General features: G+C 38.5%; 52 protein-coding genes, 2 tRNA genes, 1 rRNA gene, 1 pseudogene and 1 riboswitch (1 of these 57 running past the window's edge). Of the genes and pseudogenes, 32 read left to right on the top strand and 24 right to left on the bottom strand.

Features of this window, described 5'->3' with window-relative positions; translation table 11 throughout:
• The 9 genes from tatB to mdoH all read left to right on the top strand — a co-directional run.
• Positions 1-298, top strand: partial view of a Sec-independent protein translocase protein TatB gene (gene tatB, locus QL998_RS07860; protein WP_010554869.1) — the 3' portion only. It extends 35 nt beyond the left edge of the window; the window shows 298 of its 333 coding nt (coding positions 36-333); its start codon lies off the left edge, out of view; its stop codon occupies positions 296-298.
• 48 nt (positions 299-346) lie between these two features.
• On the top strand, positions 347-1,087 hold the full coding sequence (tatC, locus tag QL998_RS07855; RefSeq protein WP_010554868.1) for a twin-arginine translocase subunit TatC: 741 nt from the start codon (positions 347-349) through the stop codon (positions 1,085-1,087).
• Position 1,088: 1 nt separating this feature from the next.
• The gene (locus tag QL998_RS07850; RefSeq protein ID WP_182197638.1) at positions 1,089-1,607 is read left to right on the top strand and encodes a hypothetical protein; all 519 of its coding nucleotides are present in this window, start codon (positions 1,089-1,091) and stop codon (positions 1,605-1,607) included.
• Positions 1,607-2,392, top strand: a complete 786-nt coding sequence (locus QL998_RS07845) for a TatD family hydrolase (RefSeq protein WP_290192487.1) — start codon at positions 1,607-1,609, stop codon at positions 2,390-2,392. The genes QL998_RS07850 and QL998_RS07845 overlap by 1 nt, the downstream gene beginning before the upstream one ends.
• Entirely contained in the window at positions 2,392-4,245 is a 1,854-nt protein-coding gene (locus tag QL998_RS07840) for a diguanylate cyclase (protein WP_290192486.1), read from the top strand. Before QL998_RS07845 ends, QL998_RS07840 begins: the two co-directional genes overlap by 1 nt.
• Positions 4,246-4,257: 12 nt before the next feature.
• Positions 4,258-5,268, top strand: coding sequence for a porphobilinogen synthase (hemB, locus tag QL998_RS07835; RefSeq protein WP_010554864.1), 1,011 nt, complete (start codon positions 4,258-4,260; stop codon positions 5,266-5,268).
• A 122-nt stretch (positions 5,269-5,390) separates the two neighbouring features.
• The gene (locus tag QL998_RS07830; RefSeq protein ID WP_290192485.1) at positions 5,391-8,120 is read left to right on the top strand and encodes an ExeM/NucH family extracellular endonuclease; all 2,730 of its coding nucleotides are present in this window, start codon (positions 5,391-5,393) and stop codon (positions 8,118-8,120) included.
• Between the two features lie 330 nt (positions 8,121-8,450).
• Complete coding sequence (locus QL998_RS07825) at positions 8,451-10,070, top strand: glucan biosynthesis protein G (RefSeq protein ID WP_290192484.1); 1,620 nt, start codon at positions 8,451-8,453, stop codon at positions 10,068-10,070.
• Positions 10,042-12,003, top strand: coding sequence for a glucans biosynthesis glucosyltransferase MdoH (gene mdoH, locus QL998_RS07820; protein WP_290192483.1), 1,962 nt, complete (start codon positions 10,042-10,044; stop codon positions 12,001-12,003). The genes QL998_RS07825 and mdoH overlap by 29 nt, the downstream gene beginning before the upstream one ends.
• A 469-nt stretch (positions 12,004-12,472) precedes the next feature.
• On the opposite strand, the gene fusA is transcribed toward mdoH, so the two are convergent.
• Both fusA and QL998_RS07810 read right to left on the bottom strand, forming a co-directional pair.
• Positions 12,473-14,557: an elongation factor G gene (fusA, locus tag QL998_RS07815; RefSeq protein ID WP_182196287.1), complete on the bottom strand. Its 2,085-nt coding sequence runs from the start codon at positions 14,555-14,557 to the stop codon at positions 12,473-12,475.
• A 206-nt stretch (positions 14,558-14,763) separates the two neighbouring features.
• Positions 14,764-14,955, bottom strand: a pseudogene (locus QL998_RS07810) (HTH domain-containing protein); the annotation flags it as partial.
• 257 nt (positions 14,956-15,212) lie between these two features.
• Between QL998_RS07810 and QL998_RS07805 the strand changes: the two are divergent.
• Complete coding sequence (locus QL998_RS07805) at positions 15,213-18,191, top strand: DUF3857 domain-containing transglutaminase family protein (RefSeq protein WP_290192482.1); 2,979 nt, start codon at positions 15,213-15,215, stop codon at positions 18,189-18,191.
• Between the two features lie 547 nt (positions 18,192-18,738).
• Here the strand turns inward: QL998_RS07805 and ylqF are convergent.
• The gene (gene ylqF / locus QL998_RS07800) at positions 18,739-19,683 is read right to left on the bottom strand and encodes a ribosome biogenesis GTPase YlqF (RefSeq protein ID WP_024599696.1); all 945 of its coding nucleotides are present in this window, start codon (positions 19,681-19,683) and stop codon (positions 18,739-18,741) included.
• A gap of 91 nt (positions 19,684-19,774) precedes the next feature.
• On the opposite strand from ylqF, the gene QL998_RS07795 reads away from it, so the two are divergent.
• A complete protein-coding gene (locus QL998_RS07795) occupies positions 19,775-20,311 on the top strand; it encodes a YaeQ family protein (protein WP_024593828.1) in 537 nt (178 codons plus the stop codon).
• Positions 20,312-20,494: 183 nt separating this feature from the next.
• Positions 20,495-21,100: an alpha/beta fold hydrolase gene (locus QL998_RS07790; protein WP_004334986.1), complete on the top strand. Its 606-nt coding sequence runs from the start codon at positions 20,495-20,497 to the stop codon at positions 21,098-21,100.
• On the opposite strand, the gene QL998_RS07785 is transcribed toward QL998_RS07790, so the two are convergent.
• Complete coding sequence (locus QL998_RS07785) at positions 21,097-21,306, bottom strand: hypothetical protein (RefSeq protein WP_182196295.1); 210 nt, start codon at positions 21,304-21,306, stop codon at positions 21,097-21,099. The two genes, QL998_RS07790 and QL998_RS07785, sit on opposite strands and share 4 nt — an antisense overlap.
• Before the next feature lie 334 nt (positions 21,307-21,640).
• Between QL998_RS07785 and QL998_RS07780 the strand changes: the two genes are divergently transcribed.
• Entirely contained in the window at positions 21,641-22,114 is a 474-nt protein-coding gene (locus QL998_RS07780; protein WP_182196297.1) for a Dps family protein, read from the top strand.
• A 280-nt stretch (positions 22,115-22,394) separates the two neighbouring features.
• Here the strand turns inward: QL998_RS07780 and QL998_RS07775 are convergent, their stop codons facing one another.
• Positions 22,395-25,337, bottom strand: a complete 2,943-nt coding sequence (locus tag QL998_RS07775) for a TonB-dependent receptor (protein ID WP_290192481.1) — start codon at positions 25,335-25,337, stop codon at positions 22,395-22,397.
• Between the two features lie 238 nt (positions 25,338-25,575).
• Here QL998_RS07775 and QL998_RS07770 point away from each other — a divergent pair, with 238 nt between their 5' ends.
• Entirely contained in the window at positions 25,576-26,328 is a 753-nt protein-coding gene (locus tag QL998_RS07770) for a LytTR family DNA-binding domain-containing protein (protein WP_290192480.1), read from the top strand.
• Between the two features lie 22 nt (positions 26,329-26,350).
• On the opposite strand, the gene QL998_RS07765 is transcribed toward QL998_RS07770, so the two are convergent.
• From QL998_RS07765 to QL998_RS07750, 4 genes are all read right to left on the bottom strand, one after another.
• Positions 26,351-26,749, bottom strand: coding sequence for a hypothetical protein (locus QL998_RS07765; RefSeq protein WP_182196302.1), 399 nt, complete (start codon positions 26,747-26,749; stop codon positions 26,351-26,353).
• Between the two features lie 60 nt (positions 26,750-26,809).
• Positions 26,810-28,885, bottom strand: a complete 2,076-nt coding sequence (locus tag QL998_RS07760; RefSeq protein ID WP_290192479.1) for a S9 family peptidase — start codon at positions 28,883-28,885, stop codon at positions 26,810-26,812.
• Positions 28,886-29,022: 137 nt separating this feature from the next.
• Positions 29,023-29,586 (bottom strand): chitin-binding protein, encoded by a 564-nt coding sequence (locus QL998_RS07755; protein WP_290192478.1) that lies wholly within the window; start codon positions 29,584-29,586, stop codon positions 29,023-29,025.
• 96 nt (positions 29,587-29,682) lie between these two features.
• Positions 29,683-29,770, bottom strand: a riboswitch (cyclic di-GMP riboswitch).
• Positions 29,771-29,857: 87 nt separating this feature from the next.
• Positions 29,858-30,514 carry a cytochrome b/b6 domain-containing protein gene (locus QL998_RS07750; RefSeq protein WP_290192477.1) on the bottom strand — a complete coding sequence of 219 codons (657 nt, stop codon included), beginning with the start codon at positions 30,512-30,514 and terminating at the stop codon, positions 29,858-29,860.
• Positions 30,515-30,621: 107 nt separating this feature from the next.
• Here QL998_RS07750 and QL998_RS07745 point away from each other — a divergent pair, with 107 nt between their 5' ends.
• The 3 genes from QL998_RS07745 to QL998_RS07735 all read left to right on the top strand — a co-directional run bounded on the left by QL998_RS07745 (position 30,622) and on the right by QL998_RS07735 (position 32,193).
• Entirely contained in the window at positions 30,622-31,326 is a 705-nt protein-coding gene (locus QL998_RS07745; RefSeq protein ID WP_290192476.1) for an AzlC family ABC transporter permease, read from the top strand.
• Positions 31,323-31,622, top strand: a complete 300-nt coding sequence (locus QL998_RS07740) for an AzlD domain-containing protein (protein ID WP_024597147.1) — start codon at positions 31,323-31,325, stop codon at positions 31,620-31,622. The genes QL998_RS07745 and QL998_RS07740 overlap by 4 nt, the downstream gene beginning before the upstream one ends.
• Positions 31,623-31,695: 73 nt before the next feature.
• The gene (locus tag QL998_RS07735; RefSeq protein ID WP_290192475.1) at positions 31,696-32,193 is read left to right on the top strand and encodes a glutathione peroxidase; all 498 of its coding nucleotides are present in this window, start codon (positions 31,696-31,698) and stop codon (positions 32,191-32,193) included.
• 118 nt (positions 32,194-32,311) lie between these two features.
• Here the strand turns inward: QL998_RS07735 and QL998_RS07730 are convergent, their stop codons facing one another.
• A complete protein-coding gene (locus QL998_RS07730) occupies positions 32,312-32,497 on the bottom strand; it encodes a PA3496 family putative envelope integrity protein (RefSeq protein ID WP_007579801.1) in 186 nt (61 codons plus the stop codon).
• 388 nt (positions 32,498-32,885) lie between these two features.
• Between QL998_RS07730 and QL998_RS07725 the strand changes: the two genes are divergently transcribed.
• On the top strand, positions 32,886-33,680 hold the full coding sequence (locus QL998_RS07725) for a YggN family protein (protein ID WP_290192474.1): 795 nt from the start codon (positions 32,886-32,888) through the stop codon (positions 33,678-33,680).
• A gap of 76 nt (positions 33,681-33,756) precedes the next feature.
• Here the strand turns inward: QL998_RS07725 and QL998_RS07720 are convergent, their stop codons facing one another.
• Complete coding sequence (locus QL998_RS07720) at positions 33,757-35,199, bottom strand: PLP-dependent aminotransferase family protein (protein WP_290192473.1); 1,443 nt, start codon at positions 35,197-35,199, stop codon at positions 33,757-33,759.
• A gap of 102 nt (positions 35,200-35,301) precedes the next feature.
• Between QL998_RS07720 and QL998_RS07715 the strand changes: the two genes are divergently transcribed.
• The gene (locus QL998_RS07715) at positions 35,302-36,231 is read left to right on the top strand and encodes an EamA family transporter (RefSeq protein WP_024599684.1); all 930 of its coding nucleotides are present in this window, start codon (positions 35,302-35,304) and stop codon (positions 36,229-36,231) included.
• A gap of 37 nt (positions 36,232-36,268) precedes the next feature.
• Here QL998_RS07715 and QL998_RS07710 read toward each other — a convergent pair whose 3' ends face one another.
• Entirely contained in the window at positions 36,269-37,138 is an 870-nt protein-coding gene (locus QL998_RS07710; protein ID WP_290192472.1) for a YegS/Rv2252/BmrU family lipid kinase, read from the bottom strand.
• Between the two features lie 327 nt (positions 37,139-37,465).
• Here QL998_RS07710 and QL998_RS07705 point away from each other — a divergent pair, with 327 nt between their 5' ends.
• The 4 genes from QL998_RS07705 to QL998_RS07690 all read left to right on the top strand — a co-directional run bounded on the left by QL998_RS07705 (position 37,466) and on the right by QL998_RS07690 (position 38,856).
• Positions 37,466-37,606 carry a hypothetical protein gene (locus tag QL998_RS07705; RefSeq protein WP_004335040.1) on the top strand — a complete coding sequence of 47 codons (141 nt, stop codon included), beginning with the start codon at positions 37,466-37,468 and terminating at the stop codon, positions 37,604-37,606.
• A 219-nt stretch (positions 37,607-37,825) separates the two neighbouring features.
• Positions 37,826-37,916, top strand: a tRNA-Ser gene (locus QL998_RS07700).
• A gap of 51 nt (positions 37,917-37,967) precedes the next feature.
• Positions 37,968-38,060 (top strand) — tRNA-Ser (locus tag QL998_RS07695).
• Between the two features lie 307 nt (positions 38,061-38,367).
• Entirely contained in the window at positions 38,368-38,856 is a 489-nt protein-coding gene (locus QL998_RS07690) for an RNA-binding protein (RefSeq protein ID WP_024599682.1), read from the top strand.
• Here QL998_RS07690 and QL998_RS07685 read toward each other — a convergent pair.
• Positions 38,840-39,964, bottom strand: a complete 1,125-nt coding sequence (locus tag QL998_RS07685) for an aminotransferase class V-fold PLP-dependent enzyme (RefSeq protein WP_290192471.1) — start codon at positions 39,962-39,964, stop codon at positions 38,840-38,842. The genes QL998_RS07690 and QL998_RS07685 overlap by 17 nt on opposite strands.
• A gap of 1 nt (position 39,965) precedes the next feature.
• Complete coding sequence (locus tag QL998_RS07680; RefSeq protein WP_197186300.1) at positions 39,966-41,135, bottom strand: monodechloroaminopyrrolnitrin synthase PrnB family protein; 1,170 nt, start codon at positions 41,133-41,135, stop codon at positions 39,966-39,968.
• A 136-nt stretch (positions 41,136-41,271) separates the two neighbouring features.
• On the opposite strand from QL998_RS07680, the gene QL998_RS07675 reads away from it, so the two are divergent.
• From QL998_RS07675 to QL998_RS07660, 4 genes are all read left to right on the top strand, one after another.
• Positions 41,272-41,727: an Lrp/AsnC family transcriptional regulator gene (locus tag QL998_RS07675; RefSeq protein ID WP_076925888.1), complete on the top strand. Its 456-nt coding sequence runs from the start codon at positions 41,272-41,274 to the stop codon at positions 41,725-41,727.
• Positions 41,728-41,799: 72 nt separating this feature from the next.
• On the top strand, positions 41,800-44,517 hold the full coding sequence (locus tag QL998_RS07670) for an ATP-binding protein (protein ID WP_290192470.1): 2,718 nt from the start codon (positions 41,800-41,802) through the stop codon (positions 44,515-44,517).
• The gene (locus QL998_RS07665) at positions 44,510-45,898 is read left to right on the top strand and encodes an alpha/beta fold hydrolase (RefSeq protein WP_290192469.1); all 1,389 of its coding nucleotides are present in this window, start codon (positions 44,510-44,512) and stop codon (positions 45,896-45,898) included. Before QL998_RS07670 ends, QL998_RS07665 begins: the two co-directional genes overlap by 8 nt.
• Positions 45,899-45,904: 6 nt before the next feature.
• Positions 45,905-47,044, top strand: a complete 1,140-nt coding sequence (locus QL998_RS07660; RefSeq protein WP_182196328.1) for a GNAT family N-acetyltransferase — start codon at positions 45,905-45,907, stop codon at positions 47,042-47,044.
• On the opposite strand, the gene QL998_RS07655 is transcribed toward QL998_RS07660, so the two are convergent.
• Positions 47,021-47,611 carry a DUF938 domain-containing protein gene (locus tag QL998_RS07655; RefSeq protein ID WP_290192468.1) on the bottom strand — a complete coding sequence of 197 codons (591 nt, stop codon included), beginning with the start codon at positions 47,609-47,611 and terminating at the stop codon, positions 47,021-47,023. The two genes, QL998_RS07660 and QL998_RS07655, sit on opposite strands and share 24 nt — an antisense overlap.
• Positions 47,612-47,811: 200 nt before the next feature.
• On the opposite strand from QL998_RS07655, the gene QL998_RS07650 reads away from it, so the two are divergent.
• From QL998_RS07650 to QL998_RS07630, 5 genes are all read left to right on the top strand, one after another.
• The gene (locus QL998_RS07650) at positions 47,812-47,997 is read left to right on the top strand and encodes a hypothetical protein (protein ID WP_010554833.1); all 186 of its coding nucleotides are present in this window, start codon (positions 47,812-47,814) and stop codon (positions 47,995-47,997) included.
• A 101-nt stretch (positions 47,998-48,098) separates the two neighbouring features.
• A complete protein-coding gene (locus tag QL998_RS07645; RefSeq protein ID WP_259365604.1) occupies positions 48,099-48,464 on the top strand; it encodes a hypothetical protein in 366 nt (121 codons plus the stop codon).
• An 11-nt stretch (positions 48,465-48,475) separates the two neighbouring features.
• Positions 48,476-49,852 (top strand): class II fumarate hydratase, encoded by a 1,377-nt coding sequence (locus QL998_RS07640; RefSeq protein WP_290192467.1) that lies wholly within the window; start codon positions 48,476-48,478, stop codon positions 49,850-49,852.
• A 109-nt stretch (positions 49,853-49,961) separates the two neighbouring features.
• Positions 49,962-50,495 (top strand): hypothetical protein, encoded by a 534-nt coding sequence (locus QL998_RS07635; RefSeq protein ID WP_290192466.1) that lies wholly within the window; start codon positions 49,962-49,964, stop codon positions 50,493-50,495.
• Between the two features lie 10 nt (positions 50,496-50,505).
• The gene (locus QL998_RS07630; protein ID WP_004335077.1) at positions 50,506-50,907 is read left to right on the top strand and encodes a hypothetical protein; all 402 of its coding nucleotides are present in this window, start codon (positions 50,506-50,508) and stop codon (positions 50,905-50,907) included.
• A gap of 29 nt (positions 50,908-50,936) precedes the next feature.
• On the opposite strand, the gene QL998_RS07625 is transcribed toward QL998_RS07630, so the two are convergent.
• The 9 genes from QL998_RS07625 to rrf all read right to left on the bottom strand — a co-directional run bounded on the left by QL998_RS07625 (position 50,937) and on the right by rrf (position 57,406).
• Positions 50,937-51,122: a hypothetical protein gene (locus QL998_RS07625; protein ID WP_193225444.1), complete on the bottom strand. Its 186-nt coding sequence runs from the start codon at positions 51,120-51,122 to the stop codon at positions 50,937-50,939.
• Between the two features lie 15 nt (positions 51,123-51,137).
• Positions 51,138-51,458, bottom strand: a complete 321-nt coding sequence (locus tag QL998_RS07620; protein WP_024597423.1) for a hypothetical protein — start codon at positions 51,456-51,458, stop codon at positions 51,138-51,140.
• Entirely contained in the window at positions 51,455-52,093 is a 639-nt protein-coding gene (locus tag QL998_RS07615) for a hypothetical protein (RefSeq protein ID WP_024597422.1), read from the bottom strand. Before QL998_RS07615 ends, QL998_RS07620 begins: the two co-directional genes overlap by 4 nt.
• A 74-nt stretch (positions 52,094-52,167) precedes the next feature.
• Positions 52,168-52,860, bottom strand: a complete 693-nt coding sequence (locus QL998_RS07610) for a PspA/IM30 family protein (RefSeq protein ID WP_290192465.1) — start codon at positions 52,858-52,860, stop codon at positions 52,168-52,170.
• A 24-nt stretch (positions 52,861-52,884) separates the two neighbouring features.
• The gene (locus QL998_RS07605; protein ID WP_004335098.1) at positions 52,885-53,298 is read right to left on the bottom strand and encodes a DUF2170 family protein; all 414 of its coding nucleotides are present in this window, start codon (positions 53,296-53,298) and stop codon (positions 52,885-52,887) included.
• Positions 53,299-53,377: 79 nt separating this feature from the next.
• On the bottom strand, positions 53,378-55,099 hold the full coding sequence (locus tag QL998_RS07600; RefSeq protein ID WP_290192464.1) for a polyamine aminopropyltransferase: 1,722 nt from the start codon (positions 55,097-55,099) through the stop codon (positions 53,378-53,380).
• A gap of 3 nt (positions 55,100-55,102) precedes the next feature.
• Positions 55,103-56,002 carry a DUF350 domain-containing protein gene (locus QL998_RS07595; protein ID WP_024589503.1) on the bottom strand — a complete coding sequence of 300 codons (900 nt, stop codon included), beginning with the start codon at positions 56,000-56,002 and terminating at the stop codon, positions 55,103-55,105.
• A gap of 26 nt (positions 56,003-56,028) precedes the next feature.
• Entirely contained in the window at positions 56,029-56,961 is a 933-nt protein-coding gene (locus tag QL998_RS07590) for a CHAD domain-containing protein (protein ID WP_290192463.1), read from the bottom strand.
• A gap of 330 nt (positions 56,962-57,291) precedes the next feature.
• A 5S ribosomal RNA gene (gene rrf, locus QL998_RS07585) occupies positions 57,292-57,406 on the bottom strand.
• Positions 57,407-57,671: the final 265 nt, after the last annotated feature.

The following is a 57,671-nucleotide window of genomic DNA, read 5'->3' as shown; positions in this document are numbered from 1 at the left end:
TGGCTTAGTGGTGCTCGGCCCTGAGCGCTTACCTGTTGCTATTAGAACAGTGAGTAAATGGGTTAAAACCGCTAAATCACTTGCCAATTCGGTAAAAGCCGAAGTAAGTGAAGAACTGCGTATTCATGAACTTCACGAAAACCTTAAAAAAGCAGAACAACAAGAACTAAAAGACTTAAGCCCTGAGCTACAAAGTTCATTAACGGAGCTACAAAAAGCGGCTGAGTCAGTTACTCACAGCTACAAAAAAACACAACCTGATACATCAAATAACCAACAACTTGATGAAAAAAAGTGAAATTTATCTCTCACTTTGTGGTCAACTCACTACATGGTATAAAAAATAATGGCTGAGGAAGTAAAATCGGGGTTTGTATCTCATTTAATTGAGTTACGTGATCGACTGATAAAAGCGCTATTGAGCATTTTATTATTTTTTATCGCGCTGTTTTATTTTAAAGATAATATTTACGAACTTATAGCTGCACCATTAGTGGTTCATTTACCTAATGGCGCGACCATGATAGCTATAAATGTGAGTGACCCTTTTATAGTCCCTATGATGCTTACTTTTTTTGTTGCGGCTTTATTATCTACTCCATGGATACTTCATCAAATTTGGGGGTTTATAGCTCCTGGCTTGTACCAAAATGAAAAAAAAATGCTAATACCTATACTAATCTCAAGCGTTGTCTTGTTTTATGGGGGTATCGCTTTTTGCTACTTTGCAGTACTACCAATTATATTAGGTTTTTTTACAAGTACAGGTCCCGAAATGATGACTCTAGCACCCGATATCGCTAGCTATCTAGGATTTGTATTAAAACTATTTTTTGCATTCGGTGTCGCTTTCGAAATTCCAGTGGCAATAATGCTGCTATGCTGGAGTGGCGCAACAACAACAAAAAGCTTGAAAGAAAAACGCCCTTATATTGTCGTGGGTGTTTTTGTAGTAGCGATGTTTTTGACACCGCCCGACGTGTTATCACAAACATTATTAGCATTTCCGATGCTACTTTTGTTTGAATTAGGTCTAATTTTAGCAAAGTTTTATACCGCTAAACCACAAAAAGAATCTGAGGAATAAAATGAAAAAACAACTACTCTCACTATTGGTTTTATTAAGCGCACCGACTTTTGCTGCGCAAACAGAGTTTAATACTCAAGCGTTACAGGCATGTAGCTTTATTGAAAACGATTTTAACCGCTTACTTTGTTACGACAATACCATTGCAGGTAAATCACTGGTTAAGCCATCAGTAACAAAAATGCTCACACCACCAACGACTAACAATGTACCTCAAACAGCAGCTACAACACCAGTGCAAGCAATTGAAAAAACTGACGATTTTGGTTTAGAACATAAAAAAGAAGAACAAGTAGAAAAAGAAATTGAAATCAAAGCTATGGTTACTTCAGTTGATGAGGCTGCTTATGGTGAATTAATTATTTCGCTAGATAACGGTCAACAATGGCGTCAAATTGGCTCTGACAGCATGCGCTTAAAAGAAGACGATACAATTGTAATTAGCCGCGGTGCATTCAGCTCTTTCCTATTGAAGAAAGACGGTAAAAACCGCTCTATTCGCGTTAAACGTACTAAATAATGTCATATACGTTAGTTGATGCTGGAGTTAACTTAACTAATCATCAATTTGATGACCAGCATCATGATGTAATTACCCGCGCAAGCGAAGCGGGTGTTACAGACATGCTTATTATAGGCTGCGATATTGAAAGCAGTCAGCAATCACTTGAACTTGCGATAAAACACCTTCAATACTCTACGGCGGGTGTCCACCCGCATGATGCAAAATCAGCGACTAGTGAACTCGAAGCACAACTAGCCGCCCTTGCAAATAATAAGCAAGTTATTGCCATTGGTGAGTGCGGCCTTGATTATAACCGTGACTTTTCACCTCGCGATGTACAACGTGATGTTTTTAGACGCCAGTTAGTACTTGCTCAAAAGTTAGATTTACCTGTTTACTTACATGAACGTGATGCAAGTAACGACATGCTAAGTATTCTAAAAGAATTTAATATTCGCGGTGTACTTCACTGCTTTACAGGTAATTCACCAGCTCTAAAACACTATTTAGATTTAGGTCTTTATATTGGTATAACGGGTTGGGTATGTGATGAAAGACGTGGTAAAGAGCTACAACAGCTAGTGCCTAGTATTCCTCTAGATCGATTATTAATAGAAACTGATGCTCCATTTTTAATTCCACGAACAGTTAAGCCAAAACCTAAATCACGTAAAAATGAACCTGCACTGCTTCCTTATATCTGTCAAACGGTTGCACAACTTTATCAAATAGATGAAGAAGTTGTGGCCCGTAAAACTACAGAAAACTTTCACCGTGTTTTTGGTTTAGAAGATTGTTAATGGCCTATACAAAGGCATTTTTAAGCCTATTAGTATTCCTTTGCACTTTTTGCTCTTTCGCAAACCCGGTAATAATAAAACACGATTTCAACTCCCAAAACATCAATAACCTGTATTACTCTTTTGAACCGACTTCGCTATTAGATGCACAACAAAGTAGCCATATACAGTGGCAAAAAAACACAGACAAACCTCTTAACCTAGGTCTTGAGCAGCGTTCTGTATGGATGAAATTTAAAATAAAAAACACGCTTAGTTATAATACCGAACAACTGTTGTCACTAAACAACCCTCTGCTAAACGACGTTCAAGTATATCAGTTACATAACTCGCAATTAATTTCTCACACCCAAATTAGCGATGCATACCCCCTTGATAAACGTGCGATTAAGAGTGAATCTTTATTAGTTAAACTAATTAGCCCTGCAAATAGCGAAACGATTATTATTATGAGAGTGACGAATAGCTCAGGCTTGCGAGTCCCTTTAACACTGTGGCAACCAGAAGCTTATTTAGCACATAAAAGTAAACTTAATCTACTCTATGGCTTATTGATTGGTTTTATATTTTCCTTAGGTGTGAGCTGCTTAGTTTTATATGGTTTTTCACGTAAACATTATTTTGTGTATGCTGGTGTTATAGCTCTCATATTAGGCAGTGTATTAGCCTATTTTTGTGGTTTTGGTCTTAGGTATATACATCCTAATTTACCCGCGTTACAGCAAGTTATGCTCCCTATATTACTCATGTTTATTACTTTAATGTTTTTGCCTTTGCAAAAGCAAATTTGCCATCCACAGCCATCATTTTTACTGACCGTTCAAAAAGTGGTAGTTAACGCTTTAGCCATTTCGTTATTATTTATTTGGTTACTCCCAAGCCACATAGTTACATTATTTTGTTTAATCGCGACCCAAATCGCTTTAGTCTTATATATAACAACTACATTTATGTGCATACGTATAACTCCTTCTAAACCGAATAAAGCACTATTGCTCGTATTGGTTTTTTTCTTGGTTGTGATGCTTTATTTTACTATTGCTGTAATGGGACTATACGCATTTAGCAGGAGTACACTCGCATTTGTGTTTACATGCTTTTTTAGTTGCACATTTTGTCTATGTTACAGCGTTATGAAATTATTTATTTTACAGCGTGATGAAGAAGTAATTGCTCAACAAACCTTGATTGCTGAAAATATAGCCCAAGATAATCTACTCAAAGAGCGTTTACAGTTACAAGAAAAAGCACGCCAAGAGCTAGAATCACAAGTAGACGAACGCACCTTTGAATTGCAAGTTACGCTCAGAGAGCTTGAAGAGAAAAACCAGTCCCTTGAGCTACTTAATACCGAAGATGCTTTAACCGGAATAAAAAACAGACGCTTTTTTGATAAAAAACTCGTAATGGAGCTTCGCCGCTCTCGTCGAGAACAAACACCGCTTAGCATTGTTATGTTAGATATAGACCGATTTAAAGCCATTAACGATACGTACGGGCATATCATTGGCGACCAAGTTATTAAAGCGGTATCTGACCTTATAAAAGATCATTTAAAGCGCCCACTAGATGAAGTTGCCCGTTACGGCGGTGAAGAATTTGTGGTGTTATTACCTAATACCCCCAATGAAGGTGCACAAGATATAGCAGAAAAAATACGAGCTGCTATCTCAGCAAGCACTGTAACGGTTGCCAATAGCGATATCCAATTTACAATTAGCGCAGGTATATACACCTGTATTGCTGATGACGTTAGCAATCCTCAAATATTTACTGAGTGCGCCGACAAAGCGCTTTATTACGCAAAGCAACATGGCCGTAATCAAGTAATCACTTTTCCATTACCACAGTAGGAGCATATTAATATGGCCCAATCAGGATTAGACCTTTTTCCGTATACTCGCATGCGCAGAATGCGCCGCAGCGATTTTTCTCGCCGCTTAATGGCAGAAAACCAACTTAGCGTAAGCGATTTAATTTACCCTGTATTTGTACTAGAAGGTAAAAATCGTCGCGAAGCAATTGAATCAATGCCTGGTATTGAACGTCTATCGATAGATTTACTATTACTTGAGGCAAAAGAACTTGTTGAACTTGGCGTACCTGCTGTTGCTATTTTTCCGGTAACGCCTGCGGATAAAAAATCATTATTTGCCGAAGAAGCATATAACGATGATGGCTTAGCGCAACGTACCGTTAGAGCTTTAAAAGAAGCCTTTCCTGAGTTAGGTGTAATTACTGACGTAGCACTTGATCCATTTACTACGCATGGGCAAGACGGCATCATTGATGATTCAGGCTATGTTATTAACGATGTCACTACAGAGATTTTAGTTAAACAAGCACTCTCTCATGCACAGGCAGGTGCCGACATTGTTGCCCCTTCTGATATGATGGATGGTCGTATTGCTGCAATTCGTGAAGCACTTGAAGCAGATGGCTTTGTTCATACTCGTATTATGGCCTACTCTGCTAAATATGCGTCTAGCTACTATGGACCTTTTAGAGATGCTGTAGGCTCTGCTGGTAACTTAAAAGGCGCCGATAAAAAAACCTATCAAATGGATCCAGCTAACTCTGATGAAGCAATACGTGAAGTCGCATTAGACTTACAAGAGGGTGCTGATATGGTCATGGTTAAGCCTGGCATGCCTTATCTAGATATTGTACGCCGTGTAAAAGACGAATTTGGTGTACCTACTTTTGCTTATCAGGTAAGCGGTGAGTATGCAATGCACAAGGCGGCAATTGATAATGGTTGGTTAAGTGAGGAAGCGACTATAATGGAGTCTTTACTTGCATTTAAGCGTGCTGGGGCTGATGGAATTTTAACCTACTTTGCAAAGCAAGCCGCACAATACCTCGCTAAAAAGTAAATTTTATAACAAGGCGGTCAAACCGCCTTTTTACATGCATTTACACTTTTGTATTATTTTAGTCACATTTATTCTCTAAACTAGTGTCCCATTCTGGGATTTAATACACGGGGATAATAAAAATGTTTAAAACAAAAATAACACCACTCGCACTTGTTATAGCAAGTCTTAGCGCACCAGCATCCGCTGATCTAATCATTTCTGAATATGTTGAAGGAAGCAGTAATAATAAAGCGATTGAACTTTATAATAACTCCTCGTCGGAACTAACCCTTGATCAATACTCATTAAATTTATATGCAAATGGCAAAACTACAATTCAATCAACTCTTGATTTGTCTGGTACTTTAGCAGCTAACAGTACCTTTGTTATTGTTAATTCAAGTTCAAATGATGCACTAAAAGAAAAAGCCGATTTAGAACATAGTGTTGCTAACTTTAACGGTGATGATGCGTTAGTCCTAATGCAAGGTAGTTCCGTAGTAGATAGCTTTGGACAGCGCGGTGTAGATCCCGGTTCTTTTTGGTCTGAAGGCGTAGTACAAACACAAGATAAAACACTTCGTCGTAAAGACAGCATTACCGTAGGGAGAACAACACCAGATGCAGTATTTAACCCAAGCGAAGAATGGGTGCAATTTGAAAAAGATGATTTTGATGGATTAGGTTCGCACGCAGGTAATGGTGGAACAACACCTGAACCAGATCCTGAGCCAGAACCACTTGTTCCACTTGTTTGTGGCGCAGAGAAAGTACTAATTAACGCTATACAAGGCGATAGTTCTGGAAGCCCGCTTGTCGATACTTTAGTAGAGTTTGAAGGTATTGTAACCGCAGACTTCCAAGATGATGATCAATTAAAAGGCTTTTTTGTTAGCTCACTTGCTGCTGACATAGATGCAAATCCACTCACCTCTGAAGGTGTATTTGTTTATTTTGCAGATATTGACGTAAACGTAGGCGACCATGTACGTGTACAAGGTACTGTAGAAGAATATTTTGATGCAACACAGATCGGCAGTGTTAGCCAAGTTACCGTATGTGGCACTGGTTTAGCTGCAGCAGCTACAAAAATCACTTTACCTTTAGCTGATACAACTGATTTAGAAGCTTTTGAAGGTATGTTAGTTACATTAGAGCAACCATTAGTAGTGACTAATAACTTTGGCCTTGGTCGATATGGTGAAGTTGAATTAGCAACAGAACGCTTATATCAAGGTACTCAGGTTGCATTACCTGGAGATGCAGCTAATGCAGTTGAAACAGAAAATCTACTTAAAAAGATTTTACTAGATGATGGCTCTACAGTACAAAACTTAGACCCTACAGCCTACCCAACTCCAGGCTTATCAGCAGAAAATACATTACGCACTGGCGATACAGTTAATACGGTTACGGGGGCACTTGCTTATAGCTTTAGCCTTTACAGAATCCACCCAACTGTAGCACCTTCGTTTATTGCAACAAATGCACGTGAAAATGCGCCTGAACTTAATGCTGAAGCAGATTTACGTGTAGCTAGCTTTAACGTACTTAATTACTTTAGTGGTGATGGCCAAGGCGGAGGGTTCCCTACAGCCCGAGGTGCAGATTCAGAAGCTGAATTTACTCGCCAAGAAGCTAAAATTGTAAGTGCCATTAGCGCTATCCAGGCCGATGTTGTTGGTTTAATGGAAATTGAAAATGATGGTTTTGGCGAATTTAGTGCAATTGCAAGCTTAGTAGATGCATTAAATGACGCTGATAGTGCTAACAACTATGCATTTGTTGATTTTAAGGTAGATCAAATTGGTACCGATGCAATTACTACCGCACTTATCTATCGTGCTAACAAAGTAGAAGAAGTAGGTGCTGCTGCTATTACGACTGAGGCTCCATTTGATTTTAGTAACCGTGCTCCAATTGCACAAAGCTTTAAATCATTAGAAACTGATGAAGTATTTACTGTTGCTGTGTCACACCTTAAATCTAAAAGCTGTGGTAGTGCTTCTGGAAACAATGCAGATTCAGGTGATGGACAAGGCTGTTGGAATGAAATACGCACAGAAGGTGCTAATGCATTCGCAGATTGGCTTGATAGCAAACCAACTGGTGTTGACGATGAGGATACTATTTTAGTCGGCGATATGAATGCTTACGCAATGGAAGATCCAATACGTGCATTTGCAGACAAAGGATATAAAAATGTAGTTGCAAAACTTGATGGCAATACACTTGGTTACTCTTATAGCTTCTCTGGTCGTGCAGGTAGCCTTGACCATGCTGTAGCAAGTGCATCGTTACTTAGCAAAGTAGTATCAGCTAAAGATTGGCATATCAATGCTGATGAACCAATTTCGCTTGATTACAACGTTGAATTTAAAAGTGATGCTCAACAATCTAGCCTGTATTCTGAAAGTGCATACCGCGCATCAGATCACGATCCTGTAATTATTGATATTAAATCTGAGGTAATTTTAACTCCTGAGGAACAAACACCAATAATTGCTGCTGACCAAGTTTTTGCAATTGATGAAAATAGCGCAATTGACACAATTATCGGCGCACTTGAATTCAGTGATCCGAATGCGGATGTATCGCCAGTGGTTGAATTTATAGTGTCGGGTAGTGAGATAATTACAGTTAATGAACAAGGTCAACTTATTGTAACCGGTGAACTTGATTTTGACACTGAAGGTACAATTGCACTATCAGTGCAAGCGAAAGATAGCGTAGACAACGTATCTGAATCGGTAACGGTTACAATTAACGTCACTGAAGCGAGCTCTGATGATGACGATTCAGGTTCATTATTATGGTTATCACTTCTTTTAGCACCACTATCAATAGTGCGTCGATTTAAAAAGAAATAATTAAGTAAAATCTAAACATATAAAAAGCCGCTTTTGCGGCTTTTTTATTTTATACAAATGTAATTCAGACAAGCTTCATTAAACTCCCCGTAATATGTTCATACGATTAGTGAGTCTTCTAGTAATTAATCAGTAACAACTACATAAGATTGAGTGAATTTTACACAACAAAAACCTCAATGAGTTACGTATATTGGTTTTCCTATTGATAAATATGAACTTTTATAAGGGTTCACATTTTGCTTTAAGTAAATTAGAAGATACTTACAAAACAAAATCAATATTTACCCTAAACGTAAAAATAAGTCGTGTTTTTATAAAGGAATGAGAATGAAACAACTAACCCAAAACTTGCCTAAATGGCAAAAAAAGTCAGCACCACTACTGGGTCTACTTATTAGTTTTTCGACTTGGGGCAATAGCAACCAAGCGATTGCTGCAACTGTTGATGTAGCAATTCCACAAAGTAGCTTATTTGATGTAATTAGCGCTCGCGCTAAAAAGTTAGCAAGCGAAGAATATGTTGCACCTAAAAACATCGAGCTTGAAGCACTAAATAATATTGATTATCAAGACTACCGTTCAATTCGATTTAAAAAAGACAAAGCGGTGTGGAAAGATGAAGGCCTGTACGAGCTGCAATTATTCCACCCTGGTTTTTTATATAAAACACCTGTAACAATAAATACTGTTGATAGCGACTCTAAACGTAGCCGCTTACCTTTCAGCACCAACTTTTACCAATACGATGGCACTGCTGCACCACTACAAGAAGAAATAGCTAAAAGTGTGGCGGGCACTCAACTAGGCCATGCTGGATTTCGCTTACATTACCCATTAAATACTAACGAGTATAAAGACGAAGTAATGGTATTTCAGGGAGCATCGTATTTTAGAGTCGTTGGCCCTCAACAAGTTTATGGCTTATCAGCAAGAGGCCTTGCCATTGATACTGCAGAAAATTCAGGTGAAGAATTTCCAATGTTCAAAGAGTTTTGGTTAGTTAAACCAAAGGCAGAACAAACACAAATCACCATTTTTGCATTGTTGGATAGTCCATCTATTTCTGGTGCGTACAAATTTAGCGTCGACCCTACAACGAATATGCTAGTTGATGTTGATATGCAGATTTTTGCGCGTAAAGATATTAAAAAACTAGGTGTAGCACCATTAACGAGTATGTTTTATCACGGCGAAAACAGCACCAAATTTTTTGATGACTATCGCCCTGAAGTTCATGACTCGGATGGCTTATTGACTCAGTCTGCTGATAATAAATGGGTATGGCGTCCTCTTAACAACCCATCACAACTCAGCGTTACTTCATTTTCGTACAACAACCCAAAAGGTTTTGGGTTAGCTCAGCGAGATCGAGACTTTAATAACTATCTAGACACAGAAGCACATTACCACGACCGCCCTAGCCTATGGATTGAACCACAAGGTGAGTGGGGAAATGGTCGTGTAGAGCTTGTAGAAATACCAACTGATACAGAAACTAACGACAATATCGTAAGTTACTGGGTACCAGAAAAACCAATGAAGGCCGGAGATTCATTAAAATTAAGCTACAAAATGACGACCTTTAATTCAGTTTTAACTCAGCAGGAGAAAGCACGTGTACTACGTACAAGAATTGGCAGCGCCGCTTTACCAGGTGAGGACAACCCACCACCAAAAAGCCATCGCCAATTTACTGTTGATTTTACTGGATCAGAAATAAATTATCTGTCTGAGCAGTTAAAACTAGATGCCGACATTCAACTTACAACGGGCGAAGTAACCGACGTGAATGTACAAAAACTTCCGGATTCACGAGGATGGCGCGTAGCCTTTAAAATTGCACCACAGGACGATCAACCCGTTGATATGCGTTTATCGTTAAAACTACGTGACAAAGAAATTAGCGAGGTATGGAGCTATGTTTGGTACCCAAATGACATCAAGTAATAAAGGTAGGGGCACTCCAATGCCATTCAAAACACTAAGAGTATGGCTATTTGCCATTGCGGCACTTGGCACATCTGGCTACGGCATATATATTATGTTTGAGATTTTAAGCTCAAACGGTATGACACTACTTGAGTATGCTCTTTTAGTATTATTCTCAATCACATTTGCTTGGATTGTAACGGCTTTTTGTAGTGGCACAATCGGCTTTGTACTACAGTTATTTCGAATTGACCCGCTTACGTTAAAACGTATTAAACCAATTGAGTTCAATAACGAGGCAATTAACGCTCAGAAAACCGCCGTTGTAATGCCTATTTATAACGAAGATACCCACCGTGTTATCGCGGGCTTTGAAGTAAGTCTACAATCGTTAAAAGAAACTGGTCAACTTGATAATTTTGATTTTTATTTATTAAGCGATACACAAGACCCTCAAATAGTTAAAAACGAGCTAAGTGCATGGCATGCATTGTGCGAACGTTTAGGGGATACAGCAAAGCATGTTTTTTATCGTCGTCGCGAAGATAACAAACACCGCAAAGTAGGTAACCTAACCGACTTTTGTGAGCGCTGGGGAAGTAATTACGACCATATGATTGTGCTTGATGCAGATAGCGTAATGACCGGTAAATGTATGTTAGAACTTACTACAAGCATGCTAAACAACCCACAAGCAGGCCTGATCCAAACGATTCCAATACCTGTTCGTCAAGATACCTTTTTTGGTCGTTTTTTACAGTTTGCATCAGTGCTATATAGCCCGATGCTCGCTACTGGCTCAGCATTTTGGCAAACAGATAAAGCCAACTACTGGGGTCATAATGCAATCATTAGAGTTGAAGCATTTATAACGTGCTGTGGCTTGCCAACACTCAAAGGTAACGCACCCTTTGGCGGTGAGATTTTAAGTCATGACTTTGTAGAAGCATCACTACTTCATAGTGCAGGTTGGGATGTACTATTACTATCAGATATTGAAGGCAGCTACGAAGAAGTACCAAGTAATATTCTCGATTATGCTGTACGCGATAGACGCTGGGTACAGGGTAATATTCAGCACTTAGGTTTACTATCGTCATCTAAATTAAAATTAATGAGTAAGCTGCACTTTCTATTAGGTGCAACCGCTTATATTTCATCACTAATTTGGCTCTCAATGCTAGCGCTAAGTACTATTGATGCAGTAACGCGCGCATTAAATAGTGATGTGTACTTTAACCGTGTTTATCAATTATTTCCTACATGGCAAATAGCTAAAACCGATCTTATTGATTCACTCTTGTATTTAACTATTGTTATTTTATTAATGCCTAAATTAATGGGCGTAATAGTCACCCTAATACATAGAAACAAACGCTTTGGTGGTTCAATTAAGCTCATACTAGGTTCAATCATTGAAACCGTATTTGCTATTATTGTTGCGCCATTAATGATGGTATTTCATGCTTACTTTGTGCTTTGCGTATTTTTAGGTAAAAAAGTGAAGTGGGATGCACAACCGCGCGAAGGTCGTATGGTTCCGTGGAAAGAAGCGTTTGGTTATACGTTATTCTCTACTATTGTGGCTATAGCATGGGGTAGCACAGCCTACTACTTCACACCTGTATTCTTTTGGTGGCTATCACCTATATTATTAGGCTTAGTATTAGGTGCTCCAATTATCCGTTATACCAGTAGTATCAAACTCGGCGTACAGCTAAGAAAGTTAGGTATATTTATTTGCCCTAGTGAAGTTGATAACGACTCAACTCTAGAGGCGCTTAAAGTACATCTAAAAGAGATTTCCGTGCCAGAGGAAGGAACTTACCCACAAACAATTCCGGCACTGCCACAAGAGCATATGGTATCAATGCCTATACAATCTTTTAAAAAGCCACGCAGGCTAAAGATGAAAGCGCTAAAAGCTAAGGCTATAAAAAAGTTTAATTAGCGCGTTATAAAATAAAAACAAAAAAGGAGCAATTAATTGCTCCTTTTTTCTATCTAAATTAAAAAATCATGCGCTGCATTTGCCGCTAATATTTTCTATTTTTCTAGCTAACTTATTACAGTACATTTTAGAAATAACTGATTGCGTTTCATCATCAAGTTGCCAGTTATAAAAATGAAAAACCTTACCATTCTCCAGTTCTACTTAAAAATAGTGAAAAGAAAAAACGAGCTAAATGATACAACAGTAATTTCCTCACTATTGATATAACGCTCTGTGCATAGACGTGTATAACAAATCCCTGCTTTGTAACAATATAAATAAATTGCTCTAGTACCTTTTTATTAATTAAAAATATAGGACTAATTAATAAAAAGCAGTTATAAAAAACTATAAAAAATAAAACCAAATTATAGGTAATAAAAAACCCGCAACAAGTGCGGGTTTTTTTAAAGAGTTAAAGTGCTAATTACTTAGCTGCTTTTTTCTCTTTTTCTGCAGCGATTACTGTGTCAGCTACGTTTTGTGGACATGGTGCGTAGTGTGAGAACTCCATAGAGAACTGACCACGACCTGATGTCATTGTACGTAGTGAACCGATGTAACCAAACATTTCTGATAACGGTACGTCTGCTTTAATGCGAACGCCAGTTAAACCAGCTTCTTGGTCGCTTAACATACCACGACGACGGTTAAGGTCACCGATTACGTCACCTACGTGATCTTCTGGCGTGAACACGTCAACTTTCATGATTGGCTCAAGAAGTTGTGCACCCGCTTTAGGGATAGACTGACGGAAAGCGCCTTTAGCAGCGATTTCGAACGCGATTGCTGATGAATCCACTGCGTGGAAGCCACCATCAAAAAGTTCTACTTCAACGTCTAGTACTGGGAAGCCAGCTAGAACACCTTCGCCCATCATTGACTTAAAGCCTTTCTCAACTGCAGGCCAGAATTCTTTAGGTACGTTACCACCAACAACTGATGATTTAAACGTGAAGCCCGAACCAACTTCGCCAGGCTTGATACGGTAATCGATTTTACCGAATTGACCAGAACCACCAGATTGTTTCTTATGCGTGTAGCTATCTTCGATTTCACGAGTGATAGTTTCACGGTAAGCAACCTGTGGTTGACCAACGATAAGGTCTACACCGTAAGTACGCTTAAGGATATCTACTTTGATATCTAAGTGAAGCTCACCCATACCTTTAAGGATAGTTTCACCTGAATCTTCATCAGTTTCAACTTGGAAAGATGGATCTTCTGCAACCATTTTACCGATAGCAACACCCATTTTCTCATTACCGCCTTTATCTTTAGGGTGTACAGCAATCGAGATTACTGGAGTTGGGAATACCATTGGCTCAAGTGTTACTGGGTGCTTAGGATCACAAAGAGTGTGACCAGTTTGAACGTTCTTCATACCAACGATAGCGATGATATCGCCCGCTTGCGCTGAATTAAGCTCTTTACGCTCATCTGCTTGCATCTCAACCATACGGCCAACACGCTCAGTTTTACCAGTAAATGCATTAAGGATAGTGTCACCCTTGTTAAGCTTACCAGAGTAAATACGTACGAATGTTAATGCACCAAAACGGTCATCCATGATCTTAAATGCTAACGCTTTGAAAGGTTCGTCAGCAGATACGATTGCATGCTCGCCGTTTTCGTTACCTTCTTCATCCATAAGAGGTTGAGGATCAACTTCTGTAGGGGCAGGTAGGTAATCTACTACTGCGTCAAGTACAAGTTGCATACCTTTGTTTTTGAATGCAGAACCACAGAATGTAGGGAAGAACGCAAGGTCACGAGTACCTTTACGGATACAACGCTTGATGTCTTCGATTGAAGGGATTTCACCTTCCATGTACGCTTCCATTAGGTCATCGTCTTGCTCTACAGCAGTTTCGATAAGCATTTCATGGTATTCATCAGTTTTCTCTACCATGTCTGCAGGAACGTCTTCAATAGTGTAGTTTTCTGGAAGACCTGTCTCATCCCAGATGTATGCTTTTTTGTTTAAAACATCAACAACACCACAGAACTCATCTTCGATACCGATTGGTAAAGTCATGATAAGTGGAGTAGCACCAAGTACTTTTTGTACTTGCGCTGTTACACGGTAAAAATCAGCACCCATACGGTCTAATTTATTTACGAAAATAATACGTGCAACACCTGACTCATTCGCGTAGCGCCAGTTAGTTTCTGATTGTGGCTCAACACCACCAGAACCACAGAATACACCCACACCGCCATCTAATACTTTAAGTGAACGGTAAACTTCAACGGTGAAGTCAACGTGTCCAGGAGTATCGATAACGTTAAAACGGTGATCTTTCCAGAAACAGCTTACTGCCGCAGACTGGATAGTAATACCGCGCTCAGCTTCTTGCTCCATGAAATCGGTAGTCGATTCACCATCATGTGTCTCACCGCTTTTGTGGATAGTGCCTGTAAGCTTTAGGATACGCTCAGTAGTTGTGGTTTTACCCGCATCAACGTGCGCGAAAATACCAATGTTTCTGTACTTCGATAAATCTGCCATTAATTTTACTCTTAATAAAGTCGATAAATTATTCGGCGGGAGTATAGCATTACTTAAAGCGAACATCACCATAGAAGTCGCTTAAAATGCAATCAATTCAACATATTTTTTTTATCGTCAGAATCTATTAAATATCAAACATAACAAAAAAAACGCAAGACATTGAAATTAATTACGTTTAATACTTAAGTTTCAGATACACCAAGTTACTTCGCTATTTTATAGCAACGTTCAGGACGGCCAATACTGCCATAACTTTGATCCGCTGTTAACTTACCTGATTCAAGCAAATACTCTAAGTAACGGCGTGCTGTAGAGCGACTCACACCGACCAAATCGCCCATTTGCTGAGCAGTAAATACAGTGGTTGCGTGCTTTATATAAGCATAGTGTATTTTGCAAAGTAAAATGTGTGCCGAGCAAGAAGACAAACAGCAAAGCCATTTTTAGAGATAATTAAATACCTTTATGCTTTCATTGTATTTATAACCCATGCCTATAAATAATAAGCTAAATTGAGCTGAACTTATTCATTATCATAATTATAGATATAAATATGTCGATGGATTCTATTAACATCTCATTGTCAAAAAAGCCTAAATTTGGTACATTATTCCTTCAATAGTATTTATAAAAACAACTATAAGACCCCACAATGAAATGGAACTTCCTTCGACTCAGTGCTTGGCTAATTGCACTTACCTTATTACTTTTATCTCATAGTATTTTTGCGCAGCAATATAAAATAGATAAACCAGCTAATTGGGTTAATACACATATTATTGAGCAACCCAAGCATTCCGACATAACCAAGGTACGTGACGGCACACTTTATTTGTTACTCGATAACCAATCCTATATACCGAGCAAACAAAAACAGCAACGCTATACGCGTTTGGTTATGCAGGCTTTAAATCAAAGTGGTGTTGATTATATAAGCCAGCTTAATCTTGATTTTGATCCAAGTTACGAGTCGCTCACACTAAATAGCTTAACGATTATCAGAAATAATGAGCGTATTGATAAGCTTGGTAGCGCGAGAATGACGGTTATACAAGGGGAATCTGAATTAGCTGCTCGTATTTATAATGGTAGCTTATCACTCAATATTATTATTGATGATATGCGCAGTGGCGACATACTCGATTACAGCTACACAGTGACAGGTAGCAACCCTATATATGCTAATAAATTTAGTACAAGGCGCACGCTTAACTGGTCGGTACCTGTAGTGCAACAAAATATGCGTGTACTTTGGGGTAAACAAACGCCTTTACATATTAATACAATAAACGGCACAGCAGATATTCAAGAAACGCTTAACAAATATGGCAAAGATTATTCTATAACTCTTTTTGAAGAACCTTTACTGGAGCAAAATTCTCAAACCCCAACGTGGTACGACCCGTATACACAAGTTTACTTTTCTGAGTTTGACGATTGGGGTCAGGTAGTTAACTGGGCATATCCGCTTTATCAATCAGCCATAGAAACCCCAAACAGCATTTTGGATGTAGCTGAAGAAATAAAAGCAAAACACACAAAAACATCAGACAAAATTGCAGCAGCACTGCGCTTTAGCCAAGACGAAGTTAGATATTTAGGGCTTGAAATGGGCACTAACTCGCATCAACCAACGTCAGCTTCAGAAACGCTTTCGCTACGATACGGCGATTGTAAAGATAAAACAGTACTGCTTATTTCGTTATTAAAAGCGATGGATATAGAGGCCTTCCCTGCGCTAGTTGATACAGAGGAAACCAAACGTTTAAAAGAACTTCCACCTTCTGCAAGTGTATTTAATCACGTAATTGTTACGCTTAAACAAAACGGAAAACGCTACTGGCTCGATCCTACGGTTAGCTACCAACGAGGTACTCTCGAATATTTAGCACAGCCTGATTATGGCTATGCCCTAATTATTGATAAAGGTGAAACCGCTTTAACTTCAATGGCGCAAAAGCCTGTACATACAAATGTATCTGTAGAGGATAACTTTTTTATTGCTGAAAAAGTATCTGAGCCATCACGTTTTAAAACCCAGTACACTTATGCTGAATTTGAAGCAATTAACCGAAGAAGTAATATAGCCAGCAGTGGTCTAAATAGCGTTGCTAAATCTTACTTCGAGTATTACCAAAGTTTTTTAAATGGCTTATCAATCAATGAAGCAATGACTATTAGTGAACAAGAACAAACGGGTAAACTAATAACCAAAGAATCGTATTTAATTAGTGAATTTTGGGATAAAACAGACGAAGGCTACGAAGCTAGTTTTTATGCGAGTGAAATACAAAATAGCGTTTACGAACCAAAGCAGGTAAATCGCACCGACCCACTTTACTTTGACTACCCCAATATAATTAACACCACAATAAAACTACATTTTGCAGAAAAAGGTTGGGGATTTGATAGCGATCAACAAGAAATTGATAACGACTACTTCAATCTAAAAACAACTACTGAATTTAATGATAACGTTTTAACACTGAGTTATGACTATTACGCAAAACAAGATCATATTAAAGCGGATCAAATAGATGATTATTTAGCACAGCGTAAAAAGTTAATATCAGCAACTCATTACCCTATTCTAAAATATGCAAAGGCGAGCGAAACGCCTCAAACAACAGCTGATGTGCTAGATAGCTTTGGTTATAACTGGCTTAAATATGTGTTGGCTGGCTATATTTTAGTACTCATATTCTTTTTCGCCGATTGGCGATTAGAGTCAGCAAAAAAAGTTAAATTTGAAGATAGTCCATTTTATGCAGTATCTGTAAGTAAGTTTATTATTTACAGTATTTTAAGTTTAGGCATATTTGTTAACTACTGGAGTTATCGTAACTTTAAAGCCATTAAAGAACGCGATAACTCAAGTATTATGCCTATTGCTCGAGGTATATTTGCGTTTTTATGGTATTACCCTTTGTATCTCGCACTTGCAGAGCACAGCCAACAACAGTTGAACAAAAATAGAGTAATGCCTAACTGGACTGCCTTAACACTCTGGCTAATGGTACTTGCCAGCGCCTTTGCTTATCGAATGGACGAATACGCAACCATAGTGATTTGTATAATGCCTTTTTTATGGTTGCCTCTAGTTAGTTACATTGAACAAACCGATACAAGTAAAGAAGCCCTACATTACAACTCGTACTGGCGAATTAGACAGTATTTAATCTCGCTTGCGTTTGCACCTCTATTATTTTTAGGCGTACTTCAAGAAGTAAATATTTTACCCAATGCCGCAATTATCAAAGGCGATAGTTTATGGCCTTACCAAGTACACTTTTTAAAACGTAATCGCCTAACACCTGAAAACGAAGAAATACTTTATTTTTATAGCGATGCAGTATTTGATTACCGAGAAGACGGTAACGGAATAACCGAAAACTATATTTTTAGTTACTACAAAAACGATGACGGTAAGCTTGAATCGGATCTTAGTCACTTTAAAGATATAGAAAAAATAGAAGCCTCGTACGGTAAAACCAAGCTTGATAACACAAGTATAAAAGTAATAAAAACTAACGGTAGTGACTTCTTACTCATTGTAGGGCGTCTAAACAAGCAGGATAAAGTACTAGTGGAGCAGATTAATTTACGTATAACAGCAAATAAAGTGCGTTAGTGGCTTAAAATATCCAGTTAAGTACGAATATTTTTAGCCATAAATTAAAGGCTGTTGATCTTTAGGGGCTAAGGTTTTACAAGCAATGCTTTTATAATAAAAATCCATATCAAATTATTTAATAAGTATTAAGCATCTATTTTTTATTCTTAATTGTTCAACCAAAGTAAGTATTTTTATTAAATGTCAGTGCTAACTAGCCGATTTATATATGAATAAAAAACAAACCCACCAATAATAAGAATTATTTGCATTTAGATGTTGACAGATAGTTAGATCTAACTGATAATCAATATCAACAAGACGGATTGCATACCACTTGTTAAGGAATGAATTGATTTGTTTCTCGACCCTGAAACAACGTGTGGCGCACGTAAACAGCTATGGTTACTTGTTATGAACGCAACGCCCCTTGATGTTGATGATGAGTAACCGCCCTACTATTTTACTTGCTACATTGCTCATATCGGTGACGGTAGATATGAAACTAAAAAAGCCCTTACGGGCTTTTTTTATGTCTGTAATTTAGTTGGTTAAATTAAACTAATTAACGACGATTTTTACGTGCTCGTGCCCGGCGTTGAAGCTTTTCTTCTTCTTTAGCTGCTTTTTTAGCTTCTGCAGCGGCGCGTAAACCAGCAACCATTACTTCTTCTTCCTCACGCATTTGCGGAGTTTCCATCGTAATACGGCCAATAATACCATCGCGCAATTCGTTGATTAGTATTTCAGACATTTTGTATGTGTCTATTTGATTACCACCACGGATACAGCCGCGTTTTTTACCCGCCATTTCAACAAATTCCCAATCACTTTCAGGCAGTTCGGCAATTTTATAACGCGCTTTTAAAAGCTCAGGGTAAGCACGCAATAAGTACTCAGCGGTGTAACTTGCTACTTCTTCATACTCAAGCGCAGTATCACGAATAGCACCGGTAGCGCCTAAGCGATAACCTGAGTTTTCGTTTTCTACTTTTGGCCACAACATACCTGGCGTATCGTAAAGCATAATACCGTCTTCAAGCTTAATGCGTTGTTGCGCTTTAGTAACAGCAGGCTCATTACCTGTTTTTGCAACTATACGTCCAGCCAATACATTAATTAACGTAGATTTACCCACGTTAGGAATACCCATTATCATGGCTTTAATTTGCTTATCGGCGCCCACTTTATGCGGCACTAGCTTTTTACAAAGCTCATTAATACGGTGTACTTCAGCTGCTTTATCATGTCCAAAAGAAATCGCTTTAACACCGTTTTCTTGCTCAAAATAATCTTTCCAAATTTGAGTCATTTTAGGATCAGCTAAATCAGCCTTATTTAAAATTTTGATGACTGGCTTGCCTTCACGCAAGGTTGCCACCATCGGGTTTTCACTACTGTAGGGAATGCGCGCATCAAGCACTTCAATGATCACATCCATTTGTGGCATTATTTCTTTAATTTCATTGCGGGCTTTATTCATATGCCCAGGGAACCACTGGATAGCCATTTTTAACTCCTAACGTATAATTAACCGCTATTTTAACTGGCAATTCATTTAATTGCGCTATACTGACGCAAATTTTTTCAGATTAGTTGTTATGGCTCTTAAATCCACCATTATGAAAGTGCAGTTATCGCTTAGCGATATGGACCGCCACGTTTATCAAGATTTTAATTTAACCTTGGCTCAACACCCATCAGAGACCGATCAACGGTTGATGATTCGCTTACTCGCTTTTGCTCTAAATAGCTGTGATGGTTTAGAATTTACTAAAGGATTAAGCGCTGATGATGAGCCTGAACTTTGGCATGTTAGCTATAGTGAAGAGATAGAGCTCTGGGTTGAGCTTGGCTTACCAGATGAAAAACGCCTTAAAAAAGCCTGTAATAAATCTAAAAAAGTAGTGCTATATACTTATGGTGAAAACAATCAAGCAATTTGGTGGCAAAAACATCAACCTAAATTGTATGAATTTAAAAATCTAAGTATTTTTAGCCTTGATTACGCAGCAACACAAGCACTTGCTGCTTTGGTTGATCGTGGAATTAAGCTCGCCATTACCATTCAAGATGGTGAAGTATGGGTAAATACCGATACAACCAATATTGAAATAAAACCGCTACAGTTAATGTAATTACGGTAGTTATACCAATTGCATTAAATTAGTTATCTATTATAGCGACAAATAAATAAGTCGATAACAAGGCGAAAATTATGACATATAGTTGTTCTATCTAAATAATTTTTAACGCAGGTAGCGGATTATTTAATACGCTAGGATGATCATGTTTTTAATAAAATTGGTATTAGGGAGCATATGAAAGTTAAACACGTTATTGTTTTACATGGCTTGTATATGTCTGGCTTTGTTATGCGCCCACTTTGTTCACGACTTGAAGAGTCGGGTATGACGGTATTAAACATTACCTATAATACGCTCGACCCTCACCGCGATACCATATTTGCACAAATTGATGAGTGTATTTCTAACGAACCTGCAGCGCTTGTATGCCACTCAATGGGAGGGCTGATTGCACGTGCTTACCTAGAGGCAAACTCTCCTGCTAGCCAGAATATTACGAAGGTAATTACACTGGGTACTCCACATAAAGGCAGCCATATAGCGCAAAAAATGAAGCAAAAAGGGTTTGAATCATTTTTAAAAAATAGTGTTGAATTTTTGCTTACTAAAAATGGTAATTGGCCTTTTAAAGCTAAGCTTTATAGTATCGCAGGGGATTTACCTATTGGGCTTATGCCTTTAATAGTCAAAGGTAGCCAGTCAGATGGCACTGTATTACTAGATGAAACCAAACTTAAAGGTATGGCCGAACATAAAGTGTTTCATTTAAGCCATACCAGTATGATTTACTCGCGCCAAGTACTCGATTACATTTTGAAGTGCTTAAACGAGAAAGATTAACCCTCAGCATTGGCTGCTATTTTATAACTAATTAAAAATATCACAGCCAGTATCAGCGGAATGGGCGCCGCAATGTAACCAAAAAAATCTGAGTTCGCAAAGCTTGCTCCTGCTAAGTGCGCGACTAGCCCAAGCACAAATGCGATGACTGCAATTCCTACCACGATTAACTCTGCTTTATTTTGTTTCGCTGTTTTTGCATGCATGTTATCTCTCCTAATTATTTCGACAACATTATTATGCGCCGTTAGGGTGGATGATTTTTGACCTACATCAATAAAAAAATAGCTAAGTTATTACCTTGAATAAAGTTTGTTTTAGATCATGATTTATATACTTCTGGGTTTTATTTATTTTTGAGGGGTAGTATTTTTATTAATCAGTCCCATTTCTATTAATAGTCTAAAGTGAATACAGGTATCAAAAACAGCTAATAGGTTAAAACTATTAACTAGATACATTTAAACGATTTTACTAATTTATCGAAATTAGTAATACTTATCACAAGTTCACAAACAAACGGTTATTCAGGAGCAAGTTATGTCACATGTAAACGCAATTGGTCTAAACAGCGCAAAAAGCGAAGACATCATAAAGTCACTCAATACATTATTGAGTAGCTACCAGATTCAATACATGAATGCGCGTGGTTTTCACTGGAATATTAAAGGCCGTAACTTTTTTGAACTACACGTTAAGTTTGAAGAAATTTATAACTTGCTACTTCTAAAAGTAGATGAAGTTGCAGAACGTATTTTAACGTTAGATGGCGCACCACTACATGCATTTTCTGATTACCTTGAAGTAAGTAAAATTAAAGAAGCTAAAGGTATTAGTGATGGTGTTACAGCCGTAGAAAACCTACTTGCTGGTTACAGTACATTAATTCACATGCAGCGTGATATTTTAAGCCAAGCTGGTGATGCAAACGATGAAGGTACAGCCTCACTAATGAGCGATTACATTTCAGAGCAAGAGAAACTGGTTTGGATGCTAAAGGCTTACTTAGACTAAACCAGCAAAAAAAAGCCCTCAATGAAGAGGGCCACAAATAGGGATAAATCGTTAAATAATCAAGCGATTCGGTTACTATATTAGCCTCCTCCCAATACTAAACAACGCCCCTGTTACCAGTGGCGTTGTTTTGGGTTTAAGTGGGTGTAATGCTCATATATTGGGATAAACAATGTATAAGCATTACTACTACATTATTTTCCAATAAAAAAGCCCCAGCAATACTGAGGCTTTGTGAACGTTACGAATTAAGTAACTATATTAGTGTCGTTATTGTTGGTTAGAATTTACTTCTAAAACCTATGTAGAATGATTGACCAATTGGGTCATACGTACCTGCATCTGTTTCAGTACCAGTACTTGAACCGCTCACACCCGATAAAATGCGTGGTGGCTCTTTATCAAATAAGTTACTCGCACCAGCGTAAAGCTCTGTTGAATCGCTGATATGGTAACTTGCTTGAACATCATGATATGTCACTGAACCAATCCCTACTCCACCTGGAGCAATACCAAAACCACTTAAGAATTGATCATCAAAGTCTGCAGCGCCAATGTAAGTTAAGCTCCAGTTAAAATCAAAGTCGTTAAGTTTATAACCAAAGTTCCAGTTAGCTTTATGCTCTGATGCACCAATTTCTCCAGCAAACTCATCTTTATCAGCGCCTGGAAGTGGAATGCTATAACCATCGATTAGGTAAGTATAAGCAAGGCGAGTTCTAAACGCACCAGGACCAATATCAGCAGAGTACGTTAGTGTTAAATCAACACCTTCTGTACCTAAACCACCACTGTTAGATACACCACTGTCAATAAACTCTAGTGAACCAGCACTATTATTACCTGATGGCGCACTACGACGAGTTACAAAGTCACAAAAGCTTGTATCGCCGCCGCCATAACATTGGTCAAGAATAAACTGACGAGGTGTTGATACTATTGCATCTGTAATTTCGATATCAAAGTAATCAAGCGTAATGTCTAGTCCTGAAATTAGGTTTTCTGGTGTAAATACTAAACCTACTGTTACAGAGTCACCAACTTCTTCTTTTAAATCTTGGTTGCCACGGTTAAAGCCACTAATACCTTGTAAGTCAGACTGGTTAAGCGTGAACTCACCATTTGTAGCGATATTAGTTGTAACACCACCATCTGTACGACAAGCATCACCAGCAGCACCACCGCCACTATTAGTAACACCTAAACATGGATCGTTTAAACCACTTGGGAACGTTTGTGAAGGCGGAGAAAATAGTTCATCGATATTTGGAGCACGCGTTGAACGAGCACGAGTAGCACGTAAACGTAAGCTATCCATTACTTCCCAATCAACACCCACATTCCAACTTTCGGTGTTACCGACTGTTGAATAATCAGATAAACGAACTGCTGCATTCATCGTTACAGTATCAAGTACTGGGATGTTTGCTTCTACATAGTACTCTGTTACGTCAAACGAGCCTTCTGTTGCTGGGATTGCATTACCTGCATTAAGACCGGCTTGCTGTAGTGCATCAAATTCACTGCGTGAAAATTCTTCGCGGTATTCAAAACCAGCAGCAATGCCTACAACACCCGCTGGTAGTTCAAATAAATCACCTGAGATATTACCACCAATGATTTCTTGCTCAACTGACGTTGAAAGAGAGCTAGGTGCACTTACAAAATCAATAGCACCTTGTGATAACGAATTAAAACCATAAATGTCTACAGGCGCACAGTTAAAGCCGCGAGCTGTCGCATCGATACAGATAGCCTCGTCAGTAATACCATCACCATCTAAATCTTGGCTATCAATAACAGCTTCTAAACCTTGACGGAAGCTTTGCACGTTGACTAAACCACCAGAAACTTGCTGCTCTTTTGTTTTACCATATACGTAGTAAGTATCGTAAAACCAACCATCTGCTATTTCACCTTGAAAACCAAGCGCTAAACGGAATGTATCACGCTCTGCTCGTGCTCCACGGTTACCAATGTCACTCAAACGTTTTGCAAAAAAGATATCACGCATACCATCACCATCGGTGTCGGTTGCTGCGTTATATATATCATCAGGTACAAATGCGTTACGCAATATTTCACCGTTTACATTAAATTCAATTGGTACTTGGCCATTTGCATAAATATCATCAGAAGCAAAAGGGAACGGCTCTAATTCAGAAACAGTTGTTGTTGCAGCGTAAGTGCCTTCATAAAAAAAGCTATGCTTGTCGCTTAGCTCGTAGCTACCATTTGAGGCAAATAAGTAACGTTCTGTAGGTATCGCTATCGTACGTACGCCACTTCGGTTAAAACCATTTGCAGCTACGCCATCGCCACCGTTAGTACTAAACGAGTTTTGTAGGGTGTTTGCATCATTAAACGTAAATGTTTCATCCCCAGCGCTAAAGCGACCCTGTGGCGGAAATGAAGATAAAAATGGGCTTACAGCATCAAATACAGAACCTGGGTTTGCTACTGGATCATCTTCAAAGAAGATACCTGAAAATTGGTCTACTGCCGAGCGGTCACGGTCACGTGAAAAAACAGCACCTTGATCAGAATACCCAAGATGGAACATCGCGTGCCCTTTCCCATCTGAGCTTGATAAGCCTGAGGTAAAGTTAAATTGGCGTGATTCATCATCGCCTTCGCTTGATTCACCATATTGGCCTTCGAATTCAATACCTTCAAAATCATCTTTTAGTACAAAGTTAACTACACCAGCAACAGCGTCAGAACCATAAACAGATGAAGCACCACCTGTCATAATTTCAACACGTTCGATGAATTGACTCGGAATAGTATTTAAATCGACAGCAGAGCTACCTGGTACACCTGATACATAACGACGACCATTCACTAAAACCAATGTGCGGTTAGAGCCTAAATTACGTAAATCAACAGTAGCAACACCCGCACTTGCGGTATTAAAGTTTGAGTTAGTTCGGCTAATAGCTGGTGTACCAAATGCAGGGTTCTCTAATAATAAGTCTTGAATATTTAACGACCCTGATGCATCAATAGCAGCACTATCTACAACTTGAATAGGAGCAGATGACATTGCCTCAGCTGAACGAATTCGAGAACCTGTAACTTGTACGCATTCTATTTTAGTTATTTCGTCATCTTCTGCTGCAACACCTTGAAATGAAAAGCTTGCAAGTATCGCGCTGCTTAGCGCAACTGTTAACGACGATTTTTTAAATAATCGCGCGCTACCTTTGTTAGTTAATGTCATATAATTCCCCTGAATTGTTATTTTTGTAACTAAATGGTTACTTCGCGGATTACAGTAAGGGGATTTATTTAAACACTCTACGGGCATTATTTATGAGGCGTAGTCTTTGGTACGAATAGCTGGTTTTATGGGATGAATTAGTACGTCACAATTATTTTATAAATATATTGTACTTTTCATAACAGTTTTTCCGCTAAGCACGGTCTTTATTATTATATACAGCAAGAGATATAAAATAATGATCGCTTCTTTTCATGCATTAACTTTTGTTAGTAACACTAAGTTTGCAACATTTTTAACAAAGCGCGTGCAAGATCACCGGCACTTTGAATCTCAATCTTTTCTTCAAACAAATAGATTAGATCAAATAGATACAGATCAATACAATGTACCGTTTTACGAACTAACCAACCTAGCTGACCCTATGCAAATAGTGCATTTAACAGAGCTTGCTAAAAAGCTGAAGTTAGTCATTATTGCCCAATCGGGACATTTTGCGAGTTTTGCCTTTGAAGTTGGCGCTGTTGATTTTTTAATATTAGATTCAACTGCATCACGTATTGATAAGTGCTTTGATAAGCTGATTCACCTTTGCCCGATTGCAAGTGCGGCCGAACGCAAATACCAGCAAAGCACACAAGCTGAAAAGCCATCATCACACATTGTGGTTAAAGATGTCGGTAAGGTAAGGCTAATTGATATCAATGATATTATTTGGATAAATGGCGCGGGCAACTATGTAGAGCTGCATTTTACCCAAGGTAATACGCCGGTACTACATCGCGAAACCATGAAAAATATTGAACAACAACTAGAACCAGAAGGGTTTGTTCGCATTCATCGCTCAACGCTGGTAAGAAGACAAGCTATTTGCGAACTGATGCCTACTGACAGTGGCGATTATAGAGTAAGGCTGAAAAACGATATGTGTTTAAACCTTTCACGGCGCTATAAAGGTTGTTTAGAGAGTATTATAAGCCCTCTTCAATAGCGGTTTATAATACTCATGTTAGTTACCAGTTCTGTTTTATATAACTGTCATTTGGGTGCACTAATAAATAGCTGTCGGTATCTTTATAAAAATTAACTTCTACATCGCTATTTTTCCATACTTTTTCAAACATATTTTTAGCTATGATATTAATGTTTATATAATCAACTCGTTGATAGCCTCGTTCTTTTACACCGGCAAAATAGGCCTCTAATGAATCGAGGCCATCCAAAGTTAACAGCTCAAACTCTTTTAAATTAACAACCACAAACTTAATCGTATTTTCAGGGTGAGTGCTCAACTCCTGAACAACTCCATTAGTTAACAGCGTAATGCCTTCATTATTAAAGCTCCCTTTCAATTCTAAATACATCTGAGGGGGCTGTGAACAAATTTGAAATTCACCATGTGCACCAAACATATATCGCCTTACATATATCAACTTCTATATATAGGATAATACAATTTTCCGATTTTGCAGTTAATTTAATAAAGCAATAAAAAAGGCCATTTCGAGTGCTTTTTCCTCTAAACTTTTAAAGCGACCTGATGCACCACCGTGCCCTGCATCCATATCCGTTTTAAATACTAAAATATTACTATCAGTCTTAAGTTCACGCATTTTTGCAACCCACTTCATAGGCTCCCAATACTGCACTTGTGAGTCATGAAGACCGGTAGTAACGAGTATGTTCGGATAGTTTTGGGCGCGAATATTGTCATACGGCGAGTAAGCTTCAATTACATCATAAAACTGAGGCTCATTTGGATTACCCCATTCATCATATTCATTTGTTGTGAGCGGAATACTTTCATCAAGCATCGTGGTTAATACGTCTAAAAATGGTACATGACAGCCAACACCGCAATATAACTCTGGTGCTTGGTTTACAACCGCCCCCATTAATAAACCACCAGCACTGCCGCCTGAGGCAAACACCTTGCTGCTATCACAATAGCCTTGTGCAACAAGCGCTTTTGTCACATCAATAAAGTCACTAAAGCTATTTTGTTTATGCTCTTTTTTACCTTGTTCGTACCACTCGCGACCTAGCATTTCAGAGCCTCGAACATGTGCTATTACATAAACAAAACCACGATCGAGCAAGCTCAGTGATGAGCTTGAAAAACTTGGATCAATCGTATAGCCATACGCACCATAACCGTATTGAAATAACGGATTTGAGCCCTCTTTTTTAAAGCTGTCTTTTCGATAAACAACTGATACGGGTACTTTCACTCCGTCGCGAGCAGTTACCATTAATCGCTCAGACTGATAGTCATCGGCATTAAAACTACCGAGTACTTTTTGCTGTTTAAGTAGTGTTTTTTCGCCAGTTGCTAAACCAACATCATATAAAGAACCTGGTGTTGTTAAACTTGAGTAATAAATACGCACAGTGCGTGTGTCTGGCTCTGGGTTCATTGCTATTGCAGCATAATAACAAGGATCGGCAAACTCAAGTGCCATACGATCCCCTTGCCTATTAACAACTACAAATCGAGCTTGCCCTTGCTCGCGTTCACTCAATACTAAAAAGTCATTAAATAACTCTACACCTTCAAGCAGTACATTCTCTCTGTGAGCTGTATGCTCAACCCATTGTGCTTTATCTGCAATTGTTTCGTTTGTTGCCGTCATTAATCTAAAGTTTTTAGCTTGCCAGTTAGTCACAATATAAAATGTGTCACCTAGCTTATCTACGTCAAACTCGTGGCCATCTTCACGCGGCATTAATGCTTTAAATTCGCCAGTGGGCTTATTAGCATCAAGCACCCATGTATCATTGGTCTCTGTCGATGCTAAATCAATAATAATTAAGCTTTCATCGCGGCTTTTACCAAGTCCCATAAAAAAGCTGCTGTCTTGCTCTTCGTAGACCATTACGTCTTGGCTTTGCTCGCTGCCAAGCTCATGCCTAAATACTTGGTATCCTAATAGCGTTTTTAAATCTTTTTTTACATAAAAAACAGTTTTATTGTCGTTAGCCCAAACAACTTGTCCTTCTGTATTTTCAAGTACATCAGGTAGCATTTCACCGGTCGCTAAGCTTTTAAAGCGAACATTATAAATACGACGACCTTCAGTATCTTCAGAGTAAGCCATAAGCTGCTCGCATGGGCTTAGTGCGACTTCGCCCAGCTCAAAAAACTCAAATCCTTCAGCTAATACATTAACATCGAGTAAAAGCTCTTTATTATCGGCCTTTATGCTCGTACTTCTATAGTGACGCGAGTATTCATCATCACCACGAACTTCTGAGTGATACCAGTATTTCCCGTCTTTAACGGGTACCGAATTATCATCTTTTACAATGCGTGCTTTTAACTCTTCAAAAAGTGTATTTTGTAGTGGCTTCATAGCAGCTAACTGCTCATCGCAGTACGCATTTTCAGCATGTAAATGCGCAAGTACTTGCTCATCCTGGCGATCGTCATCACGCATCCAATAGTAATTATCGGTACGTATCTTATTATGAGTACTTAATGTATGGGCTTGCTGTTTAGCAATCGGGAAATTAGGTAATAAACTTAAAGAGTAGACAGGACGAGACACAACAAAACCAATTAAAAAAATAATGTGATTTGCAGTTTATCATAAAAATAAAAAAGCCCATCCAATAGTTGGATGGGCTAAAACGGTAAACGCTTCATTACTAAAACCGCTATACCTTTGGGAAGATAATTTAAGCTTTATATTTGCTGCCAAGCCATAGCCCAGCTTTGCCCTACACCGGGTTCGAACATAGACTTATTATCGTCATTCGTGCGGCAAAACTCATTAAATGGCCAAGGCCTGCATTGATATACATGCCCAGTTTTTGGCTGCAATACCTTTGTACCCGCATTATAGTTTTCACAATTTTCAGGGTACACGTAATCATAAGTATCAAGGTTCTTAACAACACGCTCATCGCATTTTGCAATACAATGAAAGTCGACGTGTGCTTTACATATACCACTGCTTTGCAAAGCAAAAATTTCATTATTTCTATAGGCTACAATTAAACCCTGTTCGGTCATTTTACCTGCGCTAACAAGAGGTACATGCACATTAATATGCTCGGCAACTAAACGTGGCCATGCGTGAGGCTCACCTTGCTCAAGCGAGGTGATCTTGTAATCAAATGATAAACTAACCAGCTCTCCTTGCATGTCGTAAAAGGTTACACTCACCACATCACCAATAAATAATTGGGTATGATGATTTAAGCAACCTATTATTGACCACTTTCCACAGGCCAACGACGTATGCATAAACACGGCAACACCTTAAGAGTTACAAAATCTTATCCATAGACTATGGATACACAAAAAATACACTGAGGGCAAGTGATACATAACAACACGTTATGCAGTAGTCCCGCTACCATAGCTTTTAAAAAGCCTTAGACCGGAAACTTTGCGTCCTAACCTTTCGGCTAGTTTGCCAGCAATGCAGCGATTATAATTCGACCCCGCATAACAATCAAACAAAAGAATGTAACCCAAAAAAAAACCAACCCTTTAAGATTGGTTTAATGTGTTTTTAACTAAACAAATAAGTTAAAGGCTCTTTCGCCCACGTAAATACCAGCAACACCAATAAAGATATAAATATTAACCACGCAGGCCAAGACGCTTTAGTTACTTTAGCCTCAGAGTCATCCGCTTTTAACTCTTTTGAGCCTGTGATCATCGCCTTAACTAGCGGTTTGCCTTTTATTCTATAAATGATAATAGCCAATACGTGCAAGCCAATAGCATAAAGTAAAATGTCAAAATTCAGCTCATGTAGCCAATTGGCAAAATCAATCGTATCGCTAGACACATATTGAGCAAGCGGCCCGTCAGTTAAAATACCATCACTGCTCATTAAGCCACTTACAAGTTGCGTTATGATCAATATAAAAAAAACTATCACCATACAGCTGCCGGGTGCTGAATGGCCTAACGAGTCGCTTGGTGTTTTTAGCGCCTTTAAGATAGCACGAGGAGAGTGCAGTAACCCACTTAATCTCGCGGTTTTACTACCAATAACACCCCATATTAAACGTGTTACTATAAGTGCTAAAGTAAAAAAACCAGCGACAAAGTGAAGCTCAATCATGCCCTCTTCAATACTAAAATAAAGCACCGCAATACTTACAACCAAAAACCAATGAAAGCATCTAATAAACCCATCCCACACTTTTAACGTCGTCATTGCGCCTATCCTTAAAAAAACAGTATTATCTAATTCGTTAACTACTTTAACATCATAATATTAAGGTATCCTTATGAGCCATTCTACAAGCCGTGAGAGTAAATATCATGCAACCAGTTAAAAAAGCTATTTTAAAAGGCTTTTTAGATATGCTACCACTGTGTTTAGCGGTTATTCCTTGGGGTATTTTATGTGGCTCTTTAGCGATTCAAAATGGCTTTAGTGCATTAGAAACCCAAGCAATGTCGTTATTAGTATTTGCAGGCTCTGCACAGCTTGTTGCAATTGAACTTATAGCGGGCAACACACCATTGCTTACAATTTTATTCACAACATTTATTATTAGCTCTCGACATTTTTTATACGGTTTAGCCGTGCGTCATAAGGTCATTGATCAGCCTATGCGTTGGCGCTTACCAGTAAGCTTTGTTTTAACCGACGAGCTGTTTGCATTTTCTCACCATAGAAAAGCGTATAGAACAAAAACACGTTTAATATACGCATTGAGCGCTGGTTTTAGCTTTTATATTGCATGGAATATTTGGACGTTTATTGGCATTGTAGCAGGCACGATGCTGCCCGACTTAACTAATTTAGGGCTCGACTTTGCCATTGCTGCCACGTTTATAGCGTTAGTTATTCCGGGCATTAAAAATTTGGCCTCACTCGTTACGGTAATTGTAGCAGGCATTAGTGCAACGCTTTTAAAAAGCACAGGATTTGAGTTATGGCTTGTTTGCTCAGCGCTGCTGGCAATGGCAGCAGGTTACAGCACAGCAAGGCTAACCACTAAAAAGGAAGTAACGCTATGATGACGACTATTTTACTCATGGCGTGCATTACATTTTTTACGCGTTATTTATTTTTGCACCGTGCTTTACCGTTTAAAGTAGGCCCTAAAATGCAGCAATTTTTAAGCTTTAGCGCACCTGCGGTGCTTACAGCAATTTGGGTGCCTATCGTGTTTTTGAATGAAGATGGCATTAACTTAGACTGGCAAAACCCTTATTTAAGCGCAGCGATAGTCGCCATCATTGTTGCCTATAAAACACATAATATTTATTACACAACGCTTGCCGGTATGGGGCTATTTCTGATTTTAAATTAGAGCGCTCTTTATACTTTATGAAATACTGTACTCAGGTTAAAATACCGATAACAATAATAAAAAAGACGCCAATATGCACAAATTCCATCAATTAAGCGCAACAAGCTTGCAGGGTCAACCTATTAACTTTAGTGATTTTGAAGGTAAGGTTGTGCTTATTGTTAATACCGCAAGTAAATGTGGATTTACCTATCAATACGAGTCTCTGCAAGCTTTGCACAATAAGTATGCCAGCCAAGGTTTAGTTATTCTGGGGTTTCCGTGCAATCAATTTGGTAAACAAGAACCCGGCAACGCAACACAAATAGAGCAAGGATGTTTAATTAACTACGGGGTTAGTTTTTTAATGGCGGCCAAAGTAGATGTAAATGGTAAGCATGCACACCCGGTATTTCGCCACTTAAAATCAGCCTTACCTGGTTTTTTAACACGTAAAATAAAATGGAATTTTACTAAATTTTTAATTGCCGCAGATGGTACACCAATTAAACGCTATGCACCTTTTACTAAGCCCGAAAAGCTAGAGCTTACAATTCAAAAAGCATTAGCACAGGCTAAAAGTACCCTTTAAAAAGTAATAAAGAGGCGCAAGGCCTCTTTATTGCCAATACTATTGAAACTTAAACATACACATTACCGCACATTTAAACTCTCAATATTAATTGGTATTTTATTTATACTAGTGAAATTTAATCGGTGTAATCGCTTAAATCGTCTTCGCCTAGATTTTTACGCAAGCGTTTTTGCTCAAGGTAGTCTTCCAACTTCTTCTTAACCTTTTGCTTGTTCTTATCGTGTTGATTACGTCCGAGCATTTCGTACTCGTCTTCAACAAAATCGTCATCTAGCGCATCGTAACTAAATGTCTTACCCACAACCCACTCCATAAAGTGTTTGAGACCAACCAAGGATTTTATTATCGCAATAGTCGGTAAAATTAAAAATGTTTAATGCCAAAGTGCTCTGCAAATTAACATCAAAATAAAGCCACGTGACTACTGTAAATAGTCTTCATGTCAGTAATGTGAATAAATAGCGCTAAATTTGAATTGAGGAAAGTGAGAGTTTTTTATCGTATCGATAAATAAAATTTATTAATTTTTATTAGTTAGCCAATTTGACTAAAAAATAGTTATTTATTAATTATTTTAACTTGCTAAAAAATAAAGAAAATCACTTAATCAATTGTTTTTTATAGAAAAACAAAACTGGCATCAAACTTGTTATTAATTAATCGTCATCAACAAAAAGTAGAGAACAAACATGAAAAAATTACTATTAGTTAGCGCATTAATTTGTACGTCAGCCGCTATGGCTCATAACGACAACGATTCTACAATTTCATTTAGTAATGATGAATGTAACGTCGAATTTAAAAACGATGTACGTATTAAACCAAACGAATTAGAAATTTTTACTGCCAATAATAAAACTATGCAATTTAATTCCCATGGTGACTTAACCGTTAATGGCGAGCTTGTAGCGCTTAATAGCTCACAACGCGAAGCACTGAATAAGTACTCTGATAGCTTACGCACTCAATTACCTGAAGTAGCTAATATAGCGTTAGAGGGGGTTAAAATTGCCGGTGTGGCATTAGAAGAAGTAGGCAATGCATTTAATATTGACGGCCTTGATAATATGTCTGAGCTTATGGACGACATTAAAATTGAGGTAGAAAACACATTTTACCAGCAAGGTACATTTGTAATGGGCCAACAAAGTTTTAATCAATTTGGCGAAAACTTTGAACAACAATTTGAGCAGCAGATAGAAACAGCGGTTGAATCAGCAGTAATGCAATCAATGGGCAGTATTTTAGTGGCTTTAGGTTCTGAGTTACTTGGTTCAGGCGGCGATATGGATGCCTTTGAACAACGCATGGAAAATATGGGTGCACAAATAGAAGAAAAAGTAGAGCTACATGCAAGCGCACTTGAAGAGAGAGCTAACTCTTTATGTGAAACCTTTGCTGATATTGCAAAACAAGAAGAGCAATTAGTAATGCAAGTGCCAGAGCTTAAAGGTTACCAGTTATTTAGCTTTAAACAAAATTAGTACAGCAAACGTTATTTAACATCCCTTTGGCAGCACTTAAGTTTACTTAAATGCTGCTTTTTTGTGTTTCCCAAACTTACTTTTTAGCTAATAAAGTGAGCTTACCCAGAGTAATAATGGCTTGCTCTATCTGCTCGCTCCACGGCACACCATAACTTAACCTTACGCAGCTTTTATACTTATTAGAGGCTGAAAAAATAAGCCCAGGGGTAATACTAATACCAACCTCAAGAGCAAGTAAAAATAATTTTTGACTATCGTACTCGCTTCCTAAATCTAGCCACATTACACAGCCTCCTTTTGGATCGCTTATACGTGTATTTTTTGGCATAACGTGTTGTAAACACCATCGCATACGCTCTTTGTTATCGCGCAGGCGCTGCCTGAGTACCTTTAAGTTACGGTCGTACTCGCCGCTGGCAATAAATTCTGATAACGCCCATTGATTTATTAACGAAGCGGAGCAACTTAGTGCTCGTTTATATCGCCTCGCTTGCGTTGCAAATTTACCGGCAACTAACCAACCTACACGATAGCTCGGCGCAGCCGTTTTAGAAAAAGATGAGCAACTGATCACTAATCCTTTTTTAGAATACGCTAAAGCAGGTGTGCCTCGTTTCGCCGTAAAATATAAATCGCCGTATACGTCATCTTCAATAAGCACTACGTCGAGGCTTTCGAGTAACTCCACCAGCTTCTGCCTGTTTGTATCTGGCATAAAGCTGCCTACAGGGTTGCTAATTGCTGTCGAGAATAAACACGCTTTTATGTCATGGTCATTTAAAGCTCGCTCCAAATCGCTTAACCAAATGCCATTATCTGGACACAGTGGTATTTCGAGCGCTTTAAGTCCCAAGCTTTCTATTAGCTCTATAATTCCGTGATAACAAGGAGTCTCAATAGCCACTACATCGCCTGGCTTTGTCACGCACTTAAGCGCAATAGCCATAGCCTCTTGCGCACCATTGGTGATCACAAGCTCGTCCATATCAATACCAATGCCAAAATCTAAATAGCGATGCACTAATTGTTTTTTCAGTGGTACAAACCCATCAGTTGGGCCATAATTTATGGCTTTACTGCCCGCAATTGTCATTACACGGCGCATGTTTCTGGCGAGTGCTTTATCGGTAGGTGCTGCTGCAATTGGGTTGGCGATACCAAAAGGGACTACGTTAGCTTGATGAATCGCGCTATACACCTGCTCTATTAAGGCTTGTTTATTTACCACAACAGGTTCACGACTTAATTTAACTCGCTTAGGTAAATTATGAGCCATGCTAACGACTTTTAAAAAATATCCTGATTTTTCACGCGCCTCTACCAACCCTTGATCTTCAAGTGACTGGTAAGCCTGTTTTACAGTGGGGATACTTATATTTAAGTTATCTGCCATTTTACGCAGTGATGGAAGTTTTTCGCCGGGGAGTAAAACTTGTTGAGCGCTCATATCTCTAATCAACTGAATAACTTGCTGATATAAAAACTCATGCCCTTGGCTATTTTTTTGTCTTATCATCACACACCAAATCTGTATAGGTTACATTTTTACTTTTCTGTATATGGTAAGTATACAGATAGGTCTTAAAATAGCCATTCAATCGGGCTTTGGGGACTAACCATGAAAAGTGCAGCGCTATACATTACAACCGTTTTAATTTGGGGCTCAACTTGGTTAGCCATAGAGTTTCAGTTAGGTGATATTGCGGTAGAGTTATCGTTATTTTATCGCTTTGCTATTGCAGCGCTTTTAATGTGGTTATATGTAGCGTACAAAAAACCCGACATGCGATTTAAGTTACTGGATCATGGCTTTTTTGTTTTATTAGCTATTTGTAATTTTGGATTAAATTATTTAATGCTTTACTGGGCACAAAATCACCTTACCTCAGCCATGACCTCTATTGCCTTTTCAATGTTGCTGGTTATGAACATAGTCAATACTCGGTTATTTTTTGGTAAGCCAATCTCAAAACGAATTTATACAGGTGCTGTTCTCGCTGTATTAGGTATTACGTGTCTGTTTTGGCCACAGTTACAGCAGTTCGACTTGAGTAATGGTGCGTTGGTCGGGTTACTACTTGCCCTTGGTGGCACCTTTGTGGCTTCATTAGGAAACATGGTAAGCGTTCGTAATTCTCGTAAACAAATTGGTGTATTGCAAGGCAATGCATGGGGCATGCTATACAGCGCTATAGGTTTAGCTTTATATGTATTAATGAACGATGTGCAATTTAGTTTGAATGCTCCACCAAGTTACTGGTTATCACTACTTTATCTATCAATATTTGGCACTGTAATTGCTTTTGGTTGCTATTTTGCTCTACTAAGAAATATAGGCCCTGAAAAAGCCAGCTACGTTATTGTTTTATTCCCATTAGTGGCAGTAACACTGAGTAGCTTTTTTGAAGGCTTTGAATGGCACGCAAATACCTTTGCAGGATTTAGCCTAGTGCTATTAGGTAACGCCATTGTGCTTACCCCAACAAAACGAATTAACGCCTTTTTAGCTAATAGAGCAGTAGCTAAAAGTGGCTCCGTCCCCAGTTAGACGCGTTATTAACGCAACTAACACAAAAGCGCCTACCCTACTGTAGGCGCTTTTTTATTGGCATATGAAAAAGTAAAGCCTGCCCATGCACACTAATAACGGCTGGAGTTTTACCTACCAGTTCACCATCTGCTTCAATCAATAACCCTTCAGTTTTTATAGAAGCTGTATTTAAGCGATTGTAGTTAAGGTTTTTTATATGCTGATGGCGCTTAAAAAACAACTTCATAAAGCTTATTAGATTATAAAAAAGCCCACCCGATCGCATTTGATAACACTCAAGCAGCCCATCAGTTAAATCTGCTTTTGGCGCTATTTCAAGACCACCACCAAAGTACTTATGATTAGCAAATACAGTAATTAAATTTTGATACTGCCGAGCATCGTTATTAAACGTACCTTGTAACTGCTGAGCTTGATAATAAAATAGCTCTTTAATGCTCGTCCAACTGTAATCAAAAGATGAAAAACTAGCTTTAGCATTAATCGCTTTAACTACATGAGCATCAAACCCTACCCCTGCAATATTAATAAAATAGCGGCTATTAATTTTTCCTACATCAATTGCTGTCGGTGTATTAAATAATGCCTTTCGCCAATCATCTTCTTTGCAATTAAACCCTCTCGAGAAATCATTACCTGTACCGCAAGGCAATAATGCTAACGTACAGCTACTCCCTATTAACGCATTAACCGCCAAGCTCAATGTACCGTCTCCGCCAAGTACAACTACTTTGGTAAATTTACTCAGTAGCAACCTTATTTGAGCGCAGTCATCGTTAAAGCTTCCCGTTGTAGTAAACATACAATAAGAAAAACTGCGTTTTTTACAGATGCTTTTAAGCCACATTAGTGGTTTTTCACTCTGTTTTTTTGTACTTGGTTTAATAATTATTAGTAGCGACAAGCTTTTTGTTTCCAACAATGTATTTAATAACGAATAAAAAGAGTTTAATTGAATTTTTTTAATCTGAATAACTAGTCAAAAAAGGTTGTGTAAAATGCATAAAAATAAATGTAAACACTCACAAGCATCAGTATTAAAGCAGATAAAGCCGACTTCACTGTAACTATTTATGCAAAAGCGATAATAAAAAACACTGAACCGCACGTTAATAAAACAAACAAGGATTAGTTTAACTAATCCGTCAGGCTCAATTTTTATCGTTGTCTTTTTAATCAAACAACGTGCAAAATGCACGCGATTTCAACATATACAACCCGGAGCAAAATAATGAAACCAATTAACACATTAAATCAAACAGCAGCAGCTCAAGTAGCAGTTAAACCAACTAACCGTAAAGCAAGAATGTTAGCTAAACTTAACACTATTGGTAAAAGACTAGCACTTAGCGGCGCAGCTCAATATAAATAATCACCCAACCATGATTATTTTTCGGTGCAGCGAACACTCAACCACTAAATGAAGTCACTTATTTAGCTCCCCCTTGTTTGCTGCAACCTATTTATTTTATTAAAAATTGCCTTAATTTCCCCTTATTTACAAAAAAAACCTCATTTACGTACGTTTTTTAGGCAAACAGTCATTTTGCTATTTACACAGCGGTATCACCTAAGTATTATTCTGCGTCACGGAGAGATGGCAGAGTGGTCGAATGCACCGGTCTTGAAAACCGGCATGGGTTTATAGCCCATCTAGGGTTCAAATCCCTATCTCTCCACCATATTTTAATTGGTGGCTTTTTTACTTCCATCAATACAAACGGTTATGCGTTGGAGAGGTGTCCGAGTGGCCGAAGGAGCTCCCCTGCTAAGGGAGTATAGAGTTTGTAGCTCTATCGAGGGTTCGAATCCCTCCCTCTCCACCATACTTAATTTAAACCACTTAATTGTGGTTTTTTTGTGCCTAAAATTTAACACCTATACTAAATTGGGAGGGTGAGAACCCTCGACAGGGTTCGACAAAATGTCTGGAACATTTTGGGCTGCTGCAAGCGTCGCGCAGCGATTGATTACATGGATGTAAGCAAGTCTATCCCTTCCTCTGGACCATACTTAATTTAAACCACTTAATTGTGTTTTTTTTGTACCTAAAAATTATAAAAACTAAACAAATTGTGCCTAGTAATAACTTAGGGCATTATTAACACAACTTTAGCCACTTTAGGTTTAGCTATGATCCGGTTCATATTGCTATCAGTTTGCGCGGCAGCACCATTTTTTACCTTGGCACAAAGTACAACAGTGTATAAGTGTGTAATTAAGGGCGTTCCTACCTTTAGCCAAACGCCTTGCGCTAAAGATGCACAAGTTATTACTCTTAAAGATATAAACGTAATTGAAGCATACAAAAGCTCTACGCCCGGTAAAGGTATTACCGACACCTCTGTGGATGACTTCTTAGAAGTTCAACAAATAGAGCGTGAAATAAAGCGCCTTGAGCTATCGATTGCACAAAGCCAAAAAGAATACGCAGCTAAAAAACAGCAGATAGATTACATGACTCAAGATAAAGCCAATCGTTTAGGCGCTTCGTCTATTGCTGATGCTATCGCAACTAAAACAAATTCGTTAAAACAAGCTTACGACGCATCAATTAATCAAACGCAGCAAAAAATAGAGTCATTAAAACAAAGAAAGCAGCAGCTTAGCCAAAACCCTTAAGCGCTCGTTTTACTATCGAAATAAACTGCTCAACGTCTTCTTGAGTATTATAAATATGTGGCGATACTCGTATCCCAAATTTACGAGCATCTACACTGATTTTCGCTTTATTAAGCGCTGTAAGTACATGGTCTTGCTGCTTGTTAAAAAACAAAATCACAGTCCCACTGCACTTATCATCACTCATAGGCGATACAACATATTTGCCTAGTTGCTCATGAATAAGCGTAAGCATAGCTAAATTATGATCTCTTACCTTGTGAGCGGTTAGCTCTGCAAAGTAAGCAATGCTATTTGCGGCAATAATATAAGGCGCTACGGAGGGAGTACCTCCCCAAAATTTGAGCGCATTAGCGTTATATTCAAAGTGGTTAATATCGAACTCAAATGGATTTTGATGCGAAAACCAACCCACATCTTTAGGCTTACAATACTCTATTTGGTTTTTGTTAATCCATAAATAAGCTGCACCTGGGCCACCACATAACCATTTAACGCTCGAGCCAATCATAAAGTCAGCATCAAGTACGCTTAAATCAAGCGGTATAACACCCGCTGACTGAGCAACATCAACTATTGATAAACTATTGGTTAATTTACTTATAGCTACAATATCGTATACAGGCGCCTGTACTCCTGTATTTGAATACACATGGCTTATAAAAACCAAGTCGATATCACAAGTTATATAACGCTGCCAAACATTAATATCAGTTAGGTTTTCGTGCTCTGGTATAAACATAATTTGTGCGCACTCTGGTAATGCTTTTTGCATTGCAAAGCCCATGCTCGGAAAATCACTTTGCGCCATAAGCACTTTACAATTTTTTTGCTGTAATCGAGGGTGCGACATAAGCAACTTTGTTAAGCCACTTGATAAATTAACTTGAGGACAAAACTGCGAACTAGGCGCATTAAATAACTTACTAAGTGCGCTAGTAAATTGCTCAACTGCGGGAAGCCATTGCTGCCAAGGTTCTTTACTTGAGCTCTCCCATGGTAAAAAATAGTGCTGTGCTAAATATTGCTGTGTATTTTTAAGAGGACGCCCTACCGAGTGGTTTAATAAATAACAGCCATCGGCCATACAAAAATCGTTTTTAAGCATGCTATTTAATCCATTTTTTAAGTGTATTTAGATCGTCAAAACGTGTTTTTATATCGTCGCGTTTTGCGCTGGCTCGCCTATCTCTTAGTTTTTCGAGCGAATCAAGCAATACATGAAGCGGCGGACCACTTGCTGTTACCTTACTCATATACTGCTGTTGCATATTTTTTGAAGGCTGAGCAATAAACTTTTCAACCAGTTGATTATGATGACCGACCGCGGTGTCACCATGTAATTTACACACTTGGATAAATAAATTTGCGTGGTTTTTAAACCAACCTGTATTTTTATATTGCTCTGCTTGTAAAAAGTCATCCATAAAGCTTTGCATACGCATGGCCTCTCGTAGTATTTGCTGATCCTCTGGCATCATATATAAAAACTTATCCACCAGCATTTGCGAGTAACTAGGCTCGTTTGCGCTACAAAGGCCTAGTAACATATCAATCACGTTAATACCTGCAAAGTCACCAGCATTTGCACCTCTGTAAACCTCTTTACCTACACGATACGGTTTATAATAAGGGCGAACGCAGTTAAAAAAGCGATCTGTATCGAGCTCAGAATAAAGTGCATTATTTGATTCAATAACATCTATAAGCGCTTGTTTAGCTACTTTTAATAACTCACCACACAAGGGGTGTGAAATGCCTAACGGCAGTATTTTTAATAAAGCATCACTTGCTCGTTTATAGGCCAAAATACCTTGGGTGTTGTAATCAATAAATAGCTTTTCATCGGGTAAATTAGTAAATCGTTTATAAATACCGTTAAGTGCTTTGTTATGAGTAGTTAAATGGGCGGTAGCAAAGCGAGGGGTTACGCCAATTGATGCACCAATATGCATAGCAAGCGCTGAGGCTTCTATTAGTGGAGAGGTTGTTTCTCTGCTTGGCTCAGTAATTTCATGGCGCCTACACGCTGCCATAAACAATCCTACGTTACCGAGTAAGTCAAAAGCGCTATCAAAGCCTTGATCTGTGTTGCCCTCGGCTAATAAATTGCTAATTAATGCGTTGCCTTTTTTTTCTAATTGTTGCTTTAAGGCCTCGCCTACCCCTTCTACATTTGCTTTATCGGTTTGCTGCCAATAAATCTGCTCTAATTCACTATTTAAAGTGACAAACTCTGTTCGTATCCAGTGATCGAAAATAGCGGTATGTGTGTTCATTGTTGTGCTCTATTATTTTTATAGTTAAATGCTAACAGAGTTCAATGAGGGTAAAACGCCAAAAAAATTAGTAAAAACTGCAATACTTAGCAATAATCACTACAAATATAAAAATAATTAATAAAAGCCGACAACTATGTTAGATAAAAAAGATCAGCAATTACTCGTTGCACTGCAAAGCCAAGCTCGTATGTCGGTTTCAGACTTGGCCAGTAGTATTAACCTATCGGATACACCTTGCCTAAGACGTATAAAAAAGTTAGAGCAAGAAAACATTATTACCGGCTACCACGCCGCCATAAACCCTAAAGCACTTAACCTTAATGTGTTGGTATATGCGTTTGTGCGATTAAGCCAAAACTCGGTAAGTGCTGCAGAGCAATTTGAGCAACATGTAGAAAAATTACCACATGTATTAGAGTGTTGTGTAATATCAGGGAGCTATGATTATTTATTAAAAATAATTGCACATGATCTTGAGAGCTACGAAACATTTGTAAAACATCAACTAGGTGGCTTAAGTTGTATCGCAAATATAGAATCAACAGTTGTGCTTAAACAATCATTTAGCAAAAAACAGTTACCATTATAAAAATAACCCAAATAACTTACTGTTAGCTATACTGATATTTCAAAACGATAATAATAATTGCTTGGACCTTATGTGAAAAATTTTAACTCTAAAAATCATTCTATTATTTTTTACATCATGTTTGCTTTAGCATATTTTTTAGTGGGTATAGCACTCACTAAACTTGCTTTTAATTCGCAAATAATTCCAATTTGGTTACCTGCTGGTATAGCTTTGGTCGGTTGTTATATTTGGTGGTGGCGCTTTATCCCGCCTTTATTTGTAGCTGCAATTGCATTTAATTTAAATATTTTTGATAGTTCAGCTCATGAGCTAGTCCTTGTCGGTAACTCATTTAACGAGGCAATGTATATCGCCTTTGGTGTGGTTATACAGGCAATGGTGGGCGCTGCTTTACTAAAATTTTGGCTTGGCCACCCACTACGCTTTAAAAAGCGTAAAAACATAATTTACTTTATTCTCGTCATAGCAATATTAGTCAGTTTAATTTCGGCTAACTTTGGCGTGTTCGCTCTTAGTCAATTTAACTCAGTTTACAGTATTGATAATCATTGGAAGAATGTTATTTACTGGTGGCTTGGCGATACATTAGGAGTAATAATTGCAACTCCGTTTTTACTTTCTTTATTACCACAAAAGTCTAACCAACATAATATATCGGCGTTTCCAACAATTGCAGTATGTTCTATTTTATTTGTGTCGGTTGCGGTTACAACACAGCTATACGATCAAGAAAACCGTATAAGCACAATTAAAATCGCCGAACGTGAAGTACACGTTATAGAAAATAGCCTTTATAGATATACAAATCGCAGTATTATTGCAGTGCAGAGCCTAGCAAGTCAGGTTCAATCATCTTCAACATTAAGCCAACAAGATTTTTATTCTTATGCTAGCCAATTACTAACCCAGCATGCGTTTATTCACGCTTTATCGTGGAATGCAAAAATACCTCAAGATCAACGAGACGTCTTTGCTCAAGAGATATCAAACATTTACCATTTAGATGTTGATGTAGTAGGTGAGCCTCTTGAAATTAGCGATCCCCTTGTTATAGTAAAATACATAGCTCCTTTTAATGGTAATCAAAAAGCTATTGGCTTTAATGTATTTTCAAACCCTGATCGAAAAAATTCCCTGCTTAGCCCTGCTATAAAATATATGCCCGTAGGGACTAAGATAATTCAACTAGTACAGACCAAACAGCCTAAGCCAGCTTATTTATTATTTGCTCCTGTGTATTCTCAAAGTAACGATAAAGAAACAATTAAAGGCTATGCCACAGGTGTATTTTTAGTACGAAGTATTATTGAACAAGCTATTACTAAACAGCAGTCTGATATGTTTTCGATTGGTATATATGAAGATACAAACACACCGCCGTTTTATAGTAATTACTCTCAAGATGTTCAGCAAGCCAAAGGCAGCCGTTTAATGTCGTTTGACGTGGACTTTGCAGGGCAAAAATGGATTGTAAAACTATCCCTTAAAGAAAGCTTTTTAACACAACATAATAGTCAGCTAACTTTATTATTACTCATACTTCAAGTTGCCGTATGTTCTTTAATTTTAATGGTTTTACTACTGTTTAATCAGCAACAAATAGCGCTTACACGTCAAGTTGCAGAGCGTACACACTCACTCGCACAAGCAAAACAGCAGTCCGATTTAGCTAATCAAGCTAAAAGCCAATTTTTAGCTAATATGAGCCACGAAATACGAACACCGCTCAATGCCGTTATTGGTTTTTCTTCACTTGCTCGCGAAACAGACACTGCAACTACACTCATTGGCTATTTAGATAAAATAAACTCATCATCTAAAAGTTTATTAAACTTAATTAATGACATTCTTGATATATCAAAAATAGAATCCCAAAAGTTAGTTATTGAATCTATTGCATTCGACCTAGGTGCCTTAATAACACGCATAAACAATATGTTTGAACAAAGCGCTGTTAACAAAGGTATTAAATGGCAAGTTAACTCAAAGCTACCTTTAGATACCTGGTTTATTGGTGATCCGATGCGAATTGAGCAGATATTACTTAATTTATGTAGTAACGCGATTAAATTTACAAGCCAAGGCAGCGTTACTTTAAACATAGAAACAGAGTTTACTGCCGCCAATAAAGTACAGCTTGTTATAACCATTAGGGATACCGGAATAGGTATAAAGCCAAGCCAACATAAAAAATTATTTAATGCATTTACCCAAGCTGATAGCTCTACCTCTAGGCAATTTGGTGGTACAGGGCTGGGCTTAACAATAGCAAAAGAGCTAAGCCAATTAATGGGGGGAGAAATAGCACTTGAAAGTGAAATAGATAAAGGCTCTACGTTTACATTTTCAATGCAATTAGAAACAACAGAGCCTAAAAAAGAACATGTTATTACATTTGATAATACTAATATTACTTCGCTAGACATTTTGGTCGCAGAAGACAACCCAGTGAATCAAATGGTTATTAAAGCGATGCTTGGCTCGCTGGGGATTGTGCCGTATATAGTAGAAAATGGCGAACTAGCCGTTGATATAGTTAAAAAGCAGCATTTTGACTTAGTGCTTATGGATTGCCAAATGCCTGTAATGGATGGCTATAGGGCAACGGCCCTAATCCGCCAGTTTAAAACCGAACAAGAACTCCCGATTATTGCTTTAACTGCCGACGTTATGCCAGAGGATAAAGCACATGCACAAGCCGTTGGATTTAACCAACATCTTGCAAAACCGCTTGAACTCATTAAGCTAACTGAGTGTCTTGCCCAATATGCAGTAGTTAATGAATAATAGTGATTTAATTTTAAGAATAGTTTTAAGAGTAGCTTTTGGTTTTGTTTTAAGTATTTTTTCGCATATTACCGTCGCTCAAAACTGTATATCGCAGGCAAGCGACTTTAAATTTATAACAAAAAGTAAGCAACAAGGCTTATTACGCTTTGAAAAAGAGCACAACCACCAGCGCTTTAATTACCACGCCCTTTTACCATTTAACGATTACTTAGATTTTGCATATAAACATATAAATAAAGCCAATCCACGTTCAAATATGCCATGCCCTATTATTACACAAACGTATCAGCAGTTAGTAACACAAGGTAAGCGAAAACCTGACCCTACTATTGCAGGTATTATTGCCCCTTTTGAGCTTACGCATCCAAACAGCAATAAAGTTGCGCTATTAATCCACGGACTAACTGACTCCCCCTTTACGTATCACGATTTAGCACAAGTGTATTATCAGCAAGGCTATACTGTGCGTACTATTTTATTACCAGGACATGGTAGCGCCGCAAGTGCGTTACTCAATGTAGACGTTAACCAATGGCAACAAGCAATAAAATACGGTATTGAACGCTCGGTGCAAGACTTTGATGAGGTGATACTCGCAGGTTACTCTACCGGTGCAGCGTTACTTATTGATTACGCAACTAAGCACACTGTTTCACCTAAAATTAAAGCGCTTATGCTTTATTCGCCCGGCTCTGAGCCACATAATAAGTACGGCTGGATAGCAAAGTGGATTGATGCCATACCCTTTGTTAATTGGATTGATAAAGACGCCGATGTAGACTTCGCTAAGTATGAATCATTTCCTTTAAATGCAGCGGCAGCATCATACGATGCAATGTCACTTGCAAGCGTAAGTAGTTTAAGCAAACGCCCTCCACTTAAATTACCTATTTTTAGTGTGCTTAGCGATATTGATACAACAATAGATACACGGGCCACTCTAAAGTTATTAAGTGCATTACACAAAGATAATTCAGTAAAATATAAGCCGCTCGATACTTTAGTACTTTATGGAAGCACTGATATTTTACCGCCAGACTTTGCTAGTGACTACACAGTAAATAACCCGCAATGCACAACGCCTCAATGTAAAACGGTTCATGGTATATCGCATATTGCGGTTGTTAACTCGCCGCAAAATCCACATTATGGAATTAACGCAACCTATCGTAATTGTGGCAGCTTTATTAATGACGAGTCCCTATATAAAACATGTAAAACAACTAAAAACCCACAATTAGGAGAGCGTACAAGCGCTAACTTAAAACACTATCCGGCTTTACAGCGCTTAACTTATAATCCTCATTTTACCGAGCTTAAAATGCAAATTAGTACGTTTATTAAAAACGTAGAACAGCTTAAAACAACTACAAGGTAAGTAGTCATGGGTACGTTTTCGCACCAATGGTTTAGCAGTATTAATGAGATTGATCAGGCGCAGTGGCAACGTTTATTTGGTGATGAACCATTTACTCAACATGCTTTTTTATATGCCCTTGAACAAAGCCAATGCGTAACACAAAAAAGTGGTTGGCAGCCCCATCACCTCGCTATTTTTGAAAATGATACGCTCGTTGCACTTGCACCCGGGTATTTAAAAGGTCATTCATACGGCGAGTACGTATTTGACTGGGCCTGGGCTGAGGCATACGAAAAACACGGCTTAGAGTATTATCCAAAATGGCTATCTGGCATTCCCTTTAGCCCCATTGAAGGCAAGCGTATTGCTATTGAACACGCTAACCCTAACGTTGTGTACCAATACATTACAGAGCAACTAAACATACACAGTGCTGAGCAAGGGTGGTCGGGATGGCATGTTAACTTTTGCGACCAAGCCCAAGCTACATCATTAACTGAGCAACACGCCATGTTAAGAGTAGGCGTGCAATTTCAGTGGTTTAATAAAGGTTTTGAAACCTTTGACGATTTTTTGCAAATACTTAGCTCTCGCAAACGTAAATCCCTTAAAAAAGAGCGAGCTAAAATAGCGCAACAGAATATTGATATTGAATGGCTCCAAGGAACGCAAATTACGCCCGAGATAATGCAATTGTTTTGTGAGTTTTATCAGCGTACCTACTTAAAGCGATCTGGTCATTTGGGCTATTTAAATATGGAGTTTTTTACGCTTTTACATGCCTTAATGGCTAATAGCCTCGTTATTATGCTGGCCAAAAAAGACGATAACGTGATTGCTGCAACACTTAGTTTAGTAGGTAAAAACACGCTTTATGGGCGCTACTGGGGAGCAAGTGAGGAAGTAGATTCGCTGCACTTTGAATTGTGTTATTACCAAGGTATTGAGTTTGCAATAAAGCATAAACTCAACTGTTTTCATTCGGGTGCACAAGGTGAGCACAAAATAGCACGCGGATTTGAACCCGTACTTACCTACTCTGCTCACCATATTGTTGATGGCGACTTTAGTAATGCAATAAGCGACTACTTAAAGCGTGAACGCGGCCTTATTGATATATATAAAGAGCAATGTAGCTCATTATTGCCGTTTAAAAACGAGTAACTGATTATTTGCAGGCATGGCTGTATCGCTAATAAGCGTAAGCCCTACTTGCTTAGCTAGTTGTTCAACTGCTTCAAAATCTCTTATTCCACTTGACGGATCGCGCTCTGTTAAAAAAGCACTAAAGTCATCATTACTTGGGCTGGTAAATTCACCTTGGTATTTGAATGGCCCATAAATACACAATATACCGTCGCTATTTAAGTGACGTTTAACACCGTCAAAAAAACGTTCAACTAATTGCCAACTCACAATATGAAATGTGTTTGCAGTATAAATAGCGTCAACCTTATCTACTGGCCATTCATTATTTAAATCAAGCTCAAGTGGTGCATGTAAATTAGTTAAATTAGCTTCGCGGTGCCATAAGTTAATCCCTTCGTGGTTTATAGCGCGATCACTTGTATGCCACTGTAAATGTGGTAATTGCTCTGCAAAAAAAACACTATGCTGGCCGGTTCCTGAACCGACTTCGAGTACTGTTTTAGTATTTTTTAATACAACTTTTAATTGCTCTAAAATAGGTTTTTTATTGTTTTCACAGGCTTGTGAAAATGGCTTTGTCATTACTGTGCACCAAAATTGTAGATTAATGCACAACAGTAAAGCAAATTTAGCTTATTTTGTCGTGATGAAAAAAATATAATTTTTAAACACCATAACTATCATATGGTTGAGCTGGTTCATTATGATTGGTACGTAATATGCTTTTATATAGCTAACCCACTAAAGGGTTTAACTTATATTAAATTTCAAAGGATAAAATTATGCATATACCCCCTTATACAGCTGTAGACGCAGCTATTGCTATAACCGAAAAAACCACCGACGATCATAGTTACGCCGTTGATATGAGAGCTACAGTAATCGATTTACTTTCGCACCCTAAACACAATCAACAGGCGATGACCAAACATGAAACAGATCAGATATTTATTCTTGGCTACAATTAAAACTCAAATTAGTATCGCAAATAATTTTTATAATAACTGTTTACACTGAAACCGATTAAATGTAATGATAACTATTATCGTTAACTTGAGTCGGTTTTTTTATGTATTCAAATTATGCCCAGCATCGTTACCATCAAGAACTCTCTTGCCATTGCTTAAGACCTGGCCTACATGCACCCATGCTCGTTGCCGATTACATAGAAACCGCCCTTAACGTCGCCAAAAAATTTGAGCAACAACGTAACCCCTTGCTTCAAGAGTTTTACCTTAGACGCACACACCATGAAATTATAAACAAAATGTGCGACCCTCTTATACATAATGCTATTCGTAAACAATGTCTAGAGCAGTTATACAAACCTTTATTAGCACTAAAACGGTTTTATAAAGTGCATAACAATACTGCACAATTTTTAATACTTGAGCGTGAAGCTCGTATTCTTAGTCACGAATTCAACCCTTTTTAAGGAGCACACTTATGAGCAACTTTAGAACAGAATCAGACAGCATGGGCGAGCTAAAAGTACCTACTGATGCACTCTATCAAGCGCAAACACAGCGAGCGGTTAATAACTTTGCCATTAGTGGCTTATCTATGCCAAAGCAATTTATCACTGCACTGGCTTATATAAAACAAGCTGCTGCGCAAAGTAACTGCGAGCTTAGCCATTTAAGTAAAGACAAAGCAAATGCTATTGAGCAAGCTTGTCAAAGTATTATTGATGGCGAGCATGTTGAGCATTTCCCCGTTGATATTTTTCAAACTGGTTCGGGCACAAGCTCAAATATGAATGCCAACGAAGTTATTGCAACGCTTGCTAGCCGATTAGGCAGTGAAAGCATTCACCCTAATGATGATGTAAACATGGGGCAAAGTTCTAACGATGTAGTCCCTACTGCTATCGCACTCAGTAGCGCAATAAACGTAGTGTATGAATTACTTCCTTCGCTTGAAAACTTATCGCAAAGCCTAGAAAAGAAAAAAGCTGAAGTAGGCCATATAGTTAAAACGGGCCGTACGCATTTAATGGATGCAATGCCTGTTACATTTGATCAAACACTAAGTGCATGGCAGTCACAAGTTAACCATGCCGCAGCAGGAATTAGACATAGCTTAGAGCGTGTATGCGAACTGGCACAAGGCGGTACAGCTGTTGGAACAGGAATAAATGCAGACCCTAAGTTTGCAGCCAAATTTGCAGAAAACCTGAGTGCCAATGTAGGCATTAGATTTACGCCTAGTAGTAACTTTTTTTATAACATCGGCTCACAAGACGCCATAGTAGCGCTTTCGGGGCAATTAAAAGTACTCGCTGTAGCACAAATAAAAATAGCGAACGACCTACGCTGGATGAACTCAGGACCACTTGCGGGCTTAGGCGAAATAGAGCTAGAAGCACTTCAACCGGGCTCGTCTATTATGCCTGGCAAGGTAAATCCGGTAATACCAGAAGCCGCAGCCATGGTAAGCGCACAAGTAATCGGTAACGACGCGACCATTACAGTAGCAGGCCAAGCGGGTAATTTTGAGCTAAACGTTATGCTGCCAGTCATTGCTTATAATATTTTGCAAAGCATAGAATTACTTGCCAATAGCGCACAAGCATTGGGCGATAAAGCCATTGCCAGCTTTAAAGTAAATCAGCCTAATATAGATAAAGCACTCGCTAAAAATCCAATTTTAGTGACTGCGCTCAATCCGGTGATCGGTTATGAAAAAGCAGCAAAAATAGCAAAGCAGGCTTATAAGGAAGCCCGCCCTATTATTGATGTAGCCGAACAAGAAACCGATTTACCACGCAGTGAACTCGAAAAGCTACTTAATCCCACCAAACTAACGCAGGGGGGACTTTAATAAACGATATTTTTCACGGCTTTAATTACTTGATAATATAGTTTTTATTGCCGTAAAAAATGCACCGTGTATGATAGTGATGAATATTTCATCACTATCAAGGTTTGTTATGCGTACCCCATTGTTAGCCATACTTTTACCACTTTGTTTAACTGCATGCTTAGATAAAACGCCAACTGAAACGCAGCAAGTAACAATCACCTCAGAAGCTGAAGCGCCAAAGCAAGAGCTGCAAAAGCTAAAAGAAAACACTCAATTACAAGAAAATACAAAAAATAATGTAATTGCTGAAAGCGTTTCAATAAACGATTTAAAAAACGTTTCAATAGACGATATAAAAACAGCTAAAGCCGAATTAAATACGCTAATTACAGATACGCAATGTGATACCAGCACTCAATGCAGAATAAGTGCAGTAGGCAGTCGCGCATGTGGTGGGCCAAGCAGCTTTATTGTGTACTCAACAAAATCAGCGTCTGAAAAACAAGTAGCAGCCCTTAGCGATAAAATTACTAAGCTTGAAAGTAACTATAATTCACAAAAAGGGATGATGAGCATTTGTCAGCATTTAACAACGCCAAGCACGCAGTGTGTTGAAAATAAATGTGTTAAACTTGAAGGTTCAGCGGTAAGTGCATTTTAAGGATAACGTTATGAGTTGTTTACCATCGGCAATTAAACTATCAATTTTAAGCATTGCTAGCAGCATTTTATTACTAAGTGGTTGTGCTAGTACTGTGACGTCAAATGAGCAAAGTAAAAACTTGTCTGACTTAAACTATGATCTTAGTAACATGGTGAGTAATAACAGCTGCACCGCAAGCTTTCAGTGTAAAGTACTTGAAGTGGGCGCCCGCGCATGCGGCGGACCGAGTAAGTATGCTGTTTATTCAACGCTGAACACATCTCAAGAAGAAGCAGAACAGCTTGCTCAACAAATAACAAAACAAGAAAAAATACAAAATAAAGCACAAGGCTTAACCGATTGTTCTCCTGTACTTGAAGTGCAATCGCTGTGTATTAATCACCAATGCCAGTCGTTTGATATAAAATAAAAACGGTCGCGTATAATTTAATCTCAGCGTTAACTTAAATACGGAATTAACGCTGAAATTACAACCACCAGCACCACGCAAATACCCGCTTTTATAATGTATTTCATGGGCATTGTTTTAAGCACCCAATATGCATAAATAAAACGTACAAAATAACTCGCCGCAGTACCAAACAACGCAAAAATAAGTAGATAAGCAATTAGAGTAATATTCATAATAATCTAGTGCAACTACTTAGTTTTTTTAGTGTGAGCAATTAGTAAGTCAGCTACTTGTTGTTTTACGGCTCGCTTATCATCACTTGGGACATCAAAGCGACTGGCTAGTTGCGCAATCTCATCATCATTTAAATTAAACGATAAACGTTGACGCGTTTTTTTAGATTTTACATCTAAGCCAAGTATTTTACGGATCATATCTGACGGCGTTAACTCTTGGTCAATAGCTTGCTTTTTTATCAGCTTTTGAACTTCGCTGCTTAGATCAAATGCCATTTGTGTGGCACGTACAGCTTGTTCCTGACGCAACCACTTGTCTTTAGCATCACTCACTTAGCATCTCCGGGAAACAAGTCTACAATATCAGACATTGGACGCATGAGCGTTAGCGATACTTCGGTTTCGCCGCCATCCCAAATTTCGATATTTAAACCAAAGCCTTCATTATCTGATGCTAAACAAATCATTTCACATGGCTCACCACCTTCTTGCTCATAACGAGGCAAAGTTTGGTTGCGGTAATCTTTATTATGGAAATAACACACATAAGGCGACTCGCTTTGTTGATAGCTTTTAGCTAAAAACTGCATAAAGCGCTCTGGTGTATTTTGCACTGTAATGTGGGTTAACGACTCTTCATCAAAAATACGCGCAAACTCATCAAGGCCAAATATCTCTTCAACTTCGTTTCGCTGAATTTTAATAGAAAAGTTAGCCCACTCTTCGCCGTCATCTTGCTCAATTTGTAAAAATACAACTTGGCCGCTATTTGTCTCAAGTACAAATTCAGTATCGCTGCTGTGCTGATATTGGTAAGTCTGAATATCAGTAACACGTAGCGTTTCACCTTTTAACCATGCCGGATAAGCAAATGAGTCGATAACGCTAAACATGTCGCCTTTTTTAAGCTCGCTCGGATGATTAAGCTGACGCTCTGGCTCTTTTTTAGATTTGAAAAAATTAAACATAGGAAGGCTGCCTTCTAAGCAAAAAAGGTAACTGAGCAAAACTCGGTTACCTTTTTAAAGTATAAACGTAATGGTTAGCTATTTTGCTTCGCTTTGATGCGAGCTAAAATATCAGCACTTTTTGGACTTGTGTCGCCAATGCCTGCTTGAGCCATTTTTGCTTTTAAGTCATCGCCATTTACGTCTGACTCAAGTTGCTTTGCAGCACCTAGCTGGTCGCTACGATCTTGTTGACGCTGTTTAATGCGTTCAAGCGATTGACGAGCCGATGTCATAGACGAGCTGTTTGTATTAAGTGTGCTGTTAACAGCCATTGTTGCTTGCTGTACGCTTTCAGTGGTTTTAACCATTGTAAGCTGGCGCTGATTCTCTTTAATTGATTTTTCAGCATCTTTAACTTGCTGCTTAAGCGCAACAATATGGTTACTAAAGCCAGATAATACTTGCTCGTTTTCGGCTTTTTCAGCTTCAAAGTCACCAATTTTTTCTGCAATTTCTAATGCTAACGCTTCGTTACCCTTTTCAAGCGCTTGGCCTGCATACGCTTCGTGTTCCGCGATTGATGCATCTACAGCGCTAATTTTACGCTTAGTTTGCATTTCTTTGGCCATTACTTCTGTAAGGCTTTTTTTAGCGCGGTGAAGTGCATTTTGCGCGTCTGCAATTTCTTGCTCAAAAATACGGATGCCATTTTTGTCTACAATTGCTTCACCTGCTTCACGAGCGCCGCCACGTACTGCTGTAAATAATTTTTTTAAAATACTCATAATCTTAACTCCACTAACTGGCTATTAATCGTTTAAATACAAGGTCACGGCTTCTAGTGCATCGATAGCGTTATCGGCTAATGTCACTAGTTCGTGGGTAACGTCATCTAATGATGAATTTACCGACAGTGCACCAAAAATCGCGTATTTGTTATCGATTTTAGCAAATGCACTCAGTGGAATTGGCACGTTTAAACGTAGTAATGTTTCGTTTAACTCGTTGCGTAATTCACTCTTAACTTCATCTTCGTCAAACAAGTAGCTAATACATAAAAGCTGCTCTTGTGTTTGTGTAACAAAAATTGGAAGTTCATCATTTCCATCAACAATGACTTGTAAAACATCTTGCTCGCCAGGGTTGGCAATCAAGAAAGACTCAAAGTTAGCGCCTTCAGTTTCAAAAGAAGCTAATTTTATTGAAAGTTCATTTAATTCCATGTCTCTGCCTTTTGTCGTTTGACATATTATGTCTGAGTTAAGATTCTCACGGTCGACATATTATGTCAACCATGTTTTATTAGTTTTTATATAATTCGCTTTCTATTTGCCATGCAGTTCGGTAGTAATCATACAACTGACCAGACCCTAACCTATTGACCTCAATACTTTTAATTTTCTCAAAGTAGTGGTTAGGAAATACAAAACTTGCCAATAAATATTCTTTACTAATCCACCTTGATGGCACAGGCATAGCCGTCGCATCATTAATTCGACCACTGGCGGACTGCCCCATTTTAGTGGCTATAGTCCAGCCCCACTGCCCAAACGAAGGTATGTTTTGCTGATATTGCTCAACATACCCAAACCCTGCAGCTTTAACCGTTTTGCCTATACTTAAAAACGCTTTTTTAGCGTGATAAGGTGAGGTTGATTGAACCGCCATTGCGCCATCGGGTGCTAATAACTGGCGTACATGATTATAAAAGTAGTCACTGTACATTTTATTTAGATCAGGATGGTTAGGGTCAGGTAAATCAATTAAAATAGTGTCGAACTGCTTAGATTGGTCAAGTAGCTTTTCTACTTCTAAAAATGCATCACCCACAATTATATTGGCTCGCGAGTCATGCATCGATTTATTGTTTAACTGTAGTAATCGCTTATTGATGTGCTCTGGCGGCGTAAAGTCACCATCTTTATGACCGAATAAATTGAGTAGTTGCGCGTCTAAATCTATTAGCGTTACTTCACTCACAGGCCATTTTAAAACATCTCTAAGTGCAAGCCCGTCACCACCACCAATTATTAATACACGGTCGTGTCTGTTAGAGGCAAGCATTGCAGGGTAAACCAGCATTGAATGATATATTTGCTCATCAATACTTGAGAACTGTAAACGCCCATTTAAATATAAATCGGTAATTGGCTGAGGTTGGTTTTTGCTTAAGCGCTCAGTTAATACTACGTGTTGGTATTTAGTGGCTTGTGAGTAAATTACTTTATCTTTGTATAAAACATTACTTAGATTGTTCATCCAGCTACTACCAAATACTAAAATAAAGCCAAATAATGCCAACAGCACTATATGGCAAACTAAAAGTGCCTTAGCAAAGCGCACATGAGCATGGTAGCGCCATAAAAAGGCAAGCCCCGCAATGATATTAAATAACGCCGTCCACGCTGCAGCTTGCATTATAGGCATTGATAGCATGATCGTTACCCAAATGGCTGCACCAATACCAGCACCAATATAATCGGCACCATAAATAGTCCCTGCGTTGTTTTCTAAAAAACGACCATAAACATGCTGACGAATACGCGCTATAAGCGGTATTTCCATACCAATAAATAAGCCCAGTATTAAACCAAAAACATAAGGTAGAAAACGTGACCACTCTTGTAGCTTTTGAAATACGTAACCATTAAGTACAACATCAGGGGGTAAATTAAAAATGCTCGAAAATAAATGAGGAAGAGAATAACTAACTGCTATTACACCCGCTATCGCTAAAATGCAGCCCATGCCAATTAAAGCAATAATACTTTCTAGCCAAGCAAAAGCGGTAAATGCATCTTTAAACCAACGTGCTAAAAAAGCGCCTAAGCCCATTGCGACAATCATAGTACCGATCATGGCGTAAATAGCGCTCTCTACTGAGCCAAGTACACGGCCCGCATAATGAGACAGTAAGTATTCATAAATAAGGCCGCACCCAGCAAGCACGGCCATAACAGTAATAAGTAATATATCGTGCCCAAGTAAGCGAGACTTACTTGGGCTAGTTGTGGTTGATGACACTGATTATGCGCCTAGTAATGTTGCCATAGTGATACCTACAGCAAATGATACTGCTGCAGAGATAGTAGCTACACCTACATTTTTTTGACGATTAACTTCATCGGAAATATCGCAACCAGATAAAATTATTTTAATTGTCACTAAGTGCAAAATAATAAATGCAACAAGGCTCACAACAGCGCTAATAGCCCAGTATAGTAAACTCGCATTAATATTATCAGCAGCGTAAGGTGCAACACCCGTTGCTGCTGTAATAGCTAATGCACTACCGACTAAAAATCCAGCGTAACGAATACCCACAGCTAAGTTACCATCAACAATTGCTTGTTGTAGGCAGTCGCCACTTTTATTTGTACGCTTAAATAACTGCACTCGGTACTGGCTAACAAGTAGTAATACAACGCTACCTATAATAAAGGCGGCAATTACAATTGGAAGACCATGCCAGCCATCAGTAGCCACCCATAATAGAGCTGAGCGAATAACGATAGCAACACTGACAACATGGCCAAAATCAATTATTGAAGCTGTAACGTTACCTTTAACGATTTCGTCGTGCAGACTTACCTTTCGAAGTGCTACTTTATCTTGAAAAAAGTGACCCAACTTAATAAGTACAATTGCTAATGCACCATAAGCTAACATTTGCAGTGCTTCTTGTTGCAGTGTTGCAGCAAAAGCTCCGCTACTTACACCCGTTAATACAATCGCCAGCGCCACCAAGCCAGCGGCAAAGCTAATACCAAAGGCAAAGTTATCACGCTCTGTTATTTCATCATTTGCATGTAAGTTTGAAACCCAGCCTTTTATATATTTAAGGCTTACAAATAATAAAACAATAATTGCAAAATCAATCGCCAGCGCTTGCAGCGACCACATAGTTATTCCATTAAATTCATACATATTATTCTAACTCCAACTTTATTCTTTTACTTACCACGGCTCACGCCACGAGAGGTTCTGCTACCACTATCACGCACCGATCCAGAGCTATTGCTATAACTGCTCGAACGAGAATAACTACTGCGGCTTTTTGGTGGCGTATAACTGCTGCGGCTTAAACCTGATGCACCTGTTTTCTTACTCGCATAAGGGCTTGTAAACTGTTTACCTTGGCGTTGGTATGTTTGACGCGTACGTGTTTCTAAAGCGCTTTGGGTTTTAATTTGTTTAGGGCTTGAATAACGTGAACGGCCATAGTCATTGTAATAACTATACTTTCGGCGTTTGCTCCAGCTTCCGTATTCAACACGATCAAATACATCGCCTAAAATACGGTACATTCCGTACCATTGCCAAAAGCTAATACCATTACTATTTGATTGCCAATTACCATAGTTAGGATTACCAACCATTTGGTTACCAACACCCTCACCTTCAGCTTGCTTACTAATTGCACCTACACGTGCTAAAGCACCTTTAGACATATCAGCTAGCATATTGATAGGATCGGTTAACGCATCAGAGAATAGCGTTGGTTTGGCTGCTTCACGCAACAAATCAATACTATGTAGCGTATCTTCATAAGGGGGAATTAAATAAGTACCTTTCACATCTTTAAGTCGCTGTGTTAAACCACTATAAAGTGCGCCTTGGCGCGTTGCATCAAGGGTAATTACATCAACAACCTTTGTAAGTTCTGGTTGTTGTTTTTTAAGAAGCTCGCCATATTCTTTAAGTAATACAGCATTGCGTACGCTTCCATTATCGAGTGCAGTACCAAGCTGTGACAGCTCTGTATCTGCTTTTTTAATAGACTCTTGAATTGTTTGTTGCAGCTGCTCTTCTTTAGATTGACAACCCATAAGCACTGCGAACAAACAAAACAGGCTCATAAGTTTCCAAGCTTTAATATTCGACATTCATGTCACCTGATTTACTAAATTAACTTAGCTAGTTTTACACAGGTCACTTATTAAACCAAGAATGAAATTGCAACAAAATGAGAAGAAACGAGAAGCGCTGAGATCTGAGTATAATTTAGTGAAAATATGAAGCTATATCGTGAGGTTAGGATTGAAGTTTAAGTGTTATAAGTGCGCACTTATGGTGATTCTAGCGTCGGGAGTCGCTGCGCTCACCCGACCTACGCGATGGGTGTTAATGTGAGTGTCTATTAATTGCGCGTATTTTACTTTTCTGCAGACGTAAAAAAGCCCGAATTGTTAGATCCGGGCTTTCTACAATTTGAAGCCTGGTAATGTCCTACTTTCACATAGCAAATGCTACACTATCATCGGCGCTGTTTCGTTTCACTACTGAGTTCGGCATGGAATCAGGTGGGTCCAAAACGCTATTGTCACCAAGCAAATTAGGTGCAAAGAATTAATGACAAGCACGTAGTGCTACCATTTTCTTTGCGCAAGGTGCCTCAACTTTAACGCTACGCGCTAAGAGTCACCTCTTGAATTTGGAAAATATCTGATAATATTTTTTAAGTCTTTCAGTAATATCTACTTTAGTTATATTAACTTCTTCGCTTGTTTCACTATCACATAAAACGCGTTTGGCGTTGTATGGTTAAGCCTCACGGGTAATTAGTACAAGTTAGCTTAATGGCTCACACCACTTC

Source organism: Pseudoalteromonas sp. APC 3691 (genome assembly GCF_030408135.1).
GTDB lineage: Bacteria > Pseudomonadota > Gammaproteobacteria > Enterobacterales > Alteromonadaceae > Pseudoalteromonas.
This window is presented reverse-complemented; position numbering and strand designations above follow the sequence as displayed.

Excerpts from the sequence above, each read along its gene's own strand:
- tatC (WP_010554868.1), top strand. The coding sequence starts at position 347 with ATGGCTGAGGAAGTAAAATCGGGGTTTGTATCTCATTTAATTGAGTTA.
- QL998_RS07850 (WP_182197638.1), top strand. The coding sequence starts at position 1,089 with ATGAAAAAACAACTACTCTCACTATTGGTTTTATTAAGCGCACCGACT.
- QL998_RS07845 (WP_290192487.1), top strand. The coding sequence starts at position 1,607 with ATGTCATATACGTTAGTTGATGCTGGAGTTAACTTAACTAATCATCAA.
- QL998_RS07840 (WP_290192486.1), top strand. The coding sequence starts at position 2,392 with ATGGCCTATACAAAGGCATTTTTAAGCCTATTAGTATTCCTTTGCACT.
- hemB (WP_010554864.1), top strand. The coding sequence starts at position 4,258 with ATGGCCCAATCAGGATTAGACCTTTTTCCGTATACTCGCATGCGCAGA.
- QL998_RS07830 (WP_290192485.1), top strand. The coding sequence starts at position 5,391 with ATGTTTAAAACAAAAATAACACCACTCGCACTTGTTATAGCAAGTCTT.
- QL998_RS07825 (WP_290192484.1), top strand. The coding sequence starts at position 8,451 with ATGAAACAACTAACCCAAAACTTGCCTAAATGGCAAAAAAAGTCAGCA.
- mdoH (WP_290192483.1), top strand. The coding sequence starts at position 10,042 with ATGTTTGGTACCCAAATGACATCAAGTAATAAAGGTAGGGGCACTCCA.
- fusA (WP_182196287.1), bottom strand. The coding sequence starts at position 14,557 with ATGGCAGATTTATCGAAGTACAGAAACATTGGTATTTTCGCGCACGTT.
- QL998_RS07805 (WP_290192482.1), top strand. The coding sequence starts at position 15,213 with ATGAAATGGAACTTCCTTCGACTCAGTGCTTGGCTAATTGCACTTACC.
- ylqF (WP_024599696.1), bottom strand. The coding sequence starts at position 19,683 with ATGGCTATCCAGTGGTTCCCTGGGCATATGAATAAAGCCCGCAATGAA.
- QL998_RS07795 (WP_024593828.1), top strand. The coding sequence starts at position 19,775 with ATGGCTCTTAAATCCACCATTATGAAAGTGCAGTTATCGCTTAGCGAT.
- QL998_RS07790 (WP_004334986.1), top strand. The coding sequence starts at position 20,495 with ATGAAAGTTAAACACGTTATTGTTTTACATGGCTTGTATATGTCTGGC.
- QL998_RS07785 (WP_182196295.1), bottom strand. The coding sequence starts at position 21,306 with ATGCATGCAAAAACAGCGAAACAAAATAAAGCAGAGTTAATCGTGGTA.
- QL998_RS07780 (WP_182196297.1), top strand. The coding sequence starts at position 21,641 with ATGTCACATGTAAACGCAATTGGTCTAAACAGCGCAAAAAGCGAAGAC.
- QL998_RS07775 (WP_290192481.1), bottom strand. The coding sequence starts at position 25,337 with ATGACATTAACTAACAAAGGTAGCGCGCGATTATTTAAAAAATCGTCG.
- QL998_RS07770 (WP_290192480.1), top strand. The coding sequence starts at position 25,576 with ATGATCGCTTCTTTTCATGCATTAACTTTTGTTAGTAACACTAAGTTT.
- QL998_RS07765 (WP_182196302.1), bottom strand. The coding sequence starts at position 26,749 with ATGTTTGGTGCACATGGTGAATTTCAAATTTGTTCACAGCCCCCTCAG.
- QL998_RS07755 (WP_290192478.1), bottom strand. The coding sequence starts at position 29,586 with ATGCATACGTCGTTGGCCTGTGGAAAGTGGTCAATAATAGGTTGCTTA.
- QL998_RS07750 (WP_290192477.1), bottom strand. The coding sequence starts at position 30,514 with ATGACGACGTTAAAAGTGTGGGATGGGTTTATTAGATGCTTTCATTGG.
- QL998_RS07745 (WP_290192476.1), top strand. The coding sequence starts at position 30,622 with ATGCAACCAGTTAAAAAAGCTATTTTAAAAGGCTTTTTAGATATGCTA.
- QL998_RS07740 (WP_024597147.1), top strand. The coding sequence starts at position 31,323 with ATGATGACGACTATTTTACTCATGGCGTGCATTACATTTTTTACGCGT.
- QL998_RS07735 (WP_290192475.1), top strand. The coding sequence starts at position 31,696 with ATGCACAAATTCCATCAATTAAGCGCAACAAGCTTGCAGGGTCAACCT.
- QL998_RS07725 (WP_290192474.1), top strand. The coding sequence starts at position 32,886 with ATGAAAAAATTACTATTAGTTAGCGCATTAATTTGTACGTCAGCCGCT.
- QL998_RS07720 (WP_290192473.1), bottom strand. The coding sequence starts at position 35,199 with ATGATAAGACAAAAAAATAGCCAAGGGCATGAGTTTTTATATCAGCAA.
- QL998_RS07715 (WP_024599684.1), top strand. The coding sequence starts at position 35,302 with ATGAAAAGTGCAGCGCTATACATTACAACCGTTTTAATTTGGGGCTCA.
- QL998_RS07705 (WP_004335040.1), top strand. The coding sequence starts at position 37,466 with ATGAAACCAATTAACACATTAAATCAAACAGCAGCAGCTCAAGTAGCA.
- QL998_RS07690 (WP_024599682.1), top strand. The coding sequence starts at position 38,368 with ATGATCCGGTTCATATTGCTATCAGTTTGCGCGGCAGCACCATTTTTT.
- QL998_RS07685 (WP_290192471.1), bottom strand. The coding sequence starts at position 39,964 with ATGCTTAAAAACGATTTTTGTATGGCCGATGGCTGTTATTTATTAAAC.
- QL998_RS07680 (WP_197186300.1), bottom strand. The coding sequence starts at position 41,135 with ATGAACACACATACCGCTATTTTCGATCACTGGATACGAACAGAGTTT.
- QL998_RS07675 (WP_076925888.1), top strand. The coding sequence starts at position 41,272 with ATGTTAGATAAAAAAGATCAGCAATTACTCGTTGCACTGCAAAGCCAA.
- QL998_RS07665 (WP_290192469.1), top strand. The coding sequence starts at position 44,510 with ATGAATAATAGTGATTTAATTTTAAGAATAGTTTTAAGAGTAGCTTTT.
- QL998_RS07660 (WP_182196328.1), top strand. The coding sequence starts at position 45,905 with ATGGGTACGTTTTCGCACCAATGGTTTAGCAGTATTAATGAGATTGAT.
- QL998_RS07655 (WP_290192468.1), bottom strand. The coding sequence starts at position 47,611 with ATGACAAAGCCATTTTCACAAGCCTGTGAAAACAATAAAAAACCTATT.
- QL998_RS07650 (WP_010554833.1), top strand. The coding sequence starts at position 47,812 with ATGCATATACCCCCTTATACAGCTGTAGACGCAGCTATTGCTATAACC.
- QL998_RS07645 (WP_259365604.1), top strand. The coding sequence starts at position 48,099 with ATGTATTCAAATTATGCCCAGCATCGTTACCATCAAGAACTCTCTTGC.
- QL998_RS07640 (WP_290192467.1), top strand. The coding sequence starts at position 48,476 with ATGAGCAACTTTAGAACAGAATCAGACAGCATGGGCGAGCTAAAAGTA.
- QL998_RS07635 (WP_290192466.1), top strand. The coding sequence starts at position 49,962 with ATGCGTACCCCATTGTTAGCCATACTTTTACCACTTTGTTTAACTGCA.
- QL998_RS07630 (WP_004335077.1), top strand. The coding sequence starts at position 50,506 with ATGAGTTGTTTACCATCGGCAATTAAACTATCAATTTTAAGCATTGCT.
- QL998_RS07625 (WP_193225444.1), bottom strand. The coding sequence starts at position 51,122 with ATGAATATTACTCTAATTGCTTATCTACTTATTTTTGCGTTGTTTGGT.
- QL998_RS07615 (WP_024597422.1), bottom strand. The coding sequence starts at position 52,093 with ATGTTTAATTTTTTCAAATCTAAAAAAGAGCCAGAGCGTCAGCTTAAT.
- QL998_RS07610 (WP_290192465.1), bottom strand. The coding sequence starts at position 52,860 with ATGAGTATTTTAAAAAAATTATTTACAGCAGTACGTGGCGGCGCTCGT.
- QL998_RS07605 (WP_004335098.1), bottom strand. The coding sequence starts at position 53,298 with ATGGAATTAAATGAACTTTCAATAAAATTAGCTTCTTTTGAAACTGAA.
- QL998_RS07595 (WP_024589503.1), bottom strand. The coding sequence starts at position 56,002 with ATGTATGAATTTAATGGAATAACTATGTGGTCGCTGCAAGCGCTGGCG.
- QL998_RS07590 (WP_290192463.1), bottom strand. The coding sequence starts at position 56,961 with ATGTCGAATATTAAAGCTTGGAAACTTATGAGCCTGTTTTGTTTGTTC.